Below are 57,058 nucleotides of genomic sequence, written 5' to 3' on the forward strand. Positions count from 1 at the left end.
CAGCTCGTGGGCGAAGGCCGCCATGTCGGGCGGACCGAACATGCCGCCCGAGCCCTTCAGCGTGTGAAGCGCGCGGAAGGTCGTGTTGATCAGTTCCCGGTCGTCGGGCTTGCTCTCGAGGTCGAGAAGCGCGGCCTCGAGCTGCTCGAGCAGGTCGCGCGCTTCGTTGAGGAAGGTTTCGACTGCATCGCCGAGGCTCATCGCATCAGGCTCCGATGAGCTTGTTGACGACCGCGACGAGCTTCGTCTGGTCGAAGGGCTTGACGATCCAGCCGGTGGCGCCGGCGGAGCGGCCCTCGGCCTTCTTGGTCTCGTCCGACTCGGTCGTGAGCATCACGATGGGCACGCCCGCATGCTTGGGCTGGGCGCGGATCTGGCGGATCATCGCGATGCCGTCGAGATTGGGCATGTTGAGATCGGTGATGATGAGGTTGAAGCCTTCCGTCTCCAGCGTGCGCAGCGCGTCGGCGCCGTCGACGGCGGTCGACGCTTCGTAGCCGGCGGATTCGAGGGTGAAGGCGATCATCTGCCGGATGGAGGCGGAGTCGTCGACACAGAGAACGCGTTTCGACATTGCGGAACTTCCCGTGAGGTTGGGTCTCGGCGCGGGGGAGCGCTTTGGATCAGGCGGCGAATTCGTAGCCGGCCCGACCGGCCGTGGAGATGAGGTCCTGAGACGGCTCGATGCGCAGGGTCACGCCCTGATCGGCCAGCGTCTTCTTCATGGAGATCAGGAGTTGCAGCGTCGCCGCGTCCGTCTCGCTGACGCGGGTGAGGTCCAGCGCGACGGTGGTGGCACCGGGCGCTTCGGCGATCCGCAGGAGGGCGTCCCGCATGGCTTCGCGCTGGGCAAGGCCAGACGGGCCCTCGAGGGCATGGGTGGTCGTCTCGGTCATGGGACATCCGCTTCCGGAACTCTATGCCGACGACCATACGTTGTTGCTCTTTCTCAAAGCTTAAGCGGTTTCGCTGCCAGAAAATGAACGGAAGTGTCCGTCGCCGTTGGCAAATTCTTCACCTCGTTGCGGCTTGATAGGGCCTGTCCGACCTTGCGGCCTACCGCAGCGTCAGACCGGGCGGGCGGCCTGCCGCCACCCCGTCGCACTCCGGCCGACCGGCAGGAGGGTCCACAGTTTCCGATCCTTTCGCGCCCTGCCGGCCTGCCGCCGGCGGACGCGCCGAATTCGAACCGAGCCGGAGTCGAAATGCCCAGCGGCACGTCCCTCAAAGCCCATCTCCCGACGCTTGGCCTTGCCGTGCTCGCCGCCTCCCTTGCCGGGGGTGCGGCCTTCGGCCTGATGCAGACGCGCCTGCCGGCCGAGCCGAGCGCTTCGGTCTCGCTGCTCGCCGCGCTCAACGACGCCGAGGAGGCCGGCCTGCGCCGCCGCGCGGCCGTGGCAGACGCCGTGCGTTCGGGCCTGCCGGTGGATCTCGAGGCCTTCGACCGTCTGGGCGCCGCGGCGCAGAAGGCGCTGGTGCGCGTGCAGAACGAGCCCGCCGCCGGCAGCCGCGCCGCCGATCTCGTCCGCATCGAGGCGCGTTACGCTCAGGAGTTGCGCCAGACGCTGGCGGCGCTCGGCGCCAAGGAGACCCGGGCCGCGGCCATCGCCGCAATCGCCAGCGAGACGGGCGACGCGCAGATCACCAGCGGGCTTTCGCTGCTGCGCCGGCAGGGCGAGCGCGAGATCCAGGCTCTCGCCGGCGAGCGCGAGGCCGCTCTTTCGGCCCCGCTCGACGCCATGTCGAAGGGCGCGGCCGTCATGGCGGCGCTGGCCGCCCTTCTCGGCGTCGTCGTCGCCGGACGCCTCGTCGCCCCCGTCGGGCGCCTGCGTGCCCGCATGGAGGCGATGGCCGAGGGCGACACGGAGACGCCGGTATCGGCGAAGGGCATGAGTGCCGAACTCGCCGCGCTCGCCCACGCCGCCGAGAAGGTGCGCATCGCCCTCGATCGACCCTTCGCCGCGCCCGCCCCGGTGCCCGCGCCCGTTCCGGTTCCCGCGCCGGTCGCCATGGTCGAGCCGGTGGCCGTCCCCGCGCCGGAGCCGGTCGCGGTCGAGGACGACGGCTCGCTCGACATTCTGGCGGCCGCTCTCGCCCGCCTGTCGCGCGGCGACCTCGAGACCCGCATCGACGCGCCGCTGACCGGGCGCTATGCCAGCCTCGGCGAGGAGTTCAACACGGCGGTCGGGCGCCTGCAGACGACGATCGGCGCCGTTGCCGCCGCCGTGGGCAGCCTGTCCAGCGGCATCGGCGAGATCAGCCACGCCGCCGACGACCTCGCCAAGCGGACCGAGCAGCAGGCGACGAGCCTCGACAAGACGGCCTCCGCGCTCGACGAGATCACCGCGACCGTCAAGCACAGCGCCGACAACGCGGCTTCCGTGGCGGCCTCCGTCGCGGCCGCACGGCAGGACACGGAGCGCTCGGGCGAGGTCATGGTCGAGGCGGTCTCGGCGATGAACGCCATCCAGACCTCGGCCCAGCAGATCGCCCGGATCATCGGCGTGATCGACGAGATCGCCTTCCAGACGAACCTCCTGGCGCTGAACGCGGGCGTCGAGGCGGCGCGTGCGGGAGACGCCGGCCGCGGCTTCGCGGTGGTGGCGCTCGAAGTGCGCGCGCTCGCCCAGCGCTCCTCGGAAGCGGCCAAGGAGATCAAGGGCCTCATCGGCGCCTCGACCTCGCAGGTCGGCACCGGCGTCGCGCTCGTCAACCGCGCCGGCGAGGTGCTGACGCGAATCGCCTCGCAGGTCACGCAGATCGACAGCCTCGTCCAGGAGATCGCGAGCTCGGCGCGCGAGCAGTCGATCGGCGTCGGCGAGGTCAACGAGGCGGTCAACAAGATGGACCGCGTCACCCAGCAGAACGCCGCGATGGTGGAGGAGACGACCGCCGCCACGCTCTCGCTGCGCACCGAGACCGAAGAGCTCTCGCGCCTCATCTCCGCCTTCCGCCTCGACGGGCAGGCGGCCGAGGGCAACGAGGTCTCGCTCGCCCGCCTGCGCGACCTGTCGGCGGCCATGCATCAGCAGCCGGTGCGCACCGCGCCCGCCCCGGTCCCTGCGCCCCCGCGCCGTTCCATGGCCGGTGGCGGCGCCGCGAGCGCGGCGGCGGTGAAGGTCGCGGCGCCCGCGCCCCAGCCCGTCGCCCGGGCAGCCGCCGCGCCCGTCGCCGTCGCCGCCGCAGCGCCCGTAGCCGACGCCGATCTCGGCTGGGAGGAGTTCTGATGACCGCCGCCACCGACGAAAGCCCGAAGAAGAAGCGCGTGCGCAAGCCCGCCGCGCCCAGGACCGCCAAGGCCAAGGCGGCGATCACCATCCCTGAGGACGCGATCGCCCCGCCGGCGCTCGCCGCGGCGGAGGCCGACCCCTTCGCCGAGCACGATCCCTTCGCCGAATCGCTCGCCTTCTCGGACGAAGCGCCGGCCTTCCCGGACGCGGTGTCCGACGCCTCCGAACCCGCAGCCGCAGCCGAGGCACCGGAGCCCGGCATGCCCGCAGGTCCCGGCCTCATCGAACTGGCGGCCGTTCTCGACCGCAACGCCGCGCCCGGCCTGCACGGCGGGCTCCTCGGCCTGCGCGGATCGCCGCTGACGATCGACGCCTCGAAGGTCGAGCGTATCGGCGGGCAATGCGCGCAGGTGCTCCTTTCCGCCGCCGCGACCTGGCAGGCCGATGGCCAGCCCCTCTCGCTCGTCGAGCCCTCCGCCGGGTTCGAGCGCGACCTGCAGCTTCTCGGCCTCGGCGTCCACGACTTCCTCACCACGGAAACCGCCCCATGACGAAGACCATTCTCACGGTGGACGATTCGCGCACTATGCGCGAACTCCTGCGCACCGCGCTCGTGGAGCCGGGCTTCAACGTGCTGCAGGCCGAGGACGGCGTGCACGGGCTGGAAGTGCTGCGGGCCAATCCGCTGCCCGACGTCATCATCACCGACATCAACATGCCGCGCATGGACGGGCTCGAGTTCATCGAGACCTGTCGCAAGGATGCGGCGCTGCGCGTGCTGCCGATCATCGTGCTGACGACCGAGAGCGATCCGGCCAAGAAGGACCGCGCCCGCAAGGCCGGCGCCACGGGCTGGATCGTCAAGCCCTTCGACCCCGCGCGCCTCATCGCGGCCATCAACCGCGTCGCCGCCTGAGGACCCCATGAGCGCTCTCGACGAAATCCGCGTCGTCTTCTTCCAGGAATGCGAGGAGCAGCTCCAGGAACTGGAGTCGGGCCTCACCCGGATGGATGCCGGCGAAACCGACGCCGACACCGTCAATGCCGTGTTCCGCGCGGTGCATTCGATCAAGGGCGGCGCCGGGGCCTTCAGCCTCGACGCGCTGGTGAAATTCGCCCACGTCTTCGAGACGACGCTCGACGCCGTGCGGGCCGGGCGCCTGGAAGCGGGCGAGGAGGTCATGGGCGTGATGCTGCGCTCGGCCGACCTCCTCAGCGATCTCGTGGCCGCCGGCCAGTCCGGCGAGGAGGTCGATCCCGAGCGCGCCAAGGTGCTGATCGTCGAACTGGAGCGCCTGATCGGCAAGGAGCCGGGCGACGAGGACGACGAGAATGGCGAGGTCTTCGACGATCTCGTCTTCGAGCCCATCGCCTTCGACCTGTCCGAACTCGACCTGTCCGGCCCGTCCGGCCCGAACTTCCGGATCACCTTCCGGCCCCGTCCCGAGCTCTACGAGAAGGCCAACGAGGCGACCGTCCTCCTGCGCGAGCTCTCGGCGCTCGGCGAGGCGAGCGTGACCTGCGACCGCGAGGGCCTGCCGGCGCTCGACGAGCTCGACCCCGACGGGGCCTATCTCGCCTGGACGGTGGAACTGACGACCGACAAGAGCGAGGCGGAGGTCCGCGAGATCTTCGAGTTCGCCGAATGGGACTGCGACCTGACGGTCGAGGTCCTGGGCCTTGCCGACCTCTCCGAACTCCTCCTGCCGGCGGCCACCGACGTCGACACCGGCTTCGACGTGGCCGCGCTCTTCGCGCGCCTGCAAACCGAGATGACCGGCGGCGAGGCATCGGCCGAGCCGGAAGGCGCCGAGCCCGCCGAACCCGCCGCGCCCGAGGAGACGGCGCCCGAGCCCGCAGCGCCCAAGCAGAGCGCCGAGCCCGCTGCCCCGGCCGAGAAGCCGGAAAAGGCCGAAAAGGGCGAGAAGAAGGAGGAGGCCGCCGCCGTCATCCGCGTCGAGCTGAACCGCGTCGACCGTCTGATCGATCTCGTCGGCGAGATGGTGACGGGCAGGGCGGTCCTGGCGCAGAAGATCGAGGAGGCGGGCCTTCCCATGGGCTCGGAGGTGCAGACCTGCCTGGAGGATCTCGAGCGGCTGACGCGCGACCTGCAGGAAAGCGTGATGACCGTGCGCGCGCAGCCGGTGAAGTCCGTGTTCCAGCGCATGCCGCGCCTCGTGCGCGAGGTGGCCTCCGTCACCGGCAAGAAGGTCGCCTTCGTCACCAAGGGCGAGAACACCGAGGTGGACAAGACGGTGGTGGAGCGCCTCGGCGAGCCGCTGACGCACATGATCCGCAACGCCATCGATCACGGGCTGGAATCGACCGAGAAGCGCATCGCCGCCGGCAAGCCCGCCGAGGGCACGGTGACGCTCGCCGCCGCCCACCGCTCGGGCCGCATCATCATCGAGATCTCCGACGACGGGGGCGGCATCAACCGGGCGCGCGTGCGCCAGATCGCCATCGACAAGGGTCTGCTCGACCCGAACACGGTCCTGACGGACGAGGAGACCGACCAGCTCATCATGCTGCCGGGCTTCTCGACGGCGGCGACGATCTCCTCCGTCTCGGGCCGCGGCGTCGGCATGGACGTGGTGAAGAGCTCCATCGAGGCGCTCGGCGGCCGCCTGTCCATCGCCTCGCGGCCGGGCCTCGGCTCGACCTTCACCATGAGCCTGCCGCTGACGCTCGCCGTCCTGGAAGGCATGGTCGTGCGCGTGGAGGAGGAGACGCTCGTCGTGCCGCTGGCCGCGATCGTCGTCACCTTCCGCCCGCGCGCGGAAGACCTCCTGCATGTCGGCGCGGGCCAGGCGGTGAAGATCCGCGGCGCCACGCTGCCGCTCGTCGATGTCGGCGTGAAGCTCGGCTACCGCGACGCGCCGATCGATCCGAAGGTGGGCGTGGCGATCCTCGTGGAAGGCGACAAGGGGCGCCGGGTGGCGCTTCTCGTCGACGACATCCGCGGTCAGCGCCAGGTCGTCATCAAGAGTCTCGAGAAGAACTACCGGCCCGTGCCCGGCATTGCGGCGGCGACGATCTCGGGCGAGGGGCGCGTGGCGCTCATCGTCGATGTCGACGGCATGTGCGAGGATCGCTCGATCGACGAGTTCGTCCTCGGCTGGGAACCGGTTGCGGCGGAGTGATGCGATGATGAAACCGAGCCTGAAGAGCGGCGGCAATTCCGTCGAGATGGTCGCCTTCCAGATCGGCCACCGCGAGTTCTGCGTGGACATCGCGCTGGTGCGCGAGATCAAGGGCTGGATGCCCACGACCACGATCCCGCACGCGCCGCACTACATACTGGGCGTGGTGAACCTGCGCGGCCTCGTCCTGCCCGTCGTCGACCTCGCCGCGCGCCTCGGCTTTCCCGCAACGGTGCCGACCAAGCGCCACGTCATCGTCGTGGTCGATGTCGAGGGGCAGGTGTTCGGCCTTCTCGTCGACGCGGTCTCCGACATCTTCTCGGTGACGCCCGAGATGATGAGCGTGGCGCCGGAAATCTCCGGCGAGATGGCGCGCAGCTTCATCTCCGCCGTCGTCTCCATCGGCGACCGGATGATCGCGCGCGTCGTGCCCGAGCGCATGCTGCCCGAAAGGGCCAAGGGCCAGGCGGCGTGAGCGCCCAGGCCAGACCCTTCGCGGAGGAGGTCGGCGACCCGAAGCTCTCGGTCGCCGAGTTCCGGCGCGTGGCCGCCATGCTCGCGCAGGCCGCCGGCATCGATCTCGAGGAGGGCAAGGACGCCTTCGTCCATGCCCGTCTCATCAAGCGCCTGCGCGAGCTGCGCCTGAGCTCCTTCGACGACTATTGCAGCCTCGTGGACGCCGACCGGAGCGGCGAGGAGGGGCGCCGCATGGTCGAGGCGCTGACGACGAACTACACGTTCTTCTTCCGCGAGCCGCACCATTTCGACCACCTGCGCGACGAGGTGATGCCGCGGCTCGCGCAGAAGGCCAAGCGCGGCGAGCGCGTGCGTCTGTGGTCCGCCGGCTGTTCGCTCGGCCACGAGCCCTATTCGATGGGGCTCACCGTCCTCGACGTCCTGCCCGACGCCGAGCGCTACGACGTGAAGATCCTGGCGACCGACATCGACCGCGAGGTGATCGCCAGCGCCTCGGCCGGCCTCTACGACGACCAGTGCCTCGCCCCGGTGCCGGCGGACGCGCGGGCGCGCCATTTCCTGCCGGCCGGCGGCGACAGCCGCGCGAACGACCGCCTGCGCGCCCTCGTTTCCTTTCGTCAGCTGAACCTTCTCGAAGACTGGCCGATGTCGGGCGCGTTCGACGTCATCTTCTGCCGGAACGTCACCATCTATTTCGCCGCGCCGACGCGCGAGCAGCTGTGGACGCGCCTGGCGCGCAAGTTGACGCCGGACGGCATCCTCTATGCCGGCCATTCGGAGCGCATCACGGGCGCGGCCCTTTCGGCCCTGGCGCATGTCGGCTCCGTCGCCACGACCTATGCGAGGCTGCAGCGATGACGAAGGTGAGGGCACTCGTGGTCGACGATTCGGCCACGATGCGGATGCTGATCGCCAAGACGCTGGGCGCCGACCCGCAGATCGAGGTCGTGGGCTTCGCCAAGGATCCGATCGAGGCGCGCGCCGAGATCAAGCGGCTGGACCCCGACGTCATCACGCTGGACGTGGAGATGCCGCGCATGCAGGGCACGGAGTTCCTGGCCCATCTCATGCGCCTGCGGCCGATGCCGGTCGTCATGGTCTCGACGCTCACCGGACCGGGCACAGCGACCGCGATCGAGGCGCTCTCGATCGGCGCCTACGACTGTTTCGCCAAGCCTTCCGGCACTTCCACGCGGGCCTTCGACGGGCTTGCGGCGATGGTGAAGGAAGCCGCCGGCGCCAAACGCTCCATCGTCGCGCTCGCCGCGCGCCAGAACGAGAGCCGGCAGGCGGCCGCCCGGCCGGCGGCCGAGACAGCCGCGTCCGGCGGTCCGGCGGCGATCGTCATCGCCGCGTCCACCGGCGGCATCGAGGCGATCTCGACGGTTCTGTCGCAATGGCCGAAGGACTGCCCGCCGACCTTCGTCGTGCAGCATCTGCCGGCCGGCTTCACCAAGGGATTCGCCGCGCGCCTCGACGCGATCTCACCCGCTGAGGTAGCAGAGGCGCGGGACGGAGAGAGGGCGGCACGGGGGCGCGTCTACATCGCTCCGGCGGGTGCGTCGCATCTTCTCGTCGGTGGCCTGCACCCGGCCTGCATGTTACGCAGCGCCGATCCCGTCAGCGGTCATCGGCCCGCTGCGGACGTCCTCTTCTCGTCGGCCGCCTCCGCCTACGGGGCCGAACTCCTCGGCATCGTCCTCACCGGCATGGGAGCGGACGGCGCCAAGGGACTTCTCGCCATCCGGAAGGCGGGCGGGGCGACGATTGGGCAGGACGAGGCCACCTCGCTTGTCTATGGAATGCCGAAGGCAGCTTTCCAGCTCGGAGCCGTCGAACGCCAGCTGCCGCTCGCGCGCATCGCGCAGGCGGCCTTTAATCTCGAACGAGCGGAGGCCTCGCCGTGTCCGTAACAAAACAGAACATCAAGATCCTGATCGTCGACGACCAGAGCACCAGTCGCCTCCTGATGCGCGACGCCCTGGACAAGATCGGCATCAAGAACATTCCCTTCGCCAAGGACGGCGAGGAGGCCCTGAAGCTGATGATGACCGCGCCGGCGCATATCGTCGTCTCGGACTACAACATGCCCAAGATCAACGGCCTCCAGCTCCTCCAGGCGATCCGCAGCTATCCCGCCACGCGCAAGACGCCCTTCATCATCCTGACCGGGTCCAGCGACCGGGCGGTGCTGCAGGCCGCCATCAAGCTCGGCGTGAACAACTACCTGCCCAAGCCCGTGAAGCCCGAAGCTCTGCAGAAGGCGATCGAACAGGTCATCGGGCAGCTCGCCTGATGCCGGGCGCCCGAATCCGAGTCACGGAAGGCGAGGTCCGATTCTGCGAAGGACCGGGAACCGTGCTGACCGCCGTGCTCGGATCGTGCATCGCGGCCTGCATCCACGACCCCGTCGCCCAGGTCGGCGGCATGAACCATTTCCTGCTCGCCGGGGGCGACGGGCGGCGCAGCCGTTCGCAGGAGCGCTACGGCGCCTCGCTGATGGAAGTGCTCATCAACGGCCTCCTGGCGCGGGGCGCCACGCGCGACAATCTCCAGGCCAAGGTGTTCGGCGGCTCGTCGATGATCCCGGGCATGGGCGATATCGGACGGGCCAACGCCATCTTCGCGTCGAATTTTCTTCTGACGGAAGGCATCATGCAGGTGGGAGGCAGCGTCGGCGGCATCAGCGCGCGTCTCGTCGAGTACTGGCCGGAAACGGGCCGGGCACGGCAGAAATTCGTGCAGCGCGTCGTACCTGTCGTCGATGTGGCGCCGCCAGCCGAGGAGGCCGGACTTGTCGAGTTCTTCTGAGATCCAGGGCGACCTGCCGACCATGCAGGCGCTGCTTCTGAGCCTCGCGCACGAGGTGGCCGCGCAGGCGCGCAGCGTCGAATCGCTGCACGACCTCGCCACGGGGTCGAACGCCGCGCAGGCCCTGCGCCTCGGCCAGACGGTGGACATCGCGAGCCAGCATCTCCTGGCGCTCGCCAGCGTCCTCGAAAGCCTCGCCGCCTCCACCCGCGCCGAGACCGATCTTCCCCTGCGCCTCGTCCATACGCTCGAAGCGCTGCCTCTGTCGGCCCTGCGCGACCGTCTGCTCGCCCGTGTGCCCGTGGCCGCCAACGACGACGACGATTCGGGAGACATGGAACTCCTGTGACACTGCGCCCGCCGTCGCCGTCGCCTGCATCCGCCTTGTCGATCAAAGCCTTGCGGTGAGGATCGCGAGCGGCGCCGCGGGGGCTGGACAGGACGAAGCGGCCTGCCTATAAGGCCGCAGCTTTCGCAGAAACGAAGCGCCCCGCCGACGGGCTCTTCGCGAAGCCCAAGGCGCCCGGATAGCTCAGTTGGTAGAGCATACGACTGAAAATCGTAGTGTCGGTGGTTCAAATCCACCTCCGGGCACCATTCCTCCCAAGCTCCGCCCGATGCTCTTCGTGACGCACGCGTCCGTCCATTTCCCCGCTGCCCTTTCGCGGCCGGTGGGGTAGAGCGGGGCCATGCAGGACGCCGACGATCTCTTCCGTGAACTCGACCGCTGGTCGGCCCTCGGGCGCCGCACGCCCGTCTGGTGGCGCGACGACGACGCCGTGGCGCCGAGCCCGAAGCTCGACGACCTTCTGGCGCTGCGCGGCGCCGGCGCTCTGCCGCTGGCGCTCGCCGTCATTCCCGCCGGCACGGGGCCGGCGCTGGCCGAGCGTCTGGCGCGGCCGGACGCGCAGGAGGGCGTGACCGTCCTCCAGCACGGGTTCGCCCACCGCAACCATGCCGCGCCCGGCGAGCGGGCGGTCGAATGCGGCGGCGCGCGCGAGACGGCGGCCGTACTCGCGGAGTTCGCGCAAGGGCGCGAGCGCTTGGCGGAGCTCTTCGGCGCGCGCTTCCTGCCGGCGATGGTGCCGCCCTGGAACCGGATCGAGCCGCGCATCGCCGCGGCGTTGCGCCAGAGCGGGCTGGAGGCGGTGTCGGTCTTCGGCCCGCGCGAGGCGCCGCATTCGGGCGCCGTGCCCGTCGTCAACGCCCATCTCGACGTCCTGACCTGGAAGGGCGGGGCGCGGTTCGCGGGGCGCGCGAAGCTGATCCGGCTCCTGTGCGAACGGCTCGCCGAGCGGCGGCTCGGCGCGGTGGACGGCAGCGAGCCCTTCGGCCTCCTCACCCACCATCTCGATCACGACGGCGAGACGAACGACTTCCTCGCCGAACTCCTGCCCGTCCTCGCCGCTCATCCCGCCATCGAATGGCGGAAGGCCCGGGACATCTTCGGACTGCCCGTATGAGCGCCGTGGTCCGGCCCGCCGAGGCGGGCGATGCCGCAGCCGTCGCAGACCTTCTGCACGCGCGCATGAACGCGCGCATTCCGCCCGAGCGCTGGCGACGCCTCCTCGACTATCCCTGGCGCCCGGCCGAGGGCGGGCGGGGCTGGCTGGTTGAGGATGGCGGCCGGGTCGTCGGCTATATGGGCACGATCCTCAGCGACCGGGCACTGGCGGACGGGCGCATCGAGCGCTTCTGCGATCTCTCTTCCTGGTATCTCCTCGCCGACTATCGCGGCGACGGGACCGGGGACGCGCTCCTGCGGGCCGGAATGGCGGATCCGGGCGTTCACTACGCCACGATGACGGCGCGGCGCGCGACGGGCCGCAAGATCCGCGGCCTCGGATTCTCGATTCTTGACGAGACGCAGAGCCTCTTCTCGCGCTCGGGGCGGGCCGGCGTCGCAGCCAGGTTCGGCGAGGCGTCGATCGCCGATCGTCTCGACGCCCGCAGCCGACGGATCGCCGCCGCCCATGCCGGCCTGAACCTCCATCACGGGCTCTTCGAGGCCGAGGGCCGGGCCTGCCACCTCGTCTGGCAGCGCAAGCTGAAGGGCGAGGGGGTGGCCTTCCACGACGTGCTCTTCGCCAGCGACACGGCCTTCCTGTCGCGGCACGCGCAGGGGATCGCGGACGCGCTTCTGAAAGCCGAGCCGGCGGTCCTCGCCATCGACAGCCGCTTCATGCGGGCGGGCGACGATCCCGGCCTCGTGCGGTCGCTGCCGCTGGCGCGCTGGTACCGCAGCCCGGCGCGCGGGCCGATCGATTTCGACCATCTCTACAGCGAGGTGCTGCTGCTCGACCAGAAGCTGCCCTGACGCTACCGGGCCAGGACGACGAGGTCGACGGGCAGGGCGACGCCGTCGACCCGGCGGCCGGGCAGGGCGCCGATCTGCGGCGCCGGCACGTAGCCCGCGCGCGTCGCCAGATCGAGCGTCGCCTGCGTGGTGAGGGCGAGCGAGCCCTCGCGCTTGTTGTGCTTCTCGAGCTTGGCGGCGAGGTTCACCGCGTCGCCGATGACGGTGTATTCCAGCCGCTGGCCGTCGCCGAGCGCGGCGAAGACGACCGGCCCCGCCGTCACCGCGCCGTTGAGGCTGAGGGAGAGGCCGGGATAGTCCTGGGCGCGGCGCGCCGTCCATTCGCGCCCGACGGCGATCATCTCCACCAGCGCGGCGACGGCGTCCGCGGCCGCGCTTTCCGAGGCGCGCGCCGCGCCGAACGTGGCGAGCAGCCCGTCGCCGAGATACTTGTCGACGATGCCGCCATGGCCCTCGATGATGGGCACGAGCCGGGCGTGCAGGCGGATGAGGACGTCCACCACCTCGCGCGGCTCGGCCCGCTCCACGAAGCCGGTGAAGCCGCGGATGTCGAGCATGACGATGGCCGCGTCCCGCTCCTCCGCGTCGCCGGCGAGGATCTCGGCCGGCGCCTCGATGATCGCCCGCTCCACCTCCGCTGGCAGGAAGCGGCCGATATCCTCGCGGGCGATCTGGTCGCGCACGGCCGAGAGCAGCAGCGAGCGCGCTCGGACGAGGCCGATGGTGAGGATGGCGGTGAGCCCGAGCAGCGCCACGACCTTGTCGAGTTCCGCGCCGAGGAAGATGCGGTCGCCGGAGAGGTAGTCCGTGAAGCTGCTGGTCAGCGTCTCGGGACTGGAACTTGCGACCGCATAGGCCGTGACCGCGCCCCAGCCGAGCGCCGCCACGACGCCCGTCGTCGCCACCCAGTAGGCGTCGATCCTCAGCGAGCGCACCGCGACCAGTACGAAGACGTAGAGAAAGACCGGCGCCTTCAGCGCCAGCGCCGTCTCCTCGCCGTTGAGCACCGGGAAGTAGAGAATCAGGCCGAAGAGGAAGCCGACATCCACGACGATCGACAGGGCGACGATCCATTTCGGCAGGCGGCCGTAATGGCACCAGACGAGGATGGCGGCGGTGAAGCCGAGATAGGCGAGGAAGCCGAGCGCCATCGGCCCGCCGCGCGCCCCGTCCGGCAGCTCGGGCACGAGCGCGTAGAACAGCGCCAGGAAGAGCCCCACGGCGAGCTGCGCGAAGGCCGCCACGCGTTCGCCGCGGGCCTCGTACTGCCCGGCCACCGCCTCGATGCGCTCGGGCAGCCGTCGCCGCTCGCGGCGCTGCTCCAGGAACGGGCGCAGTCGCGGGCGCGACGGGCGCTTCAAGCCGATCCCCCGAAAGAGGCGGCCGACGGTGTCCGGGCGCCGTCTGGCGGGCGATGCGAGATTGCGCTATGGCCGATGATGGGAGAGCCGAAGAAAGCGGACCATGATCGGCAGGAAAGCGTCATGAAGGCTCGGTCTCCGCGCGTTCTGATCTACAGCCACGACACTTTCGGCCTCGGCCATCTGCGACGGTGCCGGGTGATCGCGCAAGCCCTCGTGGCGCACCGGCCCGAGACGGCGGTGCTGATCGTGGCGGGCTCGCCCGTGGTCGGCTCGTTCAACTATCCGCCGCAGGTGGATTTCATCCGCGTGCCCGGCGTCGTCAAGCTCGGCGCCGACACCTACGCCCCGTCCAATCCCGGCCTGTCGCTGGAGGCGCTCACCGAGATTCGCGCCGCCATCATCGAGAAGACCGCCGAGATCTTCGATCCGGACCTCTTCCTCGTCGACAAGGAGCCGCTCGGCATGCGCGGCGAGGTGGGGCCGACGCTGAAGGCGCTGAAGGGCCGCGGCACGCGCCTCGTGCTCGGGCTGCGCGACGTGATGGACGAGCCCTCGCGCCTCGTGGAGGAATGGACGCGCAAGGAGGCCTTCCAGGCCGTCGAGGAGGATTACGACGACATCTGGGTCTACGGCCTGCCGCAGATCTGCGACCCGCTGGCGGGCATCGGCGTCTCCGCCGCCGTGCGCGACAAGGCGGTGTTCACCGGCTACCTCCATCGCCAGGACGAGCCCTCCGGCGCGCTGCCGGACCGCATCCGCATCGACGAGCGACCCTATGTCCTGGTCACGACCGGGGGCGGGGGCGACGGGGCGATGCTCGTGGATTGGGTGCTGCGCGCCTACGAGCGCCATGGCGATATCGGCGTGCGGGCCAAGATCCTGCTCGGGCCCTTCATGGACTCGCAGCTGCAGACCGATTTCCAGGAGCGCGTGAAGCGCCTCGAGGAGGTGGACGCCGTGACCTTCGCCGCCAGCATCGAGCCGCTCTTCGAGCGGGCGGCCGGCGTCGTGGCCATGGGCGGCTACAACACGTTCTGCGAGATCCTCTCCTTCGACAAGCCGGCCGTCGTCGTGCCGCGCCGCCAGCCGCGGCTCGAGCAGTTCATCCGCGCCTCGCGCGCCGAGGAACTCGGACTCCTGCGAACGCTCTCGGAGGAGGAGCACGGCGACGCGTCGGCCATGGCCGGGGCGATCCGCTCGCTGCCCGCGCAGGCTCTGCCGAACACGGCCGCCGTGCCGGGCATCCTCGCCGGGCTCGATCGCATCTGCGAATTGACGGATCGGCTGATCGCGGATCGACGCTCAAGCTCGAGCCCGAAGGCCGCCGACGCCTACCGCGCGCCGAAGACCGGGACCGCGTGAAGATCGCCTTCCACGCGCCGATGAAGGCGCCCCACGATCCGCGCCCCTCGGGCGACAGGACCGTGGGGCGCAACCTCGTCCAGGCGCTGCGCCTGTGCGGCCACGACATCCTGCCCGCGCCGAGCCTTCGCACGCACGACGCCTCCGGCGACGCGGCGCGGCAGGCGCGGATCGAGCGCCTCGGCGCCCGGCTTGCAGCGCGCTATCTGGCGAAGATCGAGGCCGGCGCGCCCGCGCCCGATCTCTGGTTCACCTATCATCTCTACCACAAGGCGCCGGACTGGCTGGGGCCGGCGATCAGCCGCGCCTTGTCGATCCCCTATGTCGTCGCCGAGGCCTCCGTTGCGATGAAGCAGCGCGGCGGGCCCTGGGGGCCCGGCTTCGAGGCGAGCCTTGCCGCCCTCTCGCGGGCGAACCTCGTCGTCGGGCTGAACCCGAACGATGCGGCCGGCGTCGCGCCGCACCTGTCGCCGGGCGCCCGGATGCTGGAGCTTGCGCCCTTTCTCGATCCCGCGCCTTACCGGACGCTCGACGGCGCAAGCTCACGGGCGCGGCTTGCGGACCGGCTCGGGCTCGATGCCGCGCGGCCCTGGCTCCTTGCCGCCGCGATGATGCGCGCCGACCAGAAGCTCGCCTCCTACCGGCTTCTCGGCGACGCTCTGGCGCGGCTCGGCGACGAAAACTTCCAGCTCCTCGTCGCCGGCGACGGTCCGGCGCGCGCCGAGGTCGAGGCGGCGCTTCGCCCGCTCGGCGAGCGGGTGCGGTTTCTCGGCGTGCTCGGCGAGGAGGCGCTGCGCCAGACGATGGCGGGTTCGGACCTCCTCGTCTGGCCGGCGGTGAAGGAGGCCTTCGGCATGGCGCTCCTGGAGGCGCAGGCGACGGCCCTGCCGGTGGTGGCGGGCTTCACGCCGGGCGTCGCCGCGCTCGTCGCGGAGGGGCGCACGGGACGCCTCGTGCCACAGAGCGATCCGGCCGCCTTCGCGCGTGCCGTCGCCGACCTGCTGCGCGATCCCGCCGGCCGCCGTCGCCTCGGCGCGTCGGCGCGACGGGAGGTCTTCGAGCGGCACGGGCTGGCGGCGGCCGCCGCCCGTCTCGGCCCCGCTCTGGCCGACCTTCGCGCAGGGCCTGCCCAACCCCATCAACCAGCGATCCATCGAAGAGCGTCCTGACATGCGCGTCCTGTTCCATGTGCAGCATCTCCTGGGCGTCGGGCATCTGCGCCGCGGCGAGCTTCTCGCCGACGCGATGCGCGCGGCGGGGATGGAGGTGACCGTCGCGCTCGGCGGCGAGCCCGTGCCCGCCATGCCCTTCTCCAGCGCCACCGTGGTGCAGCTTCCGCCCGCGCGTCTGAAGGGCGCGGATTTCACGACGCTGCTCGACGAACACGGCGCACCCGTGACCGACGCCTGGCGGGCGGCACGGCGCGACGCGCTTCTGGCGCTCTACGAGGAGACCGCGCCCGACATCGTGCTCCTGGAGATGTTCCCCTTCGGCCGGCGGCGCCTCTCCTTCGAGCTCCTGCCGCTGATGAAGGCGGCCCGCGCCGACCCGCGCGGCGTCAAGGTCGTGACCTCGGTGCGCGACATCCTCGTGGAGGCCAAGCGCCCCGAACGCGCCAGGGAGGCGGCCCTCGTCGCGCGCGAACATCTCGACGCGGTGCTGGTGCATGCCGATCCGACGCTCTTCACCTTCGGCGAGACCTATCCCCATGCCGACGAGCTCGAGGACCTCATCGCCTATACCGGCTACGTGACCGAGCCCGGCGCCCGCACGCGCGGCGCGCCGAACGGCGAGGTTCTGGTCTCGGCCGGCGGCGGGGCGGCCGCGGGCGACCTGATGCGGGCGGCCCTGGCGGCGCGGCCGCTGACGGCGCTGAAGGACCATGTCTGGCGCTTCCTCACAGGGCCGCGCTACCCGCAGGACGAGTTCGAGGCGCTGGCGGCGCTCGCCGACGAGCGCACCATCGTGGAGCGCTTCTCGCCGCGGTTCCAGGCGCTGATGGACGGCGCCGCGCTCTCGATCTCGCAGGCCGGATACAATACCGTGATGAACGTCCTGCAATCGGGCGCGCGCGCGGTGGTCGTGCCCTATGACGAGGGCGAGGAGACCGAGCAGCGGTTCCGGTCGGACCGGATGGAGGCGATGGGACTACTCTCGGTGGTGACGTCTTCCGAACTTGGCGGCGAGACGCTGGCGGCCGCCATCGCGGCGGCCCTGGCGCGGGACGAGGGCGCTCGCCCGTCGATCGACCTGTCCGGCGCCGCCCGAACCGCCCGCCTGCTGCGCGATCTCTGCGCGGACCTGGAACCCTCTCGCCTTGGAAAGGCCGCCTCGTGACGATGGAGGCCCCGATCTCGCCGCGCTATTTCGCGGACCCGCGCTACGAGCCCAATCCGGCCCCGCTCCTGTCGATCGAGGATCTCTCGGTCGAATTCCTGTCCATGGCCGGCCGCATCCGCGCGGTGAACGGGCTGACGATGCAGATCCTGCCGGGGCGCACGGTGGCGCTGGTCGGCGAATCGGGCTCGGGCAAGAGCGTCACCTCGCAGGCCATTCTCGGCATCCTGCCGCGGGCCGCCTCCATCACCGGCGGGCGCATCCTCCTGCGCGAGCGCGGGCGCGAGGACGTCGATCTCGCCACGCTGCCGCCGCGCGGCGACGCGTTCCGCGCGTTGCGCGGCGACCGCATCTCCATCGTCTTCCAGGAGCCGATGACCTCCTTCTCGCCGCTCCACACGCTGGAGGACCAGATCGGCGAGGTGCTGGAGGTGCACGGCAAGACGCGCGGCGCCGAGACGCGCGAGCGCGTGCTCGACATCCTGAAGCTCGTGCGCTTTCCCGAGCCCAAGCGCGCCCTGAAATCCTATCCGTTCGAGCTGTCGGGCGGGCTGCGCCAGCGCGCCATGATCGCCATGGCGCTGATCTGCCGCCCGGCGCTCCTCATCGCCGACGAGCCGACGACCGCGCTGGACGTGACGCTGCAGGCGCAGATCCTGAAGCTCATCCGCCAGATGCAGGACGAGCTCTCGATGGCGGTTCTCCTCATCACGCACGATCTGGGCGTGGTGGCGAACCTCGCCGAGGACGTCGTCGTCATGCATCACGGCAAGGTGGTGGAGTCCGGCCCGATCCGGTCGCTCTTCCAGAACCCGCAGCATCCCTATCTCAAGTCGCTGATGGCCGCGGTGCCCGACATCGACCCCGCCGTGCGCCCGCGCCTGAAGCCGATCCGCGAGATCAAGGTGATGCCGGACGCCCTGTTCCGGCGCGACCTCTCGGGCAAGGCGGGCGACCCGCTGCTCGACGTGCGCCATCTGGAAAAGACCTTCACCCGGCGCGGCGACCGGAGCCTTCTGTCGGCGGCGCCCAAGAAGACCGTGAAGGCGCTGCGCGACGTCTCCATCTCGGTGCGGCGCGGCGAGTGCCTCGGCATCGTCGGAGAATCGGGCTCGGGCAAGACGACGCTCGCGCGCGCCATCATGCGCGCGGTGCCCGTGGATTCGGGCACGATCACCTATCATGCCGAGCCCGGCCCGGTGGACGTGCGCCACTGCGATCGCAGGACGCTCTTCGACCTGCGCGCGCGCATGCAATATGTCTTCCAGGATCCGTTCTCCTCGCTCGACCCGCGCATGACGGTGGGCGCGATCCTCGCCGAGCCCTTCGAGATCCACGAGATGAAAGGGCGGGGAAACGTGCGCGAGCGCGTGGAGCGGCTGCTACTGGCCGTCGGCCTGGAACCCTCCTACGCCAATCGCTATCCGCATTCCTTCTCCGGCGGGCAGCGCCAGCGCATCGGCATCGCCCGGGCGCTCGCTCTGGAGCCCGAGATGCTCATCTGCGACGAGCCGGTGGCCGCGCTCGACGTGTCGGTGCAGGCGCAGATCCTCAATCTTCTGAAGGACCTGCAGCGCCAGTGCGGCCTGACCTACCTGTTCATCTCGCACAATCTCGCCGTCATCAACTACATGGCCGACCGCATCGCCGTGATGTGCGACGGCGAGGTCGTGGAGATCGCGACGCGCGAGCGCCTCTTCGAGCGCGCCATCCATCCCTACACGCAGATGCTGATGCGCTCGGTGCCCCATCTCGACCTCGACAAGCCGCTCGACTTCGATGCGATCGGTCCGATGGGGGAGATCGGCGAGCGCAACTGGCCGGCGCCCTTCGACCCCGGCTCCGGCGGCGTCCTGCCGCTGGTGGAGATCGAGAGCGGACATTTCGTGCGCATCGCCGGGGCGCACGCGCTGGATGGCGCGTCGGCGGCCGGCGGGCGGGGCTGACGCCATGTCGCGGCCGAGCGAACTCGACGAGAGCATCTTCACCTATGTCTGGCGCAACACCCGCCGGCAGCAGATCTGGCTGTTCGTGGTGCTGCTCGTCTCGCTGCCGCTCTACTATCTGACGCTCGACCTGCCCAAGAAGATCGTCAACGGGCCGATCCAGGGCGAGTGGGCGGCCGGGCAGACCCACACCTATTTCGCCTTCGCGCCGACCCTGCCGACCTGGCTGGGCGGGGCGACGCTGCCGATCTTCGACGGGCTGGACCTCGACCGGATCGGCGCGCTGGTGGCGCTCAGCCTGACCTTCCTGTTCTTCGTCATCGTCAACGGGCTCTTCAAGTTCTACCTGTCGAACTACAAGGGGCAGCTCGGCGAGCGGCTCCTGCGGCGGCTGCGCTACGATCTCGTGGACCGCGTGCTGCGCTTTCCCACGGGTCGCTTCAAGCAGATCCGCGGCTCCGAGGTCGCATCGATGATCAAGGACGAGACCGAGCCGGTCGGCGGATTCGGCGGCAGCGCCTTCGCCGATCCCGCGCTGCTTCTGAGCCAGGCGCTGACCGCGCTGACCTTCATCGTCCTGCAGAACGCCTGGCTCGGCGCGGTGGCCGGCGGCATGGTGCTGATCCAGCTCATCCTCATTCCGCAGATGCGTCGCCGGCTCGTCGTCCTGGCGCGGGCGCGCCAGCTGACCGCCCGTCTCCTGTCGGGGCGCATCGGCGAGATCTGCGAGAGCATTCCCTCCATCCGCACCAACGACACCACGAACTGGGAGCGCGCCGAGCTCGGCGACCGGCTCGGCAAGATCCTGTGGATCCGCTACGATTTCTTCCGCTGGAAGTTCTTCACCAACTTCGTCAACAACCTGATCGCCCAGGTGACGCCCTTCATCTTCTATCTGGGCGGCGGCTATCTCGTCATCATCGGCAAGCTCGATATCGGCCAGCTCGTCGCCGTCATCGCCGCCTACAAGGATCTGCCGGCGCCGCTGAAGGAACTCATCACCTGGGACCAGTTCCGGGTCGACGTGCAGTCGAAATACGCGCAGATCCGCGAGCAGTTCGTCGTGCGCGGCATCCTGGATTCGGCGCTGCAGGCCCCGCTCGAAAAGGCGCCCAAGCATATCGAGCACGAGGTGCAGGTGACCGCGCTGCGCCTGAGCGACGATTCGGGCAACGACCTCCTGGAGGCGACGAGCCTTCGCATCCTGCCCGGCGAGACGATCGGCGTGCGCGGCGCGATCGGGGCGGGCGGGGAACATCTGGCCGAGGCGCTGGCCCGGCTCATCGAACCGACGGCGGGCCGCATCGCGCTCGACGGGGTCCCCTACGAGAGCCTGCCGGAAAGCATGACGGGGCGGCGCATCGCCTATTCTCAATCCGGCCTCTATCTCGCGCAGATGTCGATCGGCGACGCCTTGCTCTACGGGCTGAAACACGTTCCCGTGCGGCGCGAGACGCGCGAGGGGCGCGCGGAGGCGGTGCGGCTCCTGGAGGCGCGGGCCGCCGGCAATATCGAACTCGACATCCGCGACGACTGGGTGGACTACGAGGCCGCCGGCGTCGACGGGCCGGACGCCCTGCTCGCGCGCGTGCAGGAGGTGCTGGAGATCGTCGATCTGCGCCGCGACGTGGCGCGGCTCGGCCTGCGCAACCGCCTGCCCGACGCGCTCGACGAGAGCGTCGCCGAGCGCATCCTCAAGGCGCGCCGGCGCTTCCGCGAGCGCCTGAACGAGGCGGGCGAGGAGGATTATTTCGAGCCCTTCGACCCGCTCGGCTACTCGAACTACGCGAGCGTCCTGGAAAACCTCGTCTTCGGCGTGGCGCCGGCCGAGACGCCGGACGGCAAGCCGCTCGTCTCCCATCCGCAGATCGTCAAGGTCCTGGCCGATTCCGGCCTCGACTCGCGCCTCGTGGCCATGGGCCGGCAGATCGCCGAGACGCTGGTGGAGATCTTCGGCGACCTGACGCCGGACAACCCGCTGCTCGAGAATGTCGACCTCATGGCGCCCGACGAGGTGGAGCAGTACAAGGGCCTGCTGCGCAAGGCGCAAGCGGGCGAGCTCTCGACGAAGGAGCGCATGTCCTTCCAGAAGCTCGCCTTCCGCTACATCGAGCCGCGCCACCGCCTGGGGCTTCTGGACGACGACCTGCGCCGCTCGGTGCTGCAGGGCCGCGCGGAATTCCACAAGAGCCTCAACGGCGAACTCGCCGAGGTTGTCTTCGTGCATTCGCCCGACCGGCTGAACCCGGCCGCGAGCCTGCAGGACAACGTGATGTTCGGCCGCGTGGTCGATATCTATGCCGACGCCGCGCGACACATCAACGACGAGCTGATCGCCACCTTGCGCGAGTTCGGCCTTGCCGACACCGTGTTCGAGATCGGCCTCGACTTCGACATCGGCTCGGGCGCCAAGCGCCTGTCGTCCGCGCAGCAGCAGAAGCTGGCGCTGGCGCGCGCGCTCCTGAAGCGGGCCGACCTCCTCATCCTCAACAGGCCGCTCTCGGCGCTCGACCTGGAGAGCCAGCATGCGGCCATGGAGCGCGTCATCGCCTCGCGCGAGGCGCTCGACGTTCCGAACCAGGCGATCTTCTGGGTCGTCTCGCATCCCGAGCATGCCGACCTCTTCGACAGGGTCCTCGAGTTCCACGAGGGACGCCTTGTGGAACCGGCGCCGGTCGCCGACACTGAGCCGACGAATACCGCGTGATACATTCCCTTGCGTCCCCGTGATCTGGACCGTGCGATGCTTCTGAAATCCGAAATGGACCTCCTGAAGTCGGTGCCGATCTTCTCCGGGATCGAGCCGTCCCGCCTGAAGCTGATCGCCTATACGGCCGAGGCGGTGGCCTACCGGCCCGGCCAGGCCATCTGCCAGCGGGGCCAGATGGGAGACGCGGCCTTCGTGCTGATGGAGGGCGAGGCGGACGTCTCGATCGCCACATCCGCCGGCGATTACGTGGTGGCGACGCTGAAGCGCGGCGACGTGGTGGGCGAGATCTCCATCCTGTGCGACACGCCGCGCACCGCCACCGTCACCGCCCGCGGCAGCGTGACGGCGCTGCGCGTGCGCAAGGATTCCTTCCTGCAGCTCCTCAAGCAGTTCCCCGAAATCTCCGCCCAGGTGATGCGGGGCCTCGCCGAGCGCCTGTCGCGCACCAACGACGAACTGGCGCGCGCGCGCAGCGCCGGGCCGGGCGCGCCCGGCCTGCAGAATTGAGCGGACCGGTCTTCAGCCTGCGGGTCTGGGGAGCGAGAGGCTCGGTCTCGGCGCCGGCGACGGACAATTGCCGCTTTGGCAGCGACACGAGCTGCATCGAGGTGCGGGCGGGCGGGCGCGTCGTGCTCCTGGACGCCGGCACCGGCATCATTCCCTGCGGCCGCCGCCTGAAGGGCGAGGGGGTGGAGACCTTCGACGTCCTCCTCACCCACTGCCATTTCGACCACGTGATGGGCCTGCCCTTCATGCCGCTGCTCTACGCGGACGGCGTCTCGGCCCGCATCCACGCCGGCCATTTCCTCGACAACACGACCTGCCGCAACATGGTGGAGCGCTTCATGTGCGCGCCCTATTTCCCGATCACGCCCAAGCAGTTCGCGGCCGGCGTCGACTATGTCGACTTCCGCCCGCCCGACCGCCTGCGGCTGGCGGAAGGGCTGGAGGTCGCCACGCTCCGGCTGAACCATCCGAACGGCGCGGTCGGCTACCGGCTGGACTGCGGCGGCCGCGCCATCGCCTATGTGACCGACACCGAACACGAGCCGGGCCGCCCGAGCGAGGCGATCCTCGCCTTCGTGGAGGGATGCGACGTGATGATCTACGACAGCATGTATACCGACGCCGAATTTCCCGCCTATCGCGGCTACGGGCATTCGACCTGGGAAGAGGGCGTGCGCCTGTGCCGGGCCGCCCGCGTCGGCGCGCTCGTCATCCACCACCACGACATCTCGCGCGACGACGTCTGGCTCGAGGATCTCTCGCAGCGCGCCCGCGACGTCTTTCCCGAGGCGCATGTGGGCCGGACGGGACTGGTGATCGAGGTCGCGCAGGACGGATCGATCGCGACGAGGGTCGACCCATGAGCCTCTCGCGACAGGTGGAGAGCTGGCTGCTCGACCAGGCGCTGAAGGAAAGCGACATCGCGCAGATCTTCCAGCAGCTCTGCATCCGCCTCAACGGCATCGGCATGCCAATCGCCAGGGCCCGGCTGAACTGGCCGACGCTGCACCCGCTGCACCGGTCGGAAATGCTCTCCTGGGAGCGGGGCGGCGAGGTGCTGCTCGACCATTTCGAGCATCGGGACCGCAACACGGAGGCCTGGCAGAGCAGCCCGCTGCGCTTCATGCTGGAGAACGACCTGCCGATCCTGCGCCGCCGCCTGAGCGGCCCGGGCGCGCTGCTCGACTTCAAGCTCTTCGTCGAGCTCGCGGCGGCCGGCTACACGGACTATCTCGCGCTCTCCACCGAACTCGCCCAGCCCGGAAACTTCAGCGTCTACCCGCGCACCGGCATCTTCGTGATCTGGACGAGCGACCGGCCGAACGGCTTCACGGACGAGGAGCTCGTCATCCTGCAGGACATCCAGCGCACCTTCGCGCTCGTCTGCAAGACGATCATCCAGCAGCGCATCATGACGAATATCGTGGAGACCTATCTCGGACCGCAGGCCGGACGCTCCGTTCTGAACGGCAAGATCCGGCTCGGAGACGGCGCCACGACCAAGGCGCTCGTCTGGTATTCGGACATGCGCAACTCGACGCAGCTGACGGGCAAGCTCGCCAGCGAGGACTTCATCCAGCTTCTCAACGTCTATTTCGAATGCGCGGCGCGCCCCGCGATAAAGGCGGGCGGCGAGGTGCTGGCCTTCATCGGCGACGCCGTGCTCATCATCTTCCCGCTGTCGGACGGGGACGACTACGCGGCCCTGAGCGGCCGGGTGCTCGACGCGGTGGAGGAGAGCTTCGCCATGCAGGCCGCGGCCAACGCGCAGCGCGACGCGGAGGGGCTCGACCGCATCGAATACGGCATCGGCCTCAATATCGGCCGCGTCGTCTTCGGCAATATCGGCATCTCCGAACGGCTGGCCTTCACGGTGATCGGTCCGACCGTGACGGAGGTGGAGCGCATCGAGAAGCTGACGAAGGAGATGGAGACGAACGTCCTCGCCAGCTGGCGCGTCGCCCGCCTGCTGCCCGACCGGTGGGTCTCGGTCGGCGCCCATGCGCTGGCGGGCGTGGAGGAGCCGGTGGAGCTCTACCGCCCGGCCTTGGGCACGCCTTGCGAAGCGGCCTCGGACGCCGCGCAACGGCCCGTGCGTGCGCCGCGCGGGCGCGAATTCGAGCTCATCGACGCCAAGGCCTGACATCGGCGGCCGCGCGGGCCGGGACCGCGCCGGGCGCCGGACGCGCGGCGATATCATACGAGCGGCCCTGACCTTCGACGTGTCGAAGGTCAGGGCGCACGGCGGCATCAGCCGCCGCCGCGCCGTTCGGCGCGGATGCCAGCAGTCGTTCGCCAGGGCCGCTGGTATCAGTGGTGATGCGGATCGACCGCGTCGCGCAGGCCGTCTCCGAGGAAGGAGAAGGCGAGAACCGTGAGGATCACCGGCAGCATCGGCAGGAGGAGCCAGGGATAGAGGGCCACGGCCTCGATATTCTGCGCCTCCGACAGGAGCACGCCCCAGGAGGTGATGGGCGGGCGCAGGCCGAGGCCGAGGAAGCTCAGCGCGGTCTCCGCCAGGATCATCGTCGGGATCGAGAGCGAGGCCGAGGCGATGAGGTGGCTCATGAAGTTCGGCAGGAGATGGCGGAAGATGACCCGGCGCGGCGAGGCCCCGAGCATTTCGGCGGCGGCCACGAAATCCTCCTCGCGCAGCGCGAAGAGCTTGGAGCGAACGGCGCGCGCCAGGCCCGGCCAGTCGAGGAGGGCGAGGATCAGCGTGATGCCGAAATAGATGAGGAGCGGGCTCCAGGTCAGCGGCAGGGCCGCCGACAAGGCGAGCCAGAGCGGCAGTTCGGGCAGCGAGCGCAGGATCTCGGTCACGCGCTGCACGATGGCGTCGGTGCGACCGCCGAAATAGCCGGCGAAGCCCCCGATCGTGATGCCGAGGACGAAGCTCAGGGAGACGCCGACGAGGCCGACGGTGAGGGAGATCCGCGCGCCGTAGAGAATGCGCGAGAGCATGTCGCGGCCGAGCCGGTCGGTGCCGAGCAGGAAGGCGTTGGTGCCTTCCATCGGGCAGAACAGATGCCGGCGCGACTCGAACAGGCCCCAGAACCGGTAGCTCTCGCCCTCGCAGAAGAAGCGGAGCGGCTGCGGGCGCGTGCGATCCGGCTCGTAGATCCGCTTCAGCGTGTCCATGTCGAGGCGGTAGGTGTTGGCATAGACGAAGGGGCCGAGAAAGCGGCCCTCGTGGAAGAGATGCAGCGGCTGCGGCGGCGAGAAGATCGCATCCGTATGGCGCTGCGAGAGTTCGTAGGGCGCGAGGAACTCGACGACGGCGATGGCGGCGTAGCTGGCGAGTAGGAAGGCGAGCGAGAGGACGGCGAGGCGATGGCGCAGGAAGCGCCACCAGATCAGCCGCCCCTGCGAGGCCTCGAGATAGCGGCGCGAGGCGACGGACCCCGCGGCGATCGTGGCCTCCGGGTCGAACGGCTCCTTCGAAACGAAATGCGGGATCGTCATCGAGAGGAGGCGCCCAGGCGGATGCGCGGATCGAGGACCGCGAGGAGGATGTCGGAAACCAGCATACCCGCGACGGTGAGCGCGGCGAGGAACATCAGGAACGAGCCGGCGAGATACATGTCCTGGCTGCGCAGAGAGGTCAGGAGCATCGGGCCCGTGGTCGGCAGCGACATGACGGCGGAGACGATGACCGAGCCCGACACGATCTGCGGCAGGAGCGTGCCGATATCGGCCACGAAGGGATTGAGCGCCATGCGCAGCGGATATTTGCGCAGGATCTGCGCTTCGGTCAGGCCCTTGGCGCGGGCCGTGACGACATAGGGCTTGTAGAGCTCGTCCAGAAGATTGGCGCGCAGGCGCCGGATCATGCCCGCCGTGCCCGCCGTGCCGATGACGACGACTGGCACCCAGAGATGGGCGAGGACCGAGACGATCTTGCCCCAGGACCAGGGCGCATCGACATATTCGGGCGCCATCAGTCCGCCGATCGAGGTGCCGAACCAGACATTGGCGAAATAGAGGAGGATCAGCGCGATCAGGAAGTTCGGCGTCGCGAGCCCGAGGAAGCCGAGGAAGGACAGGCCGTGGTCGGTCCACGAATATTGATGCGTGGCCGAGTAGATGCCGATCGGGAAGGAGACGAGATAGACGAAGAGGACGGTGGCGAAGTTGAGGAGGATGGTCAGCGGCATGCGCTCGCCGACGACGTCCGCGACGGGCTGGTTGAACTCGAACGAGTAGCCGAGATCGCCCTGCACGAGCCCGGTGACCCAGACGAGGTATTGCTGCCAGAGCGGCTTGTCGAGCCCGTACTGCTCGCGCAGGAAGTCGATCTTGTCGGATGTGACGGCTTCGCCCTGCGCCTGGATCTCGGCGATATAGGTGGACAGGTAGTCGCCGGGCGGCAACTGGATGATGACGAAGACGAGGACGCTGATGGCGAGGAGCGTGACGAGCATCGTCACCACGCGGCCGGCGAGATAGTGGATCACGGAGTGCTGCCCGCCACCTTTGCCGGCCTGTCGCAGGCGAAATGGAACGTGTCCGGCTTGTAGATGCCGAAGAAGGCGCCGGGATCGAAATTGTAGACGCCGCGCTCGGGCACGTTCCGAAGCCTGTCGGACACGACGACGATCTGGTCGACCTGCGACACGATGCCGATGGAGAAGACGTCGCTCGCGTTCATCGCCAGCATCTCGCGCCACACGCGGCTGCGCGTCTCGTCGTCCCGGGCGAGGCGCCATTCGTCGCGCAGGGCGAGAAGGCGCTTCAGGTCGGGAAGGTCGGCGATCTCCTCGGCATTCTCGCCGGCTGTGCCGGCCGTCTCCTCGAACATGCCGAAGGACGGCCACTGCAGCTGTTCGGCGGAGGAGGGCGCGAGTTCCTCCGGGTCCGTCATCGGGGTCGGCAGGCCGTTGTCGAGCCCCGTCCAGACCGACATCAGCGTCGACCCGGCCTTGATGCGGTTGCGGAACACCTCGCGCTGGGATTCGCGGATGAGGAGGCCGATGCCGACCTTGCGCCAGTCGTCGCGCACGAGTTCGAGGACGTCCGTCTGCTCGGGCACCTCGCCGGCCGTCTCCACCACGATGCGCATCTCGCGCCCGTCCGGCAGGAGGCGCAGGCCTTCGGCGTTGCGCGCCGTCAGGCCGAGCGCGTCGAGGAGGCGGCCGGCGAGCACCGGATCGTATTGCGCGTAGCTGGCGGCCAGCGCCGGGTCGTAGAAGGGCGAGCCCGGCAGGACCGTGTTGGCGCCGGGCGAGGCGAGCCCGTAGAAGATGGCGCGGTTGATGTCGTCGCGATTGATGGCGAGCGACAGGGCGCGGCGGAAATCGGCCTTGCGCACGAGGTCGCGCCAGACGGGATCGGTGACGTTGAGATTGGGATAGAGCGTGACATGCGAGCCCTTGCCCGAGGTCCAGCGGCGCACCTCGTAGCCCTGGCGTTTGCCGCCCTGTTTCAGGAACGGATAGTTCGAGAAGCTGAGATAGGCCGCCTGGAGATCGGAATCGCCGCTCGCCACCTTGGCCGGGATGAGATCGCTGTTGGAGACGGCGAGCGCCACCTCGTCGACATAGGGCAGCTGCCGCCCCTCGGCGTCGACGCGGTGGAAGAAGGGATTGCGCTTGAACACGAGCCGCTCGGACGGCGGCTCGGTCGCCAGCATCCAGGGCTCCAGCGTCGGCAGGTCGATATTGTCGTTGCGCTGCGCGCGGTCCTTCTTGAAATGCAGGGCCGCCCAGTTGCGCTGCCCGGCCTTCTTGACGCGCTCCTCGAGCTTGGCCGCCTCGGCGTAGCGCGCGTGATACTTGCGCAGGTAATGGGCGGGCCGGAAGATGTCGACCGGCACGGCCGCGGCGAGCGAGGGCAGGAAGCCCGGATTCGGCTTCGCCCAGGCGTAGCGCACCGTATAGGGGTCGGGAAAGCCGACCTCGGGCTTCTCGCCGTCGACGAGAAGCTCGGCCGGCGGGCCGAACTTGGCGATCTCCCCGTTCAGCGCCATGTCCTCCCAGAAGTACCGGAAGTCCTCGGAGGTGAAGGGCTCGCCGTCCGACCAGCGCATGCCCTTGCGCAGATGCAGCGTGAAGATGCGACCGTCCTCGACCTCGAAACGCTCGAGAATATCGGGCACGATCCTGTAGCTCTCGTCGTAGCCGACGAGGCGGGCATAGCCGTAGATCGCCAGAAGCCGCGTGTCCTTGGCGCTGCCGCCGATCGTCGTCAGCGTGCCGCCGGCCTTGTCCTTCGGGCAGGAACTGGTGACGGGCAGCACGCGCGGGCTGGCGGGAAGACGTTCGGCCACCGGCGGCAGGTCGCCCTTGGCGACGCGAGGCGCCAGCGAGGCCGGCTCGACAAGCGAGGGGATGCCGACGCTCGGCGCAATCTCGGACGTGGTCTGCGCGAGGGCGGGCGGGATGGCGGCCAGGAAGAGGCATAGGCCGAGGCCGCCGGCGCGCAGCGCCCGCGATCGCGTCTCCCAAGGCCGGGTCTGTGCGGTCATGCGGCCTCTCCGATGCCGGTCCCTTGCAGGATATGGCTCGCGCGCACACGAGTTTGTCAAATGACAATCGGACGGCGAGCGCGGGACGCGGCCTTCCGCGGCCCTCGCGCGCCGGCCGGGCCCGCCTTGCCTCCGGCCCGCGGCCTCCGTTAAACCGGGCCGGCGGCGGCTTTCGCGCCGCAGGGCCGGGAGGCGTCGAGACCCTTGCAGAAACGCGTCGCCGGGCGGGTCGCGACCCTCGTCAAAGGGTATCCGCGCCTGTCCGAAACCTTTATCGCGCAGGAGATCCGCGGGCTCGAGGAGCGCGGGATCGAGCAGCTGATCGTCTCGCTGCGCCAGCCGCAGGAGGGCCAGGTCCACCCCGTGCACCGCGCCATCGAGGCCGAACTCCTGTACCTGCCGGAATATCTGAAGGACGACCCGGCTCGCGTGCGGGCCGGCCGCGCCTTCGCCGAAGCGCAACCGGGCTTTGCGGCGGCCCATGCGGCCTTCGAGGCCGATCTCGCCCGCGATCGAACCGCCAACCGGCACCGCCGATTCGGCCAGGCCTGCGTCCTCGCCCGCGAACTGCCCGCCGACATCGCCTGGCTGCACACGCATTACCTGCACACGCCGGCCTCCGTCGCCCGCTACGCCGCGATGATCCTGCAGGTCGGCTGGTCCTTTTCGGCACATGCCAAGGACATCTGGACGAGCGCGGACTGGGAACTGACCGAGAAGCTCGGCTCGGCGGCCTTCGGCGTCACCTGCACGAGGGTCAATCTCGATCACCTGCGGAGCCTCGCGCCCGATCCGTCGCGCGTCGAGCTCGTCTATCACGGGCTCGATCTCTCGGCCGTTCTGGCGCCCGAGCGCGATGCGAGCGCAGATCGCCCGTTCCGCCTCGTCTCGGTCGGCCGCACCGTGGAGAAGAAGGGCTATGGCGACCTCATCCGCGCGCTCGCCGGCCTGCGGGACCGCGACTGGACGCTCGATCATGTCGGCGGCGGACCGCTCACGGCCAAGCTGAAGGCGCAGGCCGACAAGGCCGGGATCGGCGAGCGCATCGTCTGGCACGGCAGCCGCGACCGCCGCTTCGTCTTCGGGCTCCTGGCGCGCTCGGACGCCTTCGTCCTGCCCTCGCGCATCGCCCGTTCCGGCGACCGCGACGGCATTCCGAACGTCCTGATGGAGGCGCAGGCGCACCGGCTCGCCGTCGTCAGCACCGCGGTCTCGGCGATTCCCGAACTCGTGGAGGACGGCAAGACGGGCCTTCTCGTGCCGCAGAAGGACCCGGCGGCCCTTCGCGGCGCGATCGAGCGGCTGATGGTGGACCCGGCGCTGCGGCAAAGGCTGGGAGAGGCCGGGGAGGCGCGCGTGCGGGCACGGTTCTCGCCGGAGCCGGGCATCGACCGCGTGGCGGAGCTTCTCGCGCAGGCTGCCCGAGGGAGCGCGTCGCGCGCCGTTGCCGGCGCGGCATGAGCGGACCGGATCTTCCCCGCAGCCGCGCGGCGTTCGAGCGCCTGTCCGCCTCGCCCGCCCGCCTCGCCGTATGGTGGCGCGACGACGACGCGCGCGTGGCGACGCCGGCGCTGGCGCGCCTCCTCGCGCTGCGGGCGCGTTTCGACGTGCCCTCGAGCCTTGCCGCGATCCCGCAGGGTTCGGGCTCGAGTCTCGTCGGGTGCCTGCCGGCGGACGGCTCGGTCCGCCTCCTCCTGCACGGCTTCGCGCATCTCAACCACGCGCCGGAGGGCGAGAAGCGCGCCGAATTCGGCGATCACCGGCCGGTCGAGACGATGCTCGGGGAAGTCCGGGCGGGGTTGGAACGGCTGGACGACTTGGCGGGAGAGCACCTTCTGCCGGTCTTCGTGCCGCCCTGGAACCGTATCGGCGCGGGCATTTGCGAGCGGCTCGCGGAGGCCGGCATCGCGGCGCTCTCGACCTTCCGGGAAAAACGGGCGCCCGCGCATCCGCGCCTCGACACGCATCTCGACCTCATGGACTGGCGCGCGATGCGCGGCCTCCCGGTCGAGGAAGCCGACGCCCGGCTGGCCATGCTCGTCGAGGCCCGGCTCGGCGACGATTGGGAGACCGCCGAGCCGATCGGGCTCCTGACGCACCATCTCCAGCACGACGAGGCGGCCTGGGCGCTGACGGAGGCGCTGCTCGCCTTCCTCGTTCGGCAGGAGCGGGTCGATTTCCTCGATGCGGCGACGCTCCTGTCTCGCATGGTGCAGCCCTCGCAAACCTCGAGCCGGCGGGAAGGGGTTGCTTCCTAGGAGATAGGCGGGACGGCGCAAGCGCGTCGGCTCTGCCCCGGAATCGTTCTGGAACCTGCCGCACGCCCGGCTCTAAGTTTCCTGCGGGGCGGGCCTGCGCCGGGAGACGAGTTCATATGTACCCAGCGAACGATGCCGAAGCCGAGATCATCGGCGCGATCTACGAGGCGGCGGTCGTGCCGGAGCTCTGGCCTCGCGTGCTGGAAGCGGTCGCGCTCCATGCCGGCTGCCAGGGTGGCCTCCTGATCTCGCTGCAGGGGACGGACGCGCGGGCCGTCACGTCCGAGAACATGGCCTCGCTCTGGGGGCGCTTCGTCGAAGAGGGCTGGGCGGAGCGCAACCCCCGGGCCCAGGCGCTCTTCGCGCTCGACCATGCCGGCTTCGTCAGCGACTACGACGCGTTCACCGAGCCGCAGCTGCAGTCCTTCCCGCTCTATCGCGATTTCCTGCGGCCGGTCGGCTACGGCTGGGGCGCCGGCAGCGCGATCCAGGCGCCGAACGGCTCGACGATCATCGTCTCGCTGGAGCGGCGCTATGCGCTCGGGCCGATGAGCCGCGAGGAGGTGGACCGGCTCGACCGGCTGCGCCCGCATCTGGCGCGCGCCGCCGTTCTCGCCGCCAACTGGACGACCCAGCGTGCCGTCGGCATGGTGGATGGGCTGAGCGCCATCGGCCTGCCCGCCGCGCTGATCGCCGCTAGCGGTCGTCTCGTCGCCGCCAATCCGCGCTTCGAGGAGCGCGCCGGCCAGATCGACATCGGCGCCTTCGACCACCTGAAAGTGGCCGACACGGCGGCGCAGGGCCTCTTGAAGAAGGCGCTGGCGGGCATCGAGGGGGAGGGGCTGGCCATCCGGTCGCTGCCGGTCCCGGCCGCCGCGGGGAACGAGCCCTGCGTCTTGCATCTTCTGCCCGTGCGGCGCGCCGCCAACGACCTGTTCGGCCTTGCCAGCGCGATCGTCGTGGTGACGGGGCTGGCCGGCGAGATGCCGATGCCGGACGTCGCGCTGCTGCGCGGGCTCTTCGACCTGACGGCGGCGGAGGCGCGCACGGGGCTCGCGCTTCTCGGCGGCCTGTCGATCGCCGAGATCGCGCGCCGCAACGCGATCTCGGTCGAGACCGTGCGCTCGCAGGTGCGCAAGGTGCTCGCCAAAACGGGCGCGGGCCGCCAGGCCGAGTTCGTCGCCCGGCTCGCGCCGCTGCGTCTCGTCAGGGCCTGAGAGCGGGCCCGTTTCGTTACGATTCCCTCCACCCGCGAAGCATCTCGTTCACCGCGTCTCCAATCGGTTGCGCCGGTCGGGGCCGAGTTCACCGGAGCGAAACCGGCACCCCGCAGGAATGGGGCCTCGAAGGGACGCGTCCGTCCCGGCCGGTCGGAGGCTTACGTGTTGGATATCCTGGCGATCCAGGCGGATCGAACGGTCTATGTCGATCTCGACGGAACGCTGATCCGCAGCGACCTTCTGTGGGAGACGCTGTTCCTGGCGGCGCGCCAGCGGCCGGATCTGATGGCGCGGGTGCCGTTCTGGACGGCCAGGGGCAAGGCCTATCTCAAGGCGCGGCTCGCCGAGAGCGTGGAGTTCGACGCCGCGCTTCTGCCCTACCGCACCGAGGTGGTGGAGGCGCTGCGCGTGGAGCGCGAGCGCGGGCGGCGCATCGTGCTGGCGACTGGCGCCAACGAACGCCTCGCCGACGCCGTCGCCGCCCATCTCGGTCTCTTCGACGCGGTGATGGCCTCGAGCGAGACGGTCAACCTCACCGCAGAGGCCAAGCTCGCCCGCATCGAGGCCGAGTGCGGCGACAAGGGCTTCGACTATTACGGCAACAGCCACGAGGACGTCTGCCTTCTCGACAAGGCCGTGGAGCCCATCGTCGTGGCGCCCGACCGCGCGGTGCATCGCTGGCACGGGCGCACCGGCTCGGCGCGCATCGACGAGACGCCCGGCCAGCTGAAGGCGCTCGCCAAGACGATGCGCCCGCACCAGTGGGCCAAGAACGTCCTCGTCTTCGTGCCGACCGTGCTCATGCAGGAATATCTCGATCCCGGCATGCTCTTCGCCTGCGTGCTGGCCTTCCTCTCCTTCTCCTTCGCGGCCTCGTCCGTCTACATCCTGAACGACCTCCTGGATCTCGACGCGGACCGGCGCCACCGCACCAAGCGCCATCGCCCCTTCGCCTCGGGCCGCGTGCCGATCCCGCACGGCCTGGCGCTCGGGCTCGGCCTGTTCCTCTCGGCCTTCGCCATCGCGCTGCTCCTGCCGCCCGGCTTTGGGGCGATCCTGGCCGCCTACATGGTGGCGACGACGGCCTATTCCTTCTTCCTGAAGCGCATGCTCCTCATCGACGTCCTGACGCTCGCCGGGCTCTACACGGTGCGCATCATCGCCGGCGGCTCCGCGGCCGGGGTCGAGATCTCCTTCTGGCTCCTTGCCTTCTCCATCTTCTTCTTCCTGTCGCTGGCCCTCGTGAAGCGCTTCACGGAGCTGCAGGATTTCGGCACCGGCGCGACGCGCTCCTCGACCGGGCGTGGCTATGTGGACGCCGACATGGAGACGCTCGCGCAGGCCGGCATCGCGTCGGGCTTCGCCTCGGTCCTGGTGCTCGCGCTCTACATCGACAGTTTCGAGGTCGCGCAGCAATATTCGGAGCCCTATCTCGTCTGGCCGCTCTGCCCGCTCGTCCTCTACCTCATCGTGCGCATCTGGATCCTGGCGCGCCGCAACGAGATGCACGAGGACCCGGTCGTCTTCATCATGCGCGACTGGCGCAGCCAGGCGATGATCGCGGCCGGCGGCCTGATGTTCCTCCTGGCCGCCTATGTCTGAGCGCTCGACGCAGCCCTGGGGCCGGCGCAGCGCGGACGGCGCGGCGATCGTTCCGGCCGGCGCCTTCCCGCATGCGTCGCAGCTGCGCGGGGCGGGCTCGGCGCTTCCCTTCGGCAACGGCCGCTCCTACGGCGACAGCTGCCAGAACCGGGCGGGCACGCTTCTCGACAGCCGCGGGGACGCGCGCATCCTCGCCTTCGATGCGCAGGCCGGCCTGCTGACGGCGCAGGCGGGCGTTCTCCTCAGCGAGATCACCGCCCATGTCGCGCCCTCCGGCTGGTTCCTGCCGGTGACGCCGGGCACGCAGTTCGTCACGCTCGGCGGCGCCATCGCCAACGACATCCACGGCAAGAACCACCATCGGCGCGGCACGTTCGGCGCCTGGGTGGAGGCGCTGACGCTGGAGCGCTCCGACCGCGGTCTCGTGGAATGCTCGCCGGCGGCCGAGGCGCCGCTCTTTCGCGCGACGATCTCCGGCATGGGCCTCACGGGCCTCATCCGCAGCGCGACGATCCGCCTGCTCAAGGTCGCCTCCCTGGCGATCGCCGAGACGACGACGCGCTTCGACAGGCTCGAGGACTATTTCGAGCTCGCCGCCGAGGCGGACGAGCGGCACGAATATGCCGTGGCCTGGATCGATTCCCTTTCGCGCGGTTCCGCCCTCGGCCGCGGGCATCTCATCGCCGGAGACCACGCGGCGACGGGGCCGCGCGAGGGCGTCGCGCGTCCGCCCCTGGCGAGCGTGCCCTTCGTGCCGCCGGTGAGCCCGCTGAAGGGCCTTGCCCTTCGCGCCTTCAACGAAGCCTATTTCCGCAAGGCGCCGCGCGGGGTCTCGCGCCGCACGGTGCCCTTCGACGCCTTCTTCTACCCTCTGGACCGGGTGGGGCGATGGAACCGCCTCTACGGGCCGGGCGGCCTGCACCAGCATCAGAGCGTGTTGCCCTTCGCCACGGCGCGCGAGGGGGTGCGCGCGCTCCTCGACTGCGCGCGGGCGCACGGGCAGGGCTCGTTCCTCACCGTCCTGAAGCGCTTCGGCGAGACGGCGAGCCCGGGCCTGACGAGTTTCCCGAGACCCGGCTACACGCTGACGCTCGACTTTCCCCATCGCGGCGCGAAGACGCTCGCGATGCTGGCCGAGCTCGACGCGATCACGGTCGCGGCGGGCGGCGCGGTCAACCCGTACAAGGACGCGCGCATGTCGAAGGAGACCTTCGCGGCGGGCTTTGCGCAATGGCGCCGGCTCGAAGCCCTGCGCGACCCGGCGATCGTCTCCGACTTCTGGAAGCGCACGGCGCTCGCCCTGCCGCAGGCCGGCGCGGACATCGTCAACGAAGGCCTGCAATCGACGGCGCCGCGCTCAAGTCTCGTTTACTCTGCGGCCTGAAACTTCTGCCGCGAGGAAAATGGAACGGCGCGTTTAACGCCAACGGAAACCCAGGGCTGCATAGTTTCTCCAGGCCGGGGCGCCGACGTCGCGGAAATGGACAGAGCAGGACTTAAGATGTCAAAGTATATCCCTTATATTCTGTTCACGGTCTTCACCAATGCGGCCGCGCAGGTGATGCTGAAATACGGGATGATGCAGCTCGGGCCGCTGAGCTTCGCCGGCGTCAATCCGATCCTGAAGATCCTGCAGATCGTGTTCAGCCCCTTCGTGTTCCTCGGCCTGTGCACCTTCGTGATCTCGATGGCCTCGCACCTCTTCGTGCTCTCCAAGGTCGAGCTGTCCTACGCCTATCCCTTCCTGTCGCTCGCCTACGTCGCGGTCGCCGTCATCGCCTATTTCGTCTTCCACGAGGACCTGAACGCGATGCGCGTCGGCGGCATCGCCCTCATCTGCGTCGGCACCTTCTTCATCGCCCAGGGCGGATCGACGATCCACGGCGAAGAGGACGTCGCCGCGCTTTCCAACGCCCGTTCCAACGAGGTCTCCCAGTGAAGCACATCCTTTTCGGCGGCGACGGCTTCGTCGGCCGCCATCTCGCCCAGCGCCTCGTCCAAGACGGCGAACAGGTCGTCGTCGCCGACATCGCGAAGAGCGATCTGCCCCATTACGGCCGCGCCGAGTTCCTGCAGACGGACGTGACCGACAGGGACGCCGTCGCCCGCGTGCCGATCGCGCCCGGCGACATGGTCTACAACCTCTCGGCCAAGATGCTCTCGCCGCTGCAGGTGCGCGCCAAGCGCCACGACTTCTTCTTCCCCGTGAACTACCACGGCACCGTCAACATCATCGAGGCCATGGACAGGGCCGGCGCGCGCGACCTCGTCCACTTCACCACCGACATGATCTACGGCCACACCGTGGTGACGCCGATGACCGAGGACCACCCGGTCGCCCCGCTCGGCGAATACGGTCTCTCCAAGCTGAAGACAGAGGAACTGGCCGCCGAGTGGCGCGAGAAGGGCATGAACATCTCGCTCTTCCGCCCGCGCCTCATCATCGGCCCGGGCCGGCTCGGCATCCTGGAGAAGCTCTTCAAGCTGATCGACGCCAACCTGCCGGTGCCGATGATCGGGTCGGGCCGCAATCCCTACCAGTTCATCTCCGTCTTCGACTGTGCCGAGGCCGCGCGCCTCGCCTGGAAGGCGGGCGTTCCGAACGAGGCCTACAATCTCGGCTCGCTGAACCCGCCGCCGGTGAGGAAGCTTCTCGGCGACCTCGTGCGCCATGCGGGCTCCAAATCGCTGCTGATCCCCACGCCCGCCTGGGCGGTGAAGAAGACGCTCGATCTCTTCGACGCGCTGAACATGCCCATCATGGACCCCGAGCAGTATCTCATCGCCGACGAGGAATGCGTGCTCGACGTCTCCAAGGGCGCCCGCCAGCTCGGCTGGGTCCCGAAATACCGGGACGAGGACATGCTGATCGCCGCCTATAGCGAGTACCGCGCCAAGCGCACCGGCAAGACCGCTCCGCGCGGCTTCGCCCAGCCGGCCGAATAAGGATAGATCCGATGCTCGACCGTCCCACCCTCGCAGCCCCCGCGCTCGACACCTATCGCGGCCCCGTGAAGCCGGCGCTCCTCACCGTCGAGGAGGCCAAGGCCCTCGACGTCGCCACGATGGCGGACCTGTTCAAGGCCCATATCAACCCCGGCCAGTTCCATTTCATGAAGCTGCTCGGCTTCCACAAGATCAAGGTCGAGCGTGCCGAGGGCATGTACTACATCGACCAGAACGGCCGGAAGATCCTCGACTTCTTCGGCGGCTTCGGCTCGCTCGCCTTCGGCCACAACCACCCGAAGATCGTGGCGGCCCGCCAGCGCTTCCAGGACGAGAAGCGCCACGAGATCGCCATCGCCTTCCTGTCGCAATACGCCTCGGCGCTCGCCAAGAATCTGGCCGCCGTCAGCCCCGGCGAGCTCGACATGGTCTTCCTCGGCTCGTCCGGCTCGGAGGCGATGGAAGCGGCGCTGAAAGTGGCCGAGCGGGCCTCGGGCCGCAAGAACTGCAAGTTCGTGCATGCCGAGAACTCCTTCCACGGGAAGACCAAGGGCGTCCTCTCCATCACGGACTCGCCGCTCTATAAGGGCGAGTTCCGCCTCGTCGGAAACAATTACAAGGTCCCGTTCGGCGACCTCGGGGCGCTGACCCGCGCCGTGGAGAGCGACCCGGAGATCGGCGTCGTGGTTCTGGAGACGATCCAGGGCGGCGGCGGCATCATCGAGGCCTCCACCGAATACTGGCAGGGCGTGCGCGCCCTTTGCGACAAGCACAAGGTGATCTGGATCGCCGACGAGGTGCAGTGCGGCTACGGGCGCTCGGGCACGTTCTACGCCTTCGAGGCGCATGGCGTGGTGCCGGACGTGACCGCGCTCGCCAAGTCGCTCGGCGGCGGCAAGGCGGCGGTCGGCGCGATGATCGCCCGGCGCGACGTCTACATGAAGGCCTATGGCACGCCGAAGACGGCCATGATCCACGCCTTCGCCACGTTCGGCGGCATCGGCGAGGGCTGCGTGACGGCCATCGAGGCGCTGAACGTCCTCTACGACGAGGACCTGATCGGCAATGCCGCGGAGACGGGCGCCTATCTCAAGGAGCGCCTGCAGACGATCGCCGAGAAACATCCGACGATCATCAAGGAGGTGCGCGGGCGCGGCCTGATGGTGGGCCTGGAGTTCCACGACTTCTCGCGCACCCTGCCGCTGGCCCTGCGCCCGATGGTGGCGCTGCTCGACGACAAGCTGAAGGGCTCGCTCTCGGGCTTCATCGGCGCGCTTCTCCTGCGCGACTACGACTGCCTCGTCGCCTTCACCGAGTACAACCGCAACGTCATCCGCCTGGAACCGCCGCTGATCTGCGGCGAGGCGCATGTCGATCAGTTCTGCGACGCGCTGGACGCGCTTCTGTCGCGCGGGATCGTCGGCATCGTGAAGGACTTCGTGAAGTCGCAGATCGCCTGATCGGCGCCTGCGCCCCGCCCGCCTCGCGGGCGGGGCCGTTCGTCCGCGGGCGGTGCCGCGGACCGTTGCCACGCGTGCCGGGAACCGTTCCGATGAGCCTTGCCGATCACCCGACCAGCCCGTTCGACGGGCCCGCGCTGCGCCGACTGGGGCGGGGACTGCGCGAGGCGCTGACGCCGCGCCTCATGCGCGCGGTGTCGATCGGCCTCTTCTGCGCGATGGTGCTCCTGTCCGCCGCCACGGCGATCCTGAAGCCGGAATACAACTGGGACATGGGTCCCTATATCGCGGTGTCGCTGGAGGATCGGATCGCCGATCCCGTGGCGCTCCACGAAGCGGCCTGGAGCGGCATCCGCGCGGCGGCGCCCGCCGGGCAATGGTACACGCTGAGCGCCGGCAATCCCTACAATGCCGATCTGTGGGCGAACCCGCGGCACTTCTTCTCCCAGCTCACCATGTACCGCGTGAAGATCGGCTACACGCAGGCCATCCGGCTCCTCGACCACGTCGTCTCGCCGGTCATGGCCACGATCCTCATCGGCGCCCTCTCGGCGCTCGGCGTCGGCGCGATCGTCCTCTACTGGTCGGTGCGCGGCGGTTTCGCGGAATCGGCCGCCCTGTTCCTGCCGGTCCTCGTCCTGGCCGGCTACTTCAACATGGCGCTGCTCGCGACGCCCGATCTGTTCATGGCCGTGTTCGGCCTCGCCGGGGTCTATCTCGTCGTCCACAACCGGCCCTGGGCCTCGGTGCCCTTCCTTCTCGCCATGTATCTGGTGCGGCCGGACGGGATCATCTTCCTCTTCGCGCTGCTCCTCTCGGCGATCGCTTTCGGCTACGCCCGCCTGCCGATGCTCCTCGCCTTCGTCGCGGCCCTCCTCCTCTACGGGCCGATCGCCCATGCCGCCGGGCATCCCGGCTGGTGGCCGCATTTCTACTTCTCCAACATCCAGCTGCAGAACGACATGACCGGCTTCGCCCCGGCCTTCAGCGTCCTCGACTATCTGCGCGGTGTGGCGCGCGGCCTCTCGGTGGCGCTGCGTCTCAACAACTGGCCGATGCTGATGCTGCTTCTGGCCGGCGGCTGGGTCCTGCTGGCGCTGAACGGACTGGCGCCGTCGCGGCGCGGGACGATGATGCTGGTGGCGCTCGTCCTGTGCTTCCTCGGCAAGTTCGCGACCTTCCCGCTGCCGGACGACCGGGTCTACTTCCTCTTCGTCGCCGCCTTCGCGATGGTGCTCTTCGAAGCCTGGAAGCCGCGCCTCGATTATCGCGGGACGGCGGCGTCGATCGCCTGACGCAGGTGGACCGCGACCGGCCCGGGGCGGCCGGTGCCGGAACTGTGAATTGCAACGATGCAGGTCCCATCGTGAACTTGCGTCCATGTCCAGCGTCCGTCCGTCCCGACACGCCGCATCGATCCTCCTGGCCGCGCTTCTGGCCGCCGGGCCGGCCATGGCGCAGGGCACGCCGCGCGGTCTCGGGACCCTCGGCGCGGGCTCGGGCGAGGGCGGCGTGAAGGTGGATGTCGAACTGGTCCTCGCCGTCGACGTCTCCTGGTCGATGGACCGCTCCGAACAGGAGATCCAGCGCGAGGGCTATGCGGCCGCGTTCCGCTCGCCCGAGGTGCAGAAGGCGATCATGGAGGGCGGTTTCGGCAAGGTCGCCGTGACCTATGTCGAATGGGCGGGGACCTTCTCCCAGTCGATCGTCGTGCCCTGGACCGTGATCTCGTCGAAGGAGAGCGCCGACGCCTTCGCCTACGCGCTGGTGACCGAGGAGCCCGAACGCGAACGGCGAACCTCCATCTCCGCGGCCATCGACTATGTCGTGCCGCTCTTCTCGAACAACGGCTACGACGCGCCCCGGCGGGTCATCGACCTGTCCGGCGACGGGCCCAACAACCAGGGCCGCAGCGTTCTGGAAGCGCGCGACGCGGCCATCGCGCGCGGCATCACCATCAACGGCCTGCCGCTCATGACCTCGGGCGACCGCTATTCGAACTGGGGCTCGATCCCCCATCTCGACCGCTATTACGAGGCCTGCGTGATCGGGGGGCCGCGCGCCTTCATGATTCCGGTGAACGACTGGTCGCAGTTCCCGGAGGCCGTGCGTCGCAAGCTCGTCCTGGAACTCGCCGGCGGCTGGCCCCCGGAAACGGCGCCGGACGCCGACGCCCCCGCGATCGTGCCCGCCCAGGCCGACGCCTCGACCGACTGCCTCGTCGGCGAGCGGCTCTGGAACGAGCGCCAGCGCAAATGGATGGGCGATCAGTAGGATCGCGCCTTCGCCGGCGGCGGCACGGCGGCGCCTTGCCTTCTTGCGGAACCCCGAGACGACCACGCGCTGCCTTCTCGCCGCGAGGAGACGGTCCCGGCAAGGGGATGCGGAACGCTTTGCGTCGAGTGCGGCGTGTCCGAATGCATGTCGGCACGAGGACAGCCGCCCCAGGCCCGGCGTGCGTCACAAGTCATCGGCTAGATATCACAGAATTCCTGTTGCGAAACCGAGCCGCGGTGTTACAAGACGAAGTGGCGCCAGGAGGGGCGCCCCGGTTCGGGAGCCACGCGACATGAAGCGGGAGGATCGCCATCGGCAAATCCTCGACCTGCTCGTGGAGAGCGGGACGGTGGCGCTCGAGAGCCTCGCGCAGCACTGCGCGGTCTCGCGGATGACCATCCACCGCGATCTCGACGACCTCGAGGCGGAGGGCCTGTTGCGCAAGGTGCGCGGCGGGGCGACGATCGAGGCGAGCGGGCAGTTCGAGAGCGACTTCCGCTACCGGGCGCGCGTGGCGGCGGACGAGAAGCGGGCCGTCGCGCGGCGGGCGGCGCAGTTCGTCGAGCCGGGCATGAGCGTGATGATCGACGACGGTTCGACCTCGCAGATGGTCGTGCCCTTTCTCCTCGAGAAGCGGCCGCTGACCGTCATCACCAACAACATGGCGGTGATCGCGGGCCTGCAGATGGAACAGGGCTTCGACCTCATCGCGCTCGGCGGCACCTATTCGCGCAAGTTCAACGGCTTCTTCGGCACGCTGACCGACGCGGCGCTGCGTTCGCTGCGCGCCGATGTCTCGCTCCTGTCGAGTTCGGCGATCGAGGGGCGCACGGCGTTCCACCAGGACCAGGAGGTTCTGGAGGCCAAGCGGGCGATGATCGCCTCTTCGGCGCGGCGCTACCTCCTCGTCGATCACCAGAAGTTCGGGCGCACGGCCCTTCATCTCCTCACCGATCTCGGCGTCTTCGACGCCGTCGTGACGTCCGCGGCGCTCGGGCCGGAGCGGGCCGAGGCGTTGCGCCGGGAGGGGATCAACCTGACATTCGCCGAGGAGAGCGACGCATGACGGACAAGACGCAGGTGTGGATCGGCACCAGCTGGAAGATGAACAAGACGCTCGCCGAGGCGCGGCGCTTCGCCGAAGGCCTCGTGGGCACGTCCGGCGATCCGCGCATCCAGCGCTTCGTCATCCCGCCCTTCACGGCGGTGCGCGAGGTGAAGGCGCTCCTGTCCGGGACCGACGTCATGGTCGGCGCGCAGACCATGCACTGGGCCGACGAGGGCGCCTGGACCGGCGAGATCTCGCCTCTGATGCTGAAGGATTGCGGGCTCGACATGGTCGAGCTCGGCCATTCGGAGCGGCGCGCGCATTTCGGCGAGAGCGACGAGACGGTCGGCCGCAAGACGGAAGCGGCGGTGCGCCACGGGCTCGTGCCGCTCATCTGCATCGGCGAGAGCGCCGAGGACAAGGCGGCGGGCCGCGCCGACGCGGTGCTGCGCGCCGAGGTCGAGGGCGCGCTCGCTCGCCTGTCGGACGATCAGAAGGCGGCGCCGATCCTCCTTGCCTACGAGCCCGTCTGGGCGATCGGAGAGGGCGGCACGCCGGCCTCGCCCGACTATGCCGACGAGCGTCAGGCGCGCATCATCGAGGTGTCGCAGGCCATGGTCGGGCGCCGGCTGCCCTGCCTCTACGGCGGCAGCGTCAATCCCGGCAACGCGGCCGACCTCATCCAGCGCCCGCATATCGACGGGCTGTTCATCGGGCGCTCGGCCTGGACCATCGAGGGCTATCTCGACATCCTGTCGCGCTGCGCCAAGGTCCTCTGAGAAAAGGGAGAAACCCATGAAGATCGCCATCGCGGGAGACAGCGCCGGAGCCCCGCTCGCCAAGGTGCTCGCCGAGCACCTGACCGGCCGGGCCGGGCTCGAGGTCAGCGAAGTCTCGACCCCGCCGTCGGGCTCGGAAGAATATTACGCCAACCTGTCCGAGCGTGTCGCCAACGGCGTGCTCGACGGCACCTACGACCGCGCCATCCTGTGCTGCGGCACCGGCATCGGCGTCTGCCTCTCGGCCAACAAGGTGCCGGGCATCCGCGCCGCGCAGACCCACGACACCTATTCGGCCGAGCGCGCCGCGCTCTCCAACAACGCCCAGATCATCACGATGGGCGCGCGCGTCGTCGGCACGGAACTCGCCAAGAGCATCGCCGAGGCCTTTCTCGCCGCCGAATACGACCCGAACGGCCGTTCGGCCGCCAATGTCGACGCGATCGACGCCCTCGACGCGAAATATCACGGCGCCTGACGGCATCCGTCACGAACGGCCTTTCCCGTCCGCGGGAGAGGCCTCTGGCGCTCGCCTGCGCCTCTACAGGCGCATTCCGTGGCGCTGCACGAGGCGCTGGGTGACGGTCGCGACCTCGCGCGTCGTGCGGTCCGGCGACCAGCCGAGGGCGGCGGCCAGGACGGCGGCGATCGCCTCGATCGTGCGGGCGCTCAGCGTGCCGGTGACGGCGAGCGTCGTGCGGCGCATCACGACGTCTTCCAGATGCAGCACCATCTCGTTTCGCGCGATCCAGTCGATCTCGGCGCAGCTGTGCTCGGGTGCGTCCGGCAGCCGCTCGGCGTCGGTCCAGGCGCCGCGATGGGCCGCGACCGCCTCGGCGGTCGTTCCATAGCGGTCGAGAAGCGTGGCGACGCGCTCGTCGTCCAGACCCGTGCGCCGCGAGACTTGCCCGATCCAGGCCGCGCGCTGCGCCGCGTCGAGGGGAAAGGCCCGTCCGCCGCCGATGGGGAGCTCGCGCGTCGAGCGTGTCCGCGGCCGGTGAAGGCGGGCGAGGATCGTGTCGGCGACCTCTTCGGCGAAGCCGCGAAAGGTCGTCCATTTGCCGCCGACGAGCGAGAGGACCGGAAAGGGGCGGCCTGCGTCGGGTTCGGCGATGGGCGCCGAATGGTCGCGGCTGATGAGGCCGGGCGCGGTGGCGTTCGAGGCCGGCAGCGGCCGGATGCCGCTATAGGCATAGACGATCTGCGAGCGCTCGAAGGCGAGGCCCGGCAGGAGGCGTCCGAGGCAGGCGAGGAAATAGTCGATCTCCTCCGCCTCGCAGCGCACCGTGTCGGGATCGTCGGCGGGAATGTCCGTCGAGCCGACCATGATGCGGCCGAGATAGTCGTAGACGAGGCAGATGCGCCCGTCGTCGGCCTCGAAATAGATCATGCGCCCGGCAAGGCGCCGCCGCAGCTCCTCATGGTCGAGGAGGATATGCGAGCCCTTGGTGCCGCCGATGAGATGCGAGGGCTTCCCGAGAAGGGCGTTGACGCGGTCGATCCAGGGGCCGGCGGCATTGACGACGATGGCCGGACGCACGGCGAAGCGCTCGCCGCTCTCGCGCTCGAAGGTCACCGTGCCGTCCTGGCAGGCGACGAGGTCCGTCCAGTTGCAGGCGGAGGAAAGCGGGCTGTCGGCGAGCCCGTCGCGGACGAGCTCCATCACCAGGCGTTCGGGCGCGGTGACGAGCGCGTCGTAATAGGTGCCCGCCGCCACGATCTGCGGCGTCAGGCCCGGCAGTTCGCGCAGGGCCCGCGCCTTGCCGATCAGGGCGTGGCGCGGCATGACGCGGCTGCGCGCGCCGTAGAAATCGTAGAGCGCAAGGCCGATCTTGACGAGCACCGCGCCGCGCGACCGAGGCGCCGTGGTCGAGCCCAGAAGCGTGCGCAGGGCCGGCCAGAGGCCGCGCGTCCAGGAGAAGATCGGGATCACCGTCTGCAGCGGCTTCACGCAATGGGGCGCGTTGCGCAGGAGGAGGTTCCGCTCCAGCGTCGACTGCGCGACGAGGCCGAACTCGCCGGTCTCCAGATATTTCAGACCGCCATGGATGAGCCGCGAGGGCGCGGCGCTCGTGCCGGCGCTGAAATCGGCCTTGTCCACGAGAAGGCAGGTGAGTCCCTGCGCGCAGAGATCGCGGAAGAGGCCCGCGCCGTTGACGCCGGCCCCGACGACGAGGACGTCGATCGCAGCGCCGTCGCAAGCGCCCGGTTCCCTGGTGCCGTTCGTCGAAAACGCCGGGTCGCTCGTCATCGCGATAGGATCTCCTCGCCCGCGAGGGCCTCGATCTCGGGCCAGTGCGCCGTCAGCACCTGCGCGATGCGCGAATGGAGCGCGAAGCGCCGGTCATAGGCCTGGCTGCGGGCGGCATCGGGCCGGTAGGTGGCGACGGGACGCTCGTCCCCATCGTCGAGCGAGCCCTGCGCGCCGACGCCGACGGCCGCGCAGCGCGCCGCGCCCCAGGCGGCGGCTTCGTCGACGGCGGCGACCCCGACCGGTCGGCCGAGCACGTCGGCGAACATCTGCGCGAAGGCCGGGTTGCGCGAGCCGCCGCCCGTGAGGCGGATCTCGTCGAAGGCGAACCCGTCGGCCAGCGCATCGACATGGACGCGGTGATTGAAGGCGATGCCTTCGAGGACGGCCCGCAGCATGTCGCCGCGATCGTGCCAGCCGTGCAGGCCGAGAAAGCTCGCGCTGGCCGCAGGCCCGTGCGGCGAGCCGAAGAGATAGGGATGGAACAGGAGCGTGGAGGGCCGGGCGAGGGCGGCGTCGATCTCCCGGCCGAGCAGGTCGTGGATCGAGCGCCCCGCAGCGAGCGCCGCCGCCTGTTCGCCGGCGCAGAGCGTGTCGAGGAACCAGTCGTAATTGGCGGTGGAGGCCGGCGAGATCGCCATGGCGTTCCAGCGGCCGGGCGCGACGGCGTTGCGGCAGAACCAGCGTGCGTCGGTGCGGGGCTTGGCCGAGACGGTCTCGTTGATCGAATAGGTGCCGGCGACGATCGCCGCCACGCCCTCGCGGTGGCCGCCGATGCCGAGCGCGGAGGCGGTGACGTCGTGGAGGCCGGCGGCGACCGGTGTGCCGGCCTGAAGCCCGGTCGCGGCGGCGGCCTGCGGTGTGACGGCGCCGACGATCTCGGCGGAATGGGCGATGGGCGCGAGGGCGCCGAAAAGCGTGCCGAGCCCGTAGAGGTCGAGCGCGTCGCGGCTGTAGCCTTGCGTCGCAACGTCGGTGAAGGAGGTGCTGGCCTCGGTGCGGTCGGTGCCGAGCGTGCCGGTGAGGCAGAAGCGCAGCCAGTCCTTGCAGGCCAGGACATGGGCGATGCGCGAGAAGCGTTCGGGCTCGTTCGCGGCGATCCAAGCGAGGAGGGCGGAGGGCGCCGAGGCATGCGGCACCTGCCCCGTGAGGGAAAGGGCGGCCTGCGAGACCCCGGATGTATCGAAGGCTTCGACGATCGGGCCGGCGCGGCTGTCGAGGGAGAGAATGCCGGGCCCGAGCGGCCGGCGGTCGCCATCCAGGAGATAGAGCCCGTCGCCATGGGCGGTGGCGGCGACGCCGAGGATGTCGGAGGCCGGGCGGCCGGAGAGGGCGAGGGCTTGCGCGATGGCCTGCGCGGTGGCGCGCCAGAGCCCGTCCATGTCGCGCTCGACATGGCGCGGGCGGGGGATCGACTGGGGCACGCGGCGGCGGGCGACGGCGAGCTCCGTGCCGTCGATGTCGAAGAGCGCCGCCTTGGTGACGGTCAGGCCGTTGTCGATCCCGAGGAGGCTGGGCATCGCATGTCCGTTCGCAGGCGTTCCGTGGGAGCGGCGGGGCGCCCGAGGGCGCCCCGCTGAAGGCTTACTCGCTGAGGACGAAGGGCGCCGAATACTTGTCGACGTTGTCCTTGGTGATCAGCAGGCAGTCGAAGAGCTGCTTCTCGGTGTCGACGCCGGTCTTGCCGGTCTTGATGAAGCTGTCGGCCTGCTTGACCGCCTCGGCCGAGAAGATCGCGACGGGCTGAAGCACCGTGTACTGCATCTCGCCGGCCTTGACCGCCGCCACCGCGTCGGGCGAGCCGTCGAAGCCGCCGACCTTTACCGCGCTCAGCTTGCCCGCTTCCTTCAGCGCCGCGATGGCGCCGAGCGCCATCTCGTCATTGCCGCTGATGACGCCGTTGATGTCGGGATTGGCCTGCAGGAGGCTCTGCATCTTGTTGTAGCCCTGGGTGCGGTCCCAGTTGGCGACTTCCTGGCCGACCTTCTCGAGATCGGGATACTGCGTCAGCACCGTCTCGTAGCCGTTGGAGCGGGTCTGCGCGTTGTTGTCGGAGGGGGCGCCGAAGAGTTCGACATACTTGCCCTTGTCGCCGATGCTCTCGACCCACTGCTGGGCTCCGAGCGCCGCGCCCTGCGCGTTGTTCGAGACGAGCTGCGCCTTGGCGAGCCCTTCCTTGTTGATCTCGGCATTGACGAGGAAGACGGGGATGCCGGCGCTGACCGCCTTCTGCACCGCGCCCACCGAGCCGTCGGCATTGGCCGGATCGAGGATGATGGCGACCGACTGGTTGGTGATCGCGGTGTCGATCAGGTTGCTCTCGGTGTTCGTGTCGCCCTTGTGGGCCGCGACATTCGCCGTGTAGCCGAGCTTCTCGGCTTCCGCCTTGGCCACCTGACCTTCGGTCAGCCAGTAGGGGTTGGACGGGTCGTTGACGATGATCGAGATCTGCCCGGCCGCGAAGGCGGGGGCGGCGAAGACGGCCATCGTCGCCGCGCAGGCGGCTGCCATCAGGAGGCTCTTGCCCTTGTTGAACATGATCAGTCTCTCTCTCCCATGATTTCCGGTTGATATGCCGGCCTCCCGGCGATGCTTGCGGTCCGCGGCCGGGATCAGGCCCTGGCCGGGGACTGCGAAGGGGTGGATGGCGTGTCCGTCGGCGCCGCGCGCTTGGGGCGCCGTGCGTATTGGACGGAGTTGAGGAGGACGGCCAGCACGATGACCGCGCCGGTGAAGACGGTCTGCCAGTAGGAGGAGACGCCGACGATCACGAGCCCGTCCGACAGGAAGCCGATGACGAAGGCGCCGAGCATGGTGCCGCGCACGTTGCCGCGTCCGCCGGTGAGCGCCGCGCCGCCGATGACGACGGCCGCGATGGCCGTCAGTTCGTAGGTCGTGCCGGCCGTCGGGCCCGCCGAGGTCAGCTGCGAGGAGAGGACGAGGCCCGCGATGGCCGCGCAGATGCCGGAGAGGACGTAGACCGTGATCTGCACGCGTTTCACCGGCACGCCCGAAAGCTCCGCCGCGCGGGCGTTGCCGCCCGTCGAATAGACCCAGCGGCCGAAGGCGGTGCGGTTGAGGAGGAGCGAGCAGACGAGGGCGACGGCGACAAGGACCAGAACGCCGATCGGGATGCCGAACAGGCGGTTGAAGCCGAGCCAGTTGAAGCCGGTATTGCCGAGTTCGGCCCTGCCGCCGAGATTGTTGTAGGTGAGCCCGTCCGTCATCAGGAGCGCGACGCCGCGCGCGACGTAGAGAAGCCCGAGCGTCGCCACGAAGGCCGGCACCTTGAAGAAGGCGATCAGCGTGCCGTTGACGAGGCCGACGAGTGCCCCCATCGCGCAGGTGAGCACGACCACGGCCCAGACCGGCGGGTAGAGGACGACGCCCGCCCATTCGAGCGTGACGCCCTGCATGAGGAAGCCCGCCACGACGCCGGCCAGCCCCAGCGTGGAGCCGACCGAGAGGTCGATGCCGCCGGTGAGGATGACGAGCAGCATGCCGATCGCCAGAAGACCGAAGATCGCCACGTGCGACGACATGATGAGGAAGTTGTTCGTGGAGAGGTAGAAGGGCGACAGGATCGAGAAGATCACGATGATCGCGATCAGCGCGAAGAAGGCGCGGCCTTCCAGAAGCAGGCGGCCGAGGTCGAGGCCGGAGGCGCGCGCCGGGGCGGCGGCCGGCCTGCGGGCGGGGCTTTCGTGGGTCATGGGCGTCTCCGCGATCTTCCTCGTCTTCATGCGACCACCGCCTCACCGGAGGCCGCCATGATCTCTTCCTTGCTGGCGTTCGAGCCGAAGACGGCCGAGATCCGCCCGCGATGCATGACGACGATGCGATGGGCGATCGACAGGCACTCGCCGACTTCGGAGGTGGAATAGACGACCGCCAGCCCGCGCTCGGCGCCCTCGGCGAGGAGCTTGAACACCTCGGCCTTGGCGCCGATGTCGATGCCCCGGCTCGGCTCGTCGAGAAGGACGACGGCCGGTTCCGTCGCCAGCATCTTGCCGATCACGACCTTCTGCTGGTTGCCGCCCGAGAGCGAGCCGATGGCCGCATCGCCGCCGCTCGTCTTGATTTGCACGTCGCGGATGGCTTCGGCGACGAGCCCCTTCTCGCGGCGGCGCGAGGTGAAGAGGCCGCGCGTGAAGGCGCCGATGGAGGCGAGCGACAGGTTCTCGCCGACCGACATGGTCTGCACCAGCCCGTCGCGCTGGCGATCCTCGGGCACGAGGACGAGGCCCGCCGCGATGCGCTCGGCGATGGTGAGACGCGAGATGTCGCGGCCCATCAGGCGCACGCGCCCGCCGCTCGCCTGCACGCGGCCGGCGACGCATTCGAGGAGCTCGGTGCGTCCCGCGCCCATCAGCCCGTAGATGCATACGATCTCGCCGGTACGGACCTCCAGGGAGAGCCGGTCCACCACCGAACGGTCGGTATGGCCCGTGTCGGGCACGCTGACATCCTCGATGGACAAAGCGACCTCGCCCATCGCATGGCCCGTCGGCGGCGAGCCGAGGTCGAAATTCTCGCCGACCATGTTGCGCACGATCCATTCGAGATCGATCTCGGCGCGCGGCGCATAGGCGGTCATCGTGCCGTCGCGCAGCACCACGGCGTGGTCGGTGATCTGCAGCGCTTCTTCCAGGTGGTGGGAGATGTAGACGATCGAGACGCCCCGGCTCTTCAGGTCGCGGATGACGGTGAAGAGCACCTCGACCTCCGAGGCCGAGAGCGCCGAGGTCGGCTCGTCCATGATGAGGATGCGAGAGTTCACCGAGAGGGCGCGGGCGATCTCCACGATCTGCTGCTGGCCGAGGCGCAGGTCCTCGACGGGGGTCAGCGGATCGATGTCCTCCTCCAGCTCCTCCATCAGCCGGCGCGTCTGGCGCTCCTCCTCGGCGAAGTCGACGCCGGTGGCGGTGCGCAGCTCGCGGCCCATGAAGATGTTGTCGCGCACCGAGAGATTCGGCGCGAGGCTGAGTTCCTGATGGATGATGGAGATGCCGCGCTCGCGCGCGGCCGAGGCGGAGTCGAAGACCGTCGGCGCGCCGTCGAGCACGATCTCGCCGGAGGTCGGGCGCATGACGCCGGACAGGATGCGCATGAGCGTGGACTTGCCGGCGCCGTTCTCGCCGAACAGCGTCGTCACCTGGCCGCGATGCACGTCGAAGTTCACGCCCTTCAGGGCGTGGATGTTGCCGAAGGACTTGGCGACGTTGCGCGCCGAGAGCACGACCTCGCCGAGGCCGGCGACGGGGACGGGCGCCACGCTCATTGCACGCTCATCCGCACCGGCGTGACGAGCCAGCTCTTCGGATTGACCAGCTTGAAGACGCCGGTCACCGCGATCGTCTTGCCCGGCAGGGCCGACGGGTCGATGGCCGCGAGCACGTCCTTCTTCATGGCGTTGTTCAGCGCAGCGCCGGCATTCTGGTACTCGATCTGGTTGACGAACTGCCCGAACTGGATCTCGCCCGTGGCGTCGCGGAGGTCCGTGCCGTTGACGGCGGGCCCGGTCTGGACACGCACGGTGAGTTCGGGCGGCAGCCCCTCGACGGCGACCTTGTAGACGCCCGACTTGCCCTCGCCGACCGTGCCGACGAACTTGACCGGGAAGACCGGCCCCGTGCCGGCATCGACGCCGTATTGCTTGGCGGCCGCCGCCTTGTCGGCGGCGATGGCGGCGGCGAGCGTCGGCGCCTCGACGGCGCGCTCCTCGACCTTGGCCCGGACCGTCGGAAAGGTCTGCGTGCCGTAGGTTTCCGGATTGAAGCCGGCGGCCTGCACGTCCTGTTCCGACCCGATCCGCACGACCGTCGTGTCCAGCGCCATGGCGGCGAGAAGGGCGAGGAAAACCGCGCCGCCGAGGCCCGCCTTCAGGGCCGGCGCCATGCGCGTCGCGCCTTTGCGTTGCGCTCTCGTGCTCATGCCGAACCGACCCGTCGCGTGCGTGATGGGGAAAGGGCGCGCGGAGCCGCTGCGAGCGCGGCGCCGCCGGCGCCGTTCGGGCTCCTGCCGGACCGCCGGGGCGGCGCGCCTGCGGTGTGATCGATCATCCCAACCTCCCGAAGAGCCGGGCGCCGGAAAGTCACCTTCCGTCGCCAGCCACCTCAAGCGATGCCCGCCCGTCCATCCCCGGCGGGGGCATCGCGTCCCGTCTCGTCGCGGCCCTTGCGAGCCGGCGATTTCCGTCGACGCGCCGGGGCCCTTCGAGGCCCGCGTCTGCGTCTCAGTAAGGCGATCTTGTTGACAGAATCGGGCAAAATGCAATATTTTTCTTTGAGTGAAAGATATTGCACTGCGAAGAGCGAAGAGGGCGGCGAGGGGATGGCGAAGGGCGGATCGAGGCGGGAGACGGACGACAGTCTCGCCATCCGCGCCGCATGGCTGCACTACGCCGCGGGGATGACGCAGGTGGAGGTGGCCGAGCGGCTCGGTGTCTCCAGCGTCAAGGCCCATCGCCTGATCGCCTCGGCCTACCAGAACGGCGCGGTGAAGGTGTCGATCGTCGGCGACGTCGCCGAATGCGTCGCGCTCGAGAGCGTCATCGCCGACCGCTTCGGCCTCTCCTATTGCGAGGTCGTGCCCGATCTCCACGAGGACGGGCTGCCGCTGCGCGCGCTCGGCGGTTCGGGCGCGGCCTTCCTGTGCCGGGAGATCGAGAGCGCGAAGGGCGGCATCATCGGCTTCGGCCACGGGCGCACGCTGGCCGCCGCCATCGCGGCCATGCCGCGCATCGAGGCCGGCGCGGTGCGTTTCGTCTCGCTACTGGGCGGTCTCACCCGCAACTACATGGCCAACCCGCACGACGTCATGCACAGGCTCGCCGAGCGCACGCAGGCCTCCGCCTTCGTGATGCCGCTGCCCTTCTTCGCCAACACGGTGGGCGACAAGGCCGTGCTGCTCGCCCAGCGCGGCGTCGGCGAGGTGTTCGACCTCGCCACGCGCGCCGACCTGATGGTGGTGGGCATCGGCACGGCGCAGCTCGACGCCCAGCTCGTCGCCTCGCGCATGATCTACGGCGAGGAGATCGAGGAAGTGCGGCAGGGCGGGGGCGTCGGCGAGATGCTCGGCCATTTCTTCGACGCGGCCGGGCAACCGGTCGAGACCTCGCTGACGGCCCGCACCGTCTCGCCGGGCCTCGACCAGCTCAAGGGCAAGCGGATCGTCGCGCTGGCGGGCGGGCGCAGCAAGGTGGAGGGCATCCGCTCGGTGCTGCGCAGCGGCTTCCTGACCGGGCTCATCACCGACGAGCGGACGGCGAACGCGATCATGGGCGGCGAGACGCCCTGACCAAGGCAAGGGTGGAGGCCGTGGGAGGACCGATGACGACAGGCCAATCCAGGACCGCGCGATCCCGGCCGGCAGGCCACGGCCTGTCTGCGCCCTGCGAGGGGCGGGCGCATGGCTGAGCGCCGCGACCTCATCATCGGCATCGATGCCGGGACCTCGGTCGTCAAGGCGGTCGCCTTCGATCTCGCCGGCCGCCAGATCGCCTCGGCCTCGGTTCTCAACCGGTTCACGGAGGGGCCGGACGGCTCGGCCTGCCAGTCGCTGAAGCGCACTTGGCAGGACTGCGCGGCGGCGCTGCGCGATCTCGGGAACCGCGTCGATGGCCTCGCGGCCCGCACGGCGGCGCTCGCCGTGACGGGGCAGGGCGACGGCACCTGGCTGGTCGGACCGGGCGACGCCCCGGTGACGGACGCCTGGCTCTGGCTCGACGCGCGCTCGGCGCCGACGGTGAAGCGCCTGCGCGCCTCCCCGCTCGACCGCGCGCGCTTCGAGGCCACGGGCACGGGGCTGAACACGTGCCAGCAGGGTGCCCAGCTGGCCCATATGGCGGCCGTCATGCCGGAGCTTCTGGACCGCGCGGAGACCGCGCTGCACTGCAAGGACTGGCTCTACCTGAAGCTCACCGGCCTGCGCGCGACCGACCCGTCCGAGGCGAGCTTCACCTTCGGCGACTTTCGCACCCGCGCCTATGACGACACGGTGATCGAGGCGCTCGGCCTCTCGGACCGGCGCTCGCTGCTGCCCCCGATCGTCGACGGGACCGAAGTCACCCATCCGCTGTCGGCGCGGGCGGCGGCCGAGACCGGGCTCCTCGCGGGCACGCCGGTCAGCCTCGGCTATGTCGACATGGTGATGACCGCGCTCGGCGCCGGCGTCCATACCGGCGAGGCGGGCGTCGCCTGCTCGACCGTCGGCTCGACGGGCGTGCACATGCGCGCCGTGCGCGCCGGGGACGTGGCGCTGAACGCCGAAGGCACCGGCTACGTCATCGCGCTGCCGGTGCCCGGCCTCGTCACGCAGGTCCAGACCAACATGGCGGCGACGCTGAACATCGACTGGGCGCTCGGCCTTGCCGGCGATCTCCTGGCCGAGTTCGGGCAGGCGGTCGGCAAGGCCGACCTCGTGGCGCGCATCGAGGGATGGCTTGCCCGCAGCGAACCGGGCGCGCTCCTCTATCACCCGTACATTTCGGCCGGCGAGCGCGGTCCCTTCGTCAATTCCGACGCGCGCGCCGGGTTCGTCGGCCTGTCGAGCGGCCATCGCTTTCCGGACCTCCTGCGCGCCGTCGTGGAAGGGCTCGGCATGGCGACGCGCGACTGCTACGCCGCGATGGGGCCCATGCCCGCCGAACTGCGGCTGACGGGCGGAGCGGCGCGCTCGCGCGCCCTGCGCGGCGTCCTGTCGGCGGCGACCGGCGCGCCGGTGCGCGTCTCGCAGCGCGAGGAGGCGGGCGCGGCGGGCGCGGCGATGATGGCCGCCGTGGCGATCGGCGTTTATCCTTCGATGGAAGACTGCATCGGCGAATGGGTGACGCCGCTCCTCGGCGATCCCGAGGCGCCGGACGCGCGCCTGACCGAAACCTACGAGAGCCTCTACCCCGCCTATATGGCGGCGCGCCGCGCGCTGGAGCCGACCTGGGATCTGATGGCCGTCCGGCGCCTTGCGGCCGTGCGGGCCGATCCCGGCGCCGGCCCAGAGCCGGCCGATCTTGCGTTGGCGGCGCGCGAACCCTTCCGGAGTGAGACGCATGACTGAATGCAACGTGGTCGATCTCGTCGTCATCGGCGGCGGCATCAACGGTGCCGGCATCGCGCGAGACGCGGCGGGGCGGGGCCTGTCGGTGATCCTGTGCGAGAAGGGCGATCTCGCCGAAGGCACCTCGTCGCGCTCGGGCAAGCTGGTGCACGGGGGCTTGCGCTATCTCGAATATTACGAGTTCCGGCTCGTGCGCGAGGCGCTGATCGAGCGCGAGGTGCTCTTGAACGCGGCGAGCCACATCATCTGGCCGATGCGCTTCGTGCTGCCGCACAGCCCCGACGACAGGCCGGCCTGGCTCGTGCGGCTCGGGCTCTTCCTTTACGATCACCTGGGCGGACGCAAACGGCTGCCGGGCACGCGCAGCCTCGATCTGCGGCGCGATCCCGAAGGGGCGCCGATCCTCGACAAATACACGAAGGGTTTCGAATATTCCGACTGCTGGGTCGACGACGCGCGGCTCGTGGTCCTCAACGCCGTCGACGCCGCCCGCCGCGGCGCCGAGGTGCTGACGCGCACCGCCTGCACCAGCGCCCGGCGCGAGAACGGCGCCTGGATGGTGGAGCTCCGGGACGAGGCGACCGGCGAGACGCGCAGCGTGACGGCCAAGGGCATCGTCAACGCCGCCGGCCCCTGGGTCAACGACATCGTGGGCCGCGTCGCCGGGCGCAACAGCCGGCGCAACGTGCGCCTCGTGAAGGGCAGCCACATCATCGTGCCGAAGTTCTGGGAGGGCAATCAGGCCTATCTAGTGCAGAACCACGACAAGCGGGTGATCTTCATCAATCCCTACGAGGGCGACAAGGCGCTGATCGGCACGACCGACATCGCCTACGAGGGGCGCCCCGAGGAGGTGAGCGCGGACGAGGCGGAGATCGACTATCTCCTGAAGGCGGTGAACCGCTACTTCAAGGAGAAGCTGCGGCGCGAGGACGTGCTGGAGACCTTCTCGGGCGTGCGCCCGCTCTTCGACGACGGCAAGGGCAACCCCTCCGCCGTCACGCGCGACTACAGCTTCGATCTCGACGAGGGCGATGGCGCGCCGATGCTGAACATCTATGGCGGCAAGATCACCACCTTCCGCGAACTCTCCGAGCACGCGATCGAGAAGATCGCGACCTTCTATCCCGGCCTGAAGGGCAGCTGGACGGCGAGCGCGACGCTGCCGGGCGGCGATATCGCCAATGCGGACTTCGTCGGCTTCGCCGAGGAGCTGCGCACCGCCTATCCCTGGATGCCGCGCCCCCTGATCCATCAGTTCGGGCGTCTCTACGGCACGATCACGCGCCAGATCGTCGGCGGTGCGACCTCGATCGAAGGGCTCGGCCGGCATTTCGGCGGCCATCTCTACGAGGCCGAGGTGCGCTATCTGGCCGCGAACGAATGGGCGAGGACCGCCGAGGACGTGATGCGCCGCCGCACCAAGAAGGGCCTGCACATGAGCGCCGCCGAGCGGGCCGACTTCACCCGCTGGTTCGACGCCAACCTCGCCGCCGCGATCTGACCGCACCGCCCCTTCGACCGCCGAGGACGACCCGATGCCGCTGACCCTCTCGCTCAACACCAACCCGCTGGTGAACCGCTTCGCCGATGTCGACGATCTCGTGGAGACCGTCGCGCGCGACCTTCGCATCCGCGACCTGCAGCTGACGCACGAGTTCATCAACCCGTCCTGGCCGGCTCCGGCGATCCGCCGCCTCACGCGCCGGATGGGCGCGGCGCTGCAGCGCACAGGCGTGCGCGTCACGAGCGGCATGACCGGACCCTACGGGCGGCTGAACCATTTCGGCCATCCCGACGCCGAGGTGCGGCGCTACTATGTCGACTGGTTCAAGACCTTCGCCGACATCACCGGCGATCTCGGCGGCACCAGCGTCGGCACGCAGTTCGCGATCTTCACCTATCGCGACTATGACGACGCCGCGCGGCGCGAGGAGCTCATCGACATCGCCATCGACTGCTGGGCGGAGGTCGCCGAGCACGCCAAGGGCGCGGGGCTCACCTCCGTCTTCTGGGAGCCGATGTCGGTCGGGCGCGAGTTCGGCCACACGATCGAGGAGACGATGCGGCTTCAGGACCGGCTGACGGCCGCCGACATGGCGATCCCGATGTGGATGATGGCCGACATCGACCACGGCGACGTGACCTCGCCCAATCCCGACGACGTCGATCCCTATGCCTGGGCCCGCGCCGTGCCGAAGGTCTCGCCGATCATCCACATCAAGCAGTCGAAGATGGACAAAGGCGGCCACCGCCCCTTCACCGCCGAGCACAACGCCAACGGCCGCGTGCAGCCCGCCCCGCTGCTGGCCGCCTTGGCCGAGGGCGGCGCGCTCGACAACGAGATCTGCCTCGAACTCTCCTTCAAGGAACGCGAGCCCGACGACCGCAACGTCATCCCCGCCATTGCCGAAAGCATCGCCTTCTGGGCACCGCATATCGACTCGGGCGCGGGCGATCTGAAGGTCTGACGGCGACAGGTCAGCACGAGGTTCTTCTCCCCTGCGGGGAGAAGTGCCCGGCAGGGCGATGAGGGGAATTCGGCTTCCGACGTTCGGGTCACCGCGATCAGGCGCCGCTGGTTGTCCCGGACCGTTGCACGCCTCTCATCCGGCTGCCGCCACCTTCTCCCCGCGGGGGAGAAGAATCACGCTTTGAAGGTCGAGATCGCGGCTCAGCCCTTCGCCGCCTCGAGCCAGGCGGCGACGCTCTCCCGCGCGTGGGCGAAGGAGCGCACGCCCGCGTCCGAGCCGAGGCCGCCGGCGACGAGGGCGGCGACGCCTTGGGCGAAGCGGACGGCGTCCTCGGGATTCATGGCGTGGTGGAGGGCGGTGATGAATCCGGCGTCGAAGGCGTCTCCGCAGCCGGTCGTGTCGACGACGTCGATCGCGTAGGCGGGCACGTGGAGGCGCGTACCGGCGGCGTCGGCATAGTAGGCGCCCTCCGAGCCCAGCGTGAAGACGCAGGTCCTGGCGCCCCGGTCGAGATAGAAGGCGGCGCAATCGCGCGGGCCCCTGCAGCCCGACATATCCTGCGCCTCCTCGATCGAGGGCATGAAGTAATCGATATAAGGCAGGAGCGGCAGGACGAGCGGTGCGGTCTGCGCGGAAGCGGCGATGAGGTCGAAGGTGACGGTGCAGCCCCGGGCCTTGGCCTCCTTCAGCAGCGTCACGCTGCGCGGGCCGTCGAGGCGCGCGAGGAGCCCGGTGCCGCCCAGATGCACGATCGGCGCGTCGAACACCTGGTCGTAGAAGCTTGCCGGCAGATCGAAATGGTCGGAGGCGCCGCGCTGGTGCAGCGCGGGCCGCTCGCCGTTCGGGCGGATGTTGAGGATCGTCGCCGAGGTCGGCACGCCGTCGAGGCGCTGCATGGCGGACGTGTCGATGCCAAGGCCCTTCATCGCGCCGAGCACGAAATCGGCCTTCTCGTCGTTGCCGACCGCCCCGACCGCGAGGCTTCTGAGCCCGAGCTTGGCGGTGTTGACGACGACCCC

General features: G+C 69.7%; 51 protein-coding genes and 1 tRNA gene (2 of these 52 only partly in view). 38 read left to right on the plus strand and 14 right to left on the minus strand.

The genetic code is table 11. From position 1 onward, the window contains the following. The 3 genes in view from ASG48_RS07020 to ASG48_RS07030 are tightly spaced (at most 49 nt apart) and all read right to left on the minus strand, a layout consistent with a single transcriptional unit that may run on beyond the window. Positions 1-201 carry the 5' end (the start) of a chemotaxis protein CheA gene (locus tag ASG48_RS07020; RefSeq protein WP_055847176.1) on the minus strand. The gene continues 1,848 nt to the left of window position 1, outside the view, so only the first 201 of its 2,049 coding nucleotides appear in the window; it begins with the start codon at positions 199-201; its stop codon lies off the left edge, out of view. Between the two features lie 4 nt (positions 202-205). Beyond that, entirely contained in the window at positions 206-574 is a 369-nt protein-coding gene (locus ASG48_RS07025; protein WP_055847179.1) for a response regulator, read from the minus strand. Between the two features lie 49 nt (positions 575-623). After that, positions 624-896, minus strand: a complete 273-nt coding sequence (locus ASG48_RS07030; RefSeq protein ID WP_055847182.1) for an STAS domain-containing protein — start codon at positions 894-896, stop codon at positions 624-626. 309 nt (positions 897-1,205) lie between these two features. Here ASG48_RS07030 and ASG48_RS07035 point away from each other — a divergent pair, with 309 nt between their 5' ends. The 13 genes from ASG48_RS07035 (at position 1,206) to ASG48_RS07095 (ending at position 11,978) form a co-directional block, all read left to right on the plus strand. Further along, positions 1,206-3,227: a methyl-accepting chemotaxis protein gene (locus tag ASG48_RS07035; RefSeq protein ID WP_055847185.1), complete on the plus strand. Its 2,022-nt coding sequence runs from the start codon at positions 1,206-1,208 to the stop codon at positions 3,225-3,227. After that, positions 3,227-3,781 carry an STAS domain-containing protein gene (locus ASG48_RS18745; protein ID WP_244486795.1) on the plus strand — a complete coding sequence of 185 codons (555 nt, stop codon included), beginning with the start codon at positions 3,227-3,229 and terminating at the stop codon, positions 3,779-3,781. Before ASG48_RS07035 ends, ASG48_RS18745 begins: the two co-directional genes overlap by 1 nt. After that, positions 3,778-4,146: a response regulator gene (locus ASG48_RS07045; RefSeq protein WP_055847188.1), complete on the plus strand. Its 369-nt coding sequence runs from the start codon at positions 3,778-3,780 to the stop codon at positions 4,144-4,146. Before ASG48_RS18745 ends, ASG48_RS07045 begins: the two co-directional genes overlap by 4 nt. A gap of 7 nt (positions 4,147-4,153) precedes the next feature. Beyond that, on the plus strand, positions 4,154-6,373 hold the full coding sequence (locus ASG48_RS07050) for a chemotaxis protein CheA (RefSeq protein ID WP_055847191.1): 2,220 nt from the start codon (positions 4,154-4,156) through the stop codon (positions 6,371-6,373). A 4-nt stretch (positions 6,374-6,377) separates the two neighbouring features. Further along, positions 6,378-6,848 (plus strand): chemotaxis protein CheW, encoded by a 471-nt coding sequence (locus ASG48_RS07055; RefSeq protein WP_156381488.1) that lies wholly within the window; start codon positions 6,378-6,380, stop codon positions 6,846-6,848. Continuing rightward, positions 6,845-7,708: a protein-glutamate O-methyltransferase CheR gene (locus ASG48_RS07060; RefSeq protein WP_055847194.1), complete on the plus strand. Its 864-nt coding sequence runs from the start codon at positions 6,845-6,847 to the stop codon at positions 7,706-7,708. Before ASG48_RS07055 ends, ASG48_RS07060 begins: the two co-directional genes overlap by 4 nt. Beyond that, positions 7,705-8,763 (plus strand): chemotaxis response regulator protein-glutamate methylesterase, encoded by a 1,059-nt coding sequence (locus ASG48_RS07065; protein ID WP_055847196.1) that lies wholly within the window; start codon positions 7,705-7,707, stop codon positions 8,761-8,763. Before ASG48_RS07060 ends, ASG48_RS07065 begins: the two co-directional genes overlap by 4 nt. Beyond that, a complete protein-coding gene (locus ASG48_RS07070) occupies positions 8,754-9,146 on the plus strand; it encodes a response regulator (protein ID WP_055847199.1) in 393 nt (130 codons plus the stop codon). The genes ASG48_RS07065 and ASG48_RS07070 overlap by 10 nt, the downstream gene beginning before the upstream one ends. 62 nt (positions 9,147-9,208) lie before the next feature. After that, positions 9,209-9,661 (plus strand): chemotaxis protein CheD, encoded by a 453-nt coding sequence (locus ASG48_RS07075; protein ID WP_244486796.1) that lies wholly within the window; start codon positions 9,209-9,211, stop codon positions 9,659-9,661. After that, positions 9,645-10,010, plus strand: coding sequence for a hypothetical protein (locus ASG48_RS07080; RefSeq protein ID WP_156381489.1), 366 nt, complete (start codon positions 9,645-9,647; stop codon positions 10,008-10,010). Before ASG48_RS07075 ends, ASG48_RS07080 begins: the two co-directional genes overlap by 17 nt. A gap of 172 nt (positions 10,011-10,182) precedes the next feature. Continuing rightward, a tRNA-Phe gene (locus tag ASG48_RS07085) sits at positions 10,183-10,258 on the plus strand. Between the two features lie 92 nt (positions 10,259-10,350). After that, positions 10,351-11,124 (plus strand): polysaccharide deacetylase family protein, encoded by a 774-nt coding sequence (locus ASG48_RS07090; protein WP_055847207.1) that lies wholly within the window; start codon positions 10,351-10,353, stop codon positions 11,122-11,124. Next, a complete protein-coding gene (locus ASG48_RS07095) occupies positions 11,121-11,978 on the plus strand; it encodes a GNAT family N-acetyltransferase (RefSeq protein WP_055847211.1) in 858 nt (285 codons plus the stop codon). Before ASG48_RS07090 ends, ASG48_RS07095 begins: the two co-directional genes overlap by 4 nt. A 2-nt stretch (positions 11,979-11,980) precedes the next feature. Here ASG48_RS07095 and ASG48_RS07100 read toward each other — a convergent pair whose 3' ends face one another. Beyond that, positions 11,981-13,339, minus strand: a complete 1,359-nt coding sequence (locus tag ASG48_RS07100) for an adenylate/guanylate cyclase domain-containing protein (RefSeq protein WP_055847213.1) — start codon at positions 13,337-13,339, stop codon at positions 11,981-11,983. Positions 13,340-13,462: 123 nt separating this feature from the next. Between ASG48_RS07100 and ASG48_RS07105 the strand changes: the two genes are divergently transcribed. The 8 genes from ASG48_RS07105 to ASG48_RS07140 are packed head-to-tail and all read left to right on the plus strand — an operon-like array spanning position 13,463 to position 24,347. Further along, entirely contained in the window at positions 13,463-14,704 is a 1,242-nt protein-coding gene (locus tag ASG48_RS07105; protein WP_055847216.1) for a glycosyltransferase, read from the plus strand. After that, positions 14,701-15,873 (plus strand): glycosyltransferase family 4 protein, encoded by a 1,173-nt coding sequence (locus ASG48_RS07110; RefSeq protein WP_055847221.1) that lies wholly within the window; start codon positions 14,701-14,703, stop codon positions 15,871-15,873. Before ASG48_RS07105 ends, ASG48_RS07110 begins: the two co-directional genes overlap by 4 nt. Position 15,874: 1 nt before the next feature. Then, positions 15,875-17,041 carry a glycosyltransferase gene (locus tag ASG48_RS07115; protein ID WP_055847224.1) on the plus strand — a complete coding sequence of 389 codons (1,167 nt, stop codon included), beginning with the start codon at positions 15,875-15,877 and terminating at the stop codon, positions 17,039-17,041. Positions 17,042-17,043: 2 nt separating this feature from the next. Next, positions 17,044-18,987: an ABC transporter ATP-binding protein gene (locus ASG48_RS07120; protein WP_055847226.1), complete on the plus strand. Its 1,944-nt coding sequence runs from the start codon at positions 17,044-17,046 to the stop codon at positions 18,985-18,987. Between the two features lie 4 nt (positions 18,988-18,991). After that, on the plus strand, positions 18,992-21,694 hold the full coding sequence (locus ASG48_RS07125) for an ATP-binding cassette domain-containing protein (protein ID WP_162243911.1): 2,703 nt from the start codon (positions 18,992-18,994) through the stop codon (positions 21,692-21,694). Positions 21,695-21,730: 36 nt separating this feature from the next. Further along, the gene (locus ASG48_RS07130; protein WP_055847231.1) at positions 21,731-22,204 is read left to right on the plus strand and encodes a cyclic nucleotide-binding domain-containing protein; all 474 of its coding nucleotides are present in this window, start codon (positions 21,731-21,733) and stop codon (positions 22,202-22,204) included. After that, positions 22,201-23,067, plus strand: coding sequence for an MBL fold metallo-hydrolase (locus ASG48_RS07135; protein ID WP_082529295.1), 867 nt, complete (start codon positions 22,201-22,203; stop codon positions 23,065-23,067). The genes ASG48_RS07130 and ASG48_RS07135 overlap by 4 nt, the downstream gene beginning before the upstream one ends. Next, on the plus strand, positions 23,064-24,347 hold the full coding sequence (locus ASG48_RS07140) for an adenylate/guanylate cyclase domain-containing protein (protein WP_055847237.1): 1,284 nt from the start codon (positions 23,064-23,066) through the stop codon (positions 24,345-24,347). Before ASG48_RS07135 ends, ASG48_RS07140 begins: the two co-directional genes overlap by 4 nt. A 167-nt stretch (positions 24,348-24,514) precedes the next feature. On the opposite strand, the gene ASG48_RS07145 is transcribed toward ASG48_RS07140, so the two are convergent. From ASG48_RS07145 to ASG48_RS07155, 3 genes are read right to left on the minus strand one after another with little or no spacing between them, the layout of a single operon-like run. Next, positions 24,515-25,669, minus strand: coding sequence for an ABC transporter permease (locus tag ASG48_RS07145; protein WP_055847239.1), 1,155 nt, complete (start codon positions 25,667-25,669; stop codon positions 24,515-24,517). After that, on the minus strand, positions 25,666-26,661 hold the full coding sequence (locus tag ASG48_RS07150) for an ABC transporter permease (RefSeq protein WP_055847242.1): 996 nt from the start codon (positions 26,659-26,661) through the stop codon (positions 25,666-25,668). The genes ASG48_RS07145 and ASG48_RS07150 overlap by 4 nt, the downstream gene beginning before the upstream one ends. Further along, positions 26,658-28,670, minus strand: coding sequence for an ABC transporter substrate-binding protein (locus ASG48_RS07155; RefSeq protein WP_055847243.1), 2,013 nt, complete (start codon positions 28,668-28,670; stop codon positions 26,658-26,660). The genes ASG48_RS07150 and ASG48_RS07155 overlap by 4 nt, the downstream gene beginning before the upstream one ends. Positions 28,671-28,874: 204 nt before the next feature. Between ASG48_RS07155 and ASG48_RS07160 the strand changes: the two genes are divergently transcribed. From ASG48_RS07160 to ASG48_RS07220, 13 genes are all read left to right on the plus strand, one after another. Then, positions 28,875-30,131, plus strand: a complete 1,257-nt coding sequence (locus ASG48_RS07160; protein ID WP_055847246.1) for a glycosyltransferase family 4 protein — start codon at positions 28,875-28,877, stop codon at positions 30,129-30,131. Then, positions 30,128-30,928 (plus strand): polysaccharide deacetylase family protein, encoded by an 801-nt coding sequence (locus tag ASG48_RS07165; RefSeq protein ID WP_055847248.1) that lies wholly within the window; start codon positions 30,128-30,130, stop codon positions 30,926-30,928. The genes ASG48_RS07160 and ASG48_RS07165 overlap by 4 nt, the downstream gene beginning before the upstream one ends. Positions 30,929-31,044: 116 nt before the next feature. Then, entirely contained in the window at positions 31,045-32,145 is a 1,101-nt protein-coding gene (locus ASG48_RS07170; protein WP_055847253.1) for a helix-turn-helix transcriptional regulator, read from the plus strand. A gap of 168 nt (positions 32,146-32,313) precedes the next feature. Further along, on the plus strand, positions 32,314-33,750 hold the full coding sequence (locus ASG48_RS07175) for a UbiA family prenyltransferase (protein WP_055847254.1): 1,437 nt from the start codon (positions 32,314-32,316) through the stop codon (positions 33,748-33,750). Continuing rightward, positions 33,743-35,134: an FAD-binding oxidoreductase gene (locus tag ASG48_RS07180; protein WP_082529296.1), complete on the plus strand. Its 1,392-nt coding sequence runs from the start codon at positions 33,743-33,745 to the stop codon at positions 35,132-35,134. Before ASG48_RS07175 ends, ASG48_RS07180 begins: the two co-directional genes overlap by 8 nt. A 117-nt stretch (positions 35,135-35,251) precedes the next feature. After that, complete coding sequence (locus tag ASG48_RS07185) at positions 35,252-35,689, plus strand: transporter (RefSeq protein WP_055847255.1); 438 nt, start codon at positions 35,252-35,254, stop codon at positions 35,687-35,689. Further along, complete coding sequence (locus ASG48_RS07190; protein WP_055847256.1) at positions 35,686-36,696, plus strand: NAD(P)-dependent oxidoreductase; 1,011 nt, start codon at positions 35,686-35,688, stop codon at positions 36,694-36,696. Before ASG48_RS07185 ends, ASG48_RS07190 begins: the two co-directional genes overlap by 4 nt. A gap of 11 nt (positions 36,697-36,707) precedes the next feature. Then, complete coding sequence (locus ASG48_RS07195; protein WP_055847259.1) at positions 36,708-38,156, plus strand: aspartate aminotransferase family protein; 1,449 nt, start codon at positions 36,708-36,710, stop codon at positions 38,154-38,156. Positions 38,157-38,248: 92 nt separating this feature from the next. Then, complete coding sequence (locus ASG48_RS07200; protein WP_055847262.1) at positions 38,249-39,451, plus strand: hypothetical protein; 1,203 nt, start codon at positions 38,249-38,251, stop codon at positions 39,449-39,451. Positions 39,452-39,536: 85 nt separating this feature from the next. Next, positions 39,537-40,430: a DUF1194 domain-containing protein gene (locus ASG48_RS07205; protein WP_055847265.1), complete on the plus strand. Its 894-nt coding sequence runs from the start codon at positions 39,537-39,539 to the stop codon at positions 40,428-40,430. Positions 40,431-40,725: 295 nt separating this feature from the next. Then, positions 40,726-41,499, plus strand: coding sequence for a DeoR/GlpR family DNA-binding transcription regulator (locus tag ASG48_RS07210; protein WP_055847268.1), 774 nt, complete (start codon positions 40,726-40,728; stop codon positions 41,497-41,499). Further along, entirely contained in the window at positions 41,496-42,260 is a 765-nt protein-coding gene (locus ASG48_RS07215) for a triose-phosphate isomerase (RefSeq protein ID WP_055847271.1), read from the plus strand. Before ASG48_RS07210 ends, ASG48_RS07215 begins: the two co-directional genes overlap by 4 nt. Positions 42,261-42,276: 16 nt before the next feature. Next, positions 42,277-42,738 (plus strand): RpiB/LacA/LacB family sugar-phosphate isomerase, encoded by a 462-nt coding sequence (locus ASG48_RS07220; RefSeq protein WP_055847274.1) that lies wholly within the window; start codon positions 42,277-42,279, stop codon positions 42,736-42,738. Positions 42,739-42,801: 63 nt separating this feature from the next. Here ASG48_RS07220 and ASG48_RS07225 read toward each other — a convergent pair whose 3' ends face one another. The 6 genes from ASG48_RS07225 to ASG48_RS07250 all read right to left on the minus strand — a co-directional run bounded on the left by ASG48_RS07225 (position 42,802) and on the right by ASG48_RS07250 (position 50,409). Next, positions 42,802-44,511 (minus strand): glycerol-3-phosphate dehydrogenase/oxidase, encoded by a 1,710-nt coding sequence (locus ASG48_RS07225; RefSeq protein ID WP_082529297.1) that lies wholly within the window; start codon positions 44,509-44,511, stop codon positions 42,802-42,804. Then, the gene (locus ASG48_RS07230) at positions 44,508-46,031 is read right to left on the minus strand and encodes an FGGY-family carbohydrate kinase (protein ID WP_055847276.1); all 1,524 of its coding nucleotides are present in this window, start codon (positions 46,029-46,031) and stop codon (positions 44,508-44,510) included. The genes ASG48_RS07225 and ASG48_RS07230 overlap by 4 nt, the downstream gene beginning before the upstream one ends. 64 nt (positions 46,032-46,095) lie before the next feature. Further along, positions 46,096-47,049 carry a D-ribose ABC transporter substrate-binding protein gene (locus ASG48_RS07235; protein WP_055847279.1) on the minus strand — a complete coding sequence of 318 codons (954 nt, stop codon included), beginning with the start codon at positions 47,047-47,049 and terminating at the stop codon, positions 46,096-46,098. A gap of 74 nt (positions 47,050-47,123) precedes the next feature. Next, positions 47,124-48,224 carry an ABC transporter permease gene (locus tag ASG48_RS07240; RefSeq protein ID WP_055848006.1) on the minus strand — a complete coding sequence of 367 codons (1,101 nt, stop codon included), beginning with the start codon at positions 48,222-48,224 and terminating at the stop codon, positions 47,124-47,126. Between the two features lie 26 nt (positions 48,225-48,250). After that, on the minus strand, positions 48,251-49,792 hold the full coding sequence (locus ASG48_RS07245; RefSeq protein ID WP_055847282.1) for a sugar ABC transporter ATP-binding protein: 1,542 nt from the start codon (positions 49,790-49,792) through the stop codon (positions 48,251-48,253). Beyond that, positions 49,789-50,409: a DUF2291 domain-containing protein gene (locus ASG48_RS07250; protein ID WP_244486799.1), complete on the minus strand. Its 621-nt coding sequence runs from the start codon at positions 50,407-50,409 to the stop codon at positions 49,789-49,791. The genes ASG48_RS07245 and ASG48_RS07250 overlap by 4 nt, the downstream gene beginning before the upstream one ends. Before the next feature lie 435 nt (positions 50,410-50,844). On the opposite strand from ASG48_RS07250, the gene ASG48_RS07255 reads away from it, so the two are divergent. The 4 genes from ASG48_RS07255 (at position 50,845) to ASG48_RS07270 (ending at position 56,036) form a co-directional block, all read left to right on the plus strand. Continuing rightward, positions 50,845-51,810, plus strand: a complete 966-nt coding sequence (locus ASG48_RS07255) for a sugar-binding transcriptional regulator (protein ID WP_055847287.1) — start codon at positions 50,845-50,847, stop codon at positions 51,808-51,810. 111 nt (positions 51,811-51,921) lie between these two features. Further along, entirely contained in the window at positions 51,922-53,565 is a 1,644-nt protein-coding gene (locus ASG48_RS07260; RefSeq protein ID WP_082529298.1) for an FGGY-family carbohydrate kinase, read from the plus strand. Beyond that, positions 53,558-55,069, plus strand: a complete 1,512-nt coding sequence (locus ASG48_RS07265) for a glycerol-3-phosphate dehydrogenase (RefSeq protein WP_055847290.1) — start codon at positions 53,558-53,560, stop codon at positions 55,067-55,069. The genes ASG48_RS07260 and ASG48_RS07265 overlap by 8 nt, the downstream gene beginning before the upstream one ends. A 34-nt stretch (positions 55,070-55,103) precedes the next feature. Continuing rightward, positions 55,104-56,036 carry a TIM barrel protein gene (locus tag ASG48_RS07270; protein ID WP_055847291.1) on the plus strand — a complete coding sequence of 311 codons (933 nt, stop codon included), beginning with the start codon at positions 55,104-55,106 and terminating at the stop codon, positions 56,034-56,036. A gap of 203 nt (positions 56,037-56,239) precedes the next feature. Here the strand turns inward: ASG48_RS07270 and ASG48_RS07275 are convergent, their stop codons facing one another. Continuing rightward, positions 56,240-57,058, minus strand: partial view of a sugar kinase gene (locus tag ASG48_RS07275; protein WP_055847294.1) — the 3' portion only. The gene runs 132 nt beyond the window's last position; only the last 819 of its 951 coding nucleotides appear in the window; its start codon lies beyond the right edge, outside the window; the stop codon is at positions 56,240-56,242.

The sequence above is a fragment of the Aurantimonas sp. Leaf443 genome (genome assembly GCF_001425575.1).
GTDB lineage: Bacteria > Pseudomonadota > Alphaproteobacteria > Rhizobiales > Rhizobiaceae > Leaf443.

Coding starts and splice junctions, on each gene's coding strand:
- ASG48_RS07170 (WP_055847253.1), top strand. CDS start 31,045: ATGTACCCAGCGAACGATGCCGAAGCCGAGATCATCGGCGCGATCTAC.
- ASG48_RS07260 (WP_082529298.1), top strand. CDS start 51,922: ATGGCTGAGCGCCGCGACCTCATCATCGGCATCGATGCCGGGACCTCG.
- ASG48_RS07210 (WP_055847268.1), top strand. CDS start 40,726: ATGAAGCGGGAGGATCGCCATCGGCAAATCCTCGACCTGCTCGTGGAG.
- ASG48_RS07045 (WP_055847188.1), top strand. CDS start 3,778: ATGACGAAGACCATTCTCACGGTGGACGATTCGCGCACTATGCGCGAA.
- ASG48_RS07245 (WP_055847282.1), bottom strand. CDS start 49,792: ATGAGCGTGGCGCCCGTCCCCGTCGCCGGCCTCGGCGAGGTCGTGCTC.
- ASG48_RS07195 (WP_055847259.1), top strand. CDS start 36,708: ATGCTCGACCGTCCCACCCTCGCAGCCCCCGCGCTCGACACCTATCGC.
- ASG48_RS07145 (WP_055847239.1), bottom strand. CDS start 25,669: ATGACGATCCCGCATTTCGTTTCGAAGGAGCCGTTCGACCCGGAGGCC.
- ASG48_RS07265 (WP_055847290.1), top strand. CDS start 53,558: ATGACTGAATGCAACGTGGTCGATCTCGTCGTCATCGGCGGCGGCATC.
- ASG48_RS07185 (WP_055847255.1), top strand. CDS start 35,252: ATGTCAAAGTATATCCCTTATATTCTGTTCACGGTCTTCACCAATGCG.
- ASG48_RS07270 (WP_055847291.1), top strand. CDS start 55,104: ATGCCGCTGACCCTCTCGCTCAACACCAACCCGCTGGTGAACCGCTTC.
- ASG48_RS07255 (WP_055847287.1), top strand. CDS start 50,845: ATGGCGAAGGGCGGATCGAGGCGGGAGACGGACGACAGTCTCGCCATC.
- ASG48_RS07250 (WP_244486799.1), bottom strand. CDS start 50,409: ATGGCGCCGGCCCTGAAGGCGGGCCTCGGCGGCGCGGTTTTCCTCGCC.
- ASG48_RS07095 (WP_055847211.1), top strand. CDS start 11,121: ATGAGCGCCGTGGTCCGGCCCGCCGAGGCGGGCGATGCCGCAGCCGTC.
- ASG48_RS07240 (WP_055848006.1), bottom strand. CDS start 48,224: ATGACCCACGAAAGCCCCGCCCGCAGGCCGGCCGCCGCCCCGGCGCGC.
- ASG48_RS07090 (WP_055847207.1), top strand. CDS start 10,351: ATGCAGGACGCCGACGATCTCTTCCGTGAACTCGACCGCTGGTCGGCC.
- ASG48_RS07130 (WP_055847231.1), top strand. CDS start 21,731: ATGCTTCTGAAATCCGAAATGGACCTCCTGAAGTCGGTGCCGATCTTC.
- ASG48_RS07035 (WP_055847185.1), top strand. CDS start 1,206: ATGCCCAGCGGCACGTCCCTCAAAGCCCATCTCCCGACGCTTGGCCTT.
- ASG48_RS07105 (WP_055847216.1), top strand. CDS start 13,463: ATGAAGGCTCGGTCTCCGCGCGTTCTGATCTACAGCCACGACACTTTC.
- ASG48_RS07230 (WP_055847276.1), bottom strand. CDS start 46,031: ATGCCCAGCCTCCTCGGGATCGACAACGGCCTGACCGTCACCAAGGCG.
- ASG48_RS07225 (WP_082529297.1), bottom strand. CDS start 44,511: ATGACGAGCGACCCGGCGTTTTCGACGAACGGCACCAGGGAACCGGGC.
- ASG48_RS07235 (WP_055847279.1), bottom strand. CDS start 47,049: ATGTTCAACAAGGGCAAGAGCCTCCTGATGGCAGCCGCCTGCGCGGCG.
- ASG48_RS07120 (WP_055847226.1), top strand. CDS start 17,044: ATGGAGGCCCCGATCTCGCCGCGCTATTTCGCGGACCCGCGCTACGAG.
- ASG48_RS07215 (WP_055847271.1), top strand. CDS start 41,496: ATGACGGACAAGACGCAGGTGTGGATCGGCACCAGCTGGAAGATGAAC.
- ASG48_RS18745 (WP_244486795.1), top strand. CDS start 3,227: ATGACCGCCGCCACCGACGAAAGCCCGAAGAAGAAGCGCGTGCGCAAG.
- ASG48_RS07025 (WP_055847179.1), bottom strand. CDS start 574: ATGTCGAAACGCGTTCTCTGTGTCGACGACTCCGCCTCCATCCGGCAG.
- ASG48_RS07220 (WP_055847274.1), top strand. CDS start 42,277: ATGAAGATCGCCATCGCGGGAGACAGCGCCGGAGCCCCGCTCGCCAAG.
- ASG48_RS07200 (WP_055847262.1), top strand. CDS start 38,249: ATGAGCCTTGCCGATCACCCGACCAGCCCGTTCGACGGGCCCGCGCTG.
- ASG48_RS07205 (WP_055847265.1), top strand. CDS start 39,537: ATGTCCAGCGTCCGTCCGTCCCGACACGCCGCATCGATCCTCCTGGCC.
- ASG48_RS07055 (WP_156381488.1), top strand. CDS start 6,378: ATGATGAAACCGAGCCTGAAGAGCGGCGGCAATTCCGTCGAGATGGTC.
- ASG48_RS07165 (WP_055847248.1), top strand. CDS start 30,128: ATGAGCGGACCGGATCTTCCCCGCAGCCGCGCGGCGTTCGAGCGCCTG.
- ASG48_RS07155 (WP_055847243.1), bottom strand. CDS start 28,670: ATGACCGCACAGACCCGGCCTTGGGAGACGCGATCGCGGGCGCTGCGC.
- ASG48_RS07125 (WP_162243911.1), top strand. CDS start 18,992: ATGTCGCGGCCGAGCGAACTCGACGAGAGCATCTTCACCTATGTCTGG.
- ASG48_RS07180 (WP_082529296.1), top strand. CDS start 33,743: ATGTCTGAGCGCTCGACGCAGCCCTGGGGCCGGCGCAGCGCGGACGGC.
- ASG48_RS07050 (WP_055847191.1), top strand. CDS start 4,154: ATGAGCGCTCTCGACGAAATCCGCGTCGTCTTCTTCCAGGAATGCGAG.
- ASG48_RS07065 (WP_055847196.1), top strand. CDS start 7,705: ATGACGAAGGTGAGGGCACTCGTGGTCGACGATTCGGCCACGATGCGG.
- ASG48_RS07140 (WP_055847237.1), top strand. CDS start 23,064: ATGAGCCTCTCGCGACAGGTGGAGAGCTGGCTGCTCGACCAGGCGCTG.
- ASG48_RS07030 (WP_055847182.1), bottom strand. CDS start 896: ATGACCGAGACGACCACCCATGCCCTCGAGGGCCCGTCTGGCCTTGCC.
- ASG48_RS07115 (WP_055847224.1), top strand. CDS start 15,875: ATGCGCGTCCTGTTCCATGTGCAGCATCTCCTGGGCGTCGGGCATCTG.